Annotated in this window: 60 protein-coding genes and 2 tRNA genes (2 of these 62 cut by a window edge); 39 read left to right on the top strand and 23 right to left on the bottom strand. The window is 65.6% G+C overall.

Annotated features, from left to right (window positions below; genetic code table 11):
- The 3 genes from eno to WEG36_13475 form a co-directional block, all read left to right on the top strand.
- On the top strand, positions 1-445 hold the end of the coding sequence (gene eno, locus WEG36_13485; GenBank protein MEX1258620.1) for a phosphopyruvate hydratase. It extends 845 nt beyond the left edge of the window; only the last 445 of its 1,290 coding nucleotides appear in the window; the start codon falls outside the window, past its left edge; the stop codon is at positions 443-445.
- A gap of 114 nt (positions 446-559) precedes the next feature.
- Complete coding sequence (locus tag WEG36_13480) at positions 560-856, top strand: septum formation initiator family protein (GenBank protein ID MEX1258619.1); 297 nt, start codon at positions 560-562, stop codon at positions 854-856.
- A 122-nt stretch (positions 857-978) separates the two neighbouring features.
- Positions 979-1,052, top strand: a tRNA-Met gene (locus tag WEG36_13475).
- Positions 1,053-1,178: 126 nt separating this feature from the next.
- Here the strand turns inward: WEG36_13475 and WEG36_13470 are convergent.
- From WEG36_13470 to WEG36_13460, 3 genes are read right to left on the bottom strand one after another with little or no spacing between them, the layout of a single operon-like run.
- Positions 1,179-1,892 (bottom strand): cytochrome c biogenesis CcdA family protein, encoded by a 714-nt coding sequence (locus tag WEG36_13470; protein MEX1258618.1) that lies wholly within the window; start codon positions 1,890-1,892, stop codon positions 1,179-1,181.
- A complete protein-coding gene (locus WEG36_13465) occupies positions 1,889-2,314 on the bottom strand; it encodes a thioredoxin family protein (GenBank protein MEX1258617.1) in 426 nt (141 codons plus the stop codon). Before WEG36_13465 ends, WEG36_13470 begins: the two co-directional genes overlap by 4 nt.
- Before the next feature lie 23 nt (positions 2,315-2,337).
- On the bottom strand, positions 2,338-2,796 hold the full coding sequence (locus WEG36_13460; protein MEX1258616.1) for a DUF6789 family protein: 459 nt from the start codon (positions 2,794-2,796) through the stop codon (positions 2,338-2,340).
- A 251-nt stretch (positions 2,797-3,047) separates the two neighbouring features.
- Here WEG36_13460 and WEG36_13455 point away from each other — a divergent pair, with 251 nt between their 5' ends.
- The 8 genes from WEG36_13455 to WEG36_13420 all read left to right on the top strand — a co-directional run bounded on the left by WEG36_13455 (position 3,048) and on the right by WEG36_13420 (position 8,653).
- Entirely contained in the window at positions 3,048-4,304 is a 1,257-nt protein-coding gene (locus WEG36_13455; protein ID MEX1258615.1) for a bifunctional alpha/beta hydrolase/OsmC family protein, read from the top strand.
- Between the two features lie 32 nt (positions 4,305-4,336).
- Positions 4,337-4,756, top strand: coding sequence for a hypothetical protein (locus tag WEG36_13450; GenBank protein ID MEX1258614.1), 420 nt, complete (start codon positions 4,337-4,339; stop codon positions 4,754-4,756).
- Between the two features lie 83 nt (positions 4,757-4,839).
- Positions 4,840-5,763 carry a hypothetical protein gene (locus tag WEG36_13445; protein MEX1258613.1) on the top strand — a complete coding sequence of 308 codons (924 nt, stop codon included), beginning with the start codon at positions 4,840-4,842 and terminating at the stop codon, positions 5,761-5,763.
- A 93-nt stretch (positions 5,764-5,856) separates the two neighbouring features.
- Positions 5,857-6,213 carry a hypothetical protein gene (locus WEG36_13440; protein MEX1258612.1) on the top strand — a complete coding sequence of 119 codons (357 nt, stop codon included), beginning with the start codon at positions 5,857-5,859 and terminating at the stop codon, positions 6,211-6,213.
- Between the two features lie 52 nt (positions 6,214-6,265).
- Positions 6,266-6,637, top strand: coding sequence for a plastocyanin/azurin family copper-binding protein (locus WEG36_13435; protein ID MEX1258611.1), 372 nt, complete (start codon positions 6,266-6,268; stop codon positions 6,635-6,637).
- 44 nt (positions 6,638-6,681) lie between these two features.
- A complete protein-coding gene (locus tag WEG36_13430; GenBank protein MEX1258610.1) occupies positions 6,682-7,245 on the top strand; it encodes a DUF2911 domain-containing protein in 564 nt (187 codons plus the stop codon).
- Positions 7,246-7,295: 50 nt separating this feature from the next.
- Positions 7,296-7,475, top strand: coding sequence for a GDCCVxC domain-containing (seleno)protein (locus tag WEG36_13425; protein ID MEX1258609.1), 180 nt, complete (start codon positions 7,296-7,298; stop codon positions 7,473-7,475).
- A 77-nt stretch (positions 7,476-7,552) separates the two neighbouring features.
- The gene (locus WEG36_13420) at positions 7,553-8,653 is read left to right on the top strand and encodes a Rieske 2Fe-2S domain-containing protein (GenBank protein MEX1258608.1); all 1,101 of its coding nucleotides are present in this window, start codon (positions 7,553-7,555) and stop codon (positions 8,651-8,653) included.
- Positions 8,654-8,696: 43 nt separating this feature from the next.
- On the opposite strand, the gene WEG36_13415 is transcribed toward WEG36_13420, so the two are convergent.
- From WEG36_13415 to WEG36_13380, 8 genes are all read right to left on the bottom strand, one after another.
- Entirely contained in the window at positions 8,697-9,953 is a 1,257-nt protein-coding gene (locus tag WEG36_13415; protein ID MEX1258607.1) for an acetyl-CoA C-acyltransferase, read from the bottom strand.
- Positions 9,954-10,005: 52 nt separating this feature from the next.
- Positions 10,006-12,432: an acyl-CoA dehydrogenase gene (locus WEG36_13410; protein MEX1258606.1), complete on the bottom strand. Its 2,427-nt coding sequence runs from the start codon at positions 12,430-12,432 to the stop codon at positions 10,006-10,008.
- The gene (locus WEG36_13405; GenBank protein MEX1258605.1) at positions 12,429-12,902 is read right to left on the bottom strand and encodes a hypothetical protein; all 474 of its coding nucleotides are present in this window, start codon (positions 12,900-12,902) and stop codon (positions 12,429-12,431) included. Before WEG36_13405 ends, WEG36_13410 begins: the two co-directional genes overlap by 4 nt.
- Positions 12,896-13,666, bottom strand: a complete 771-nt coding sequence (locus WEG36_13400) for a patatin-like phospholipase family protein (GenBank protein ID MEX1258604.1) — start codon at positions 13,664-13,666, stop codon at positions 12,896-12,898. Before WEG36_13400 ends, WEG36_13405 begins: the two co-directional genes overlap by 7 nt.
- A 181-nt stretch (positions 13,667-13,847) precedes the next feature.
- Positions 13,848-14,159, bottom strand: a complete 312-nt coding sequence (locus WEG36_13395) for an EthD family reductase (protein MEX1258603.1) — start codon at positions 14,157-14,159, stop codon at positions 13,848-13,850.
- A 104-nt stretch (positions 14,160-14,263) separates the two neighbouring features.
- Positions 14,264-15,040 (bottom strand): HD domain-containing phosphohydrolase, encoded by a 777-nt coding sequence (locus tag WEG36_13390; protein MEX1258602.1) that lies wholly within the window; start codon positions 15,038-15,040, stop codon positions 14,264-14,266.
- A 245-nt stretch (positions 15,041-15,285) separates the two neighbouring features.
- On the bottom strand, positions 15,286-15,735 hold the full coding sequence (locus WEG36_13385) for a cytochrome c (GenBank protein ID MEX1258601.1): 450 nt from the start codon (positions 15,733-15,735) through the stop codon (positions 15,286-15,288).
- A gap of 6 nt (positions 15,736-15,741) precedes the next feature.
- Complete coding sequence (locus tag WEG36_13380; GenBank protein MEX1258600.1) at positions 15,742-16,173, bottom strand: hypothetical protein; 432 nt, start codon at positions 16,171-16,173, stop codon at positions 15,742-15,744.
- Between the two features lie 392 nt (positions 16,174-16,565).
- Between WEG36_13380 and WEG36_13375 the strand changes: the two genes are divergently transcribed.
- Entirely contained in the window at positions 16,566-17,183 is a 618-nt protein-coding gene (locus WEG36_13375) for a sigma-70 family RNA polymerase sigma factor (protein MEX1258599.1), read from the top strand.
- The gene (locus WEG36_13370; GenBank protein ID MEX1258598.1) at positions 17,180-17,500 is read left to right on the top strand and encodes a zf-HC2 domain-containing protein; all 321 of its coding nucleotides are present in this window, start codon (positions 17,180-17,182) and stop codon (positions 17,498-17,500) included. The genes WEG36_13375 and WEG36_13370 overlap by 4 nt, the downstream gene beginning before the upstream one ends.
- Before the next feature lie 58 nt (positions 17,501-17,558).
- Here the strand turns inward: WEG36_13370 and WEG36_13365 are convergent, their stop codons facing one another.
- Positions 17,559-18,611 carry a methyltransferase domain-containing protein gene (locus WEG36_13365; protein MEX1258597.1) on the bottom strand — a complete coding sequence of 351 codons (1,053 nt, stop codon included), beginning with the start codon at positions 18,609-18,611 and terminating at the stop codon, positions 17,559-17,561.
- Between the two features lie 124 nt (positions 18,612-18,735).
- On the opposite strand from WEG36_13365, the gene WEG36_13360 reads away from it, so the two are divergent.
- Together WEG36_13360 and WEG36_13355 are read left to right on the top strand one after the other, a co-directional pair.
- Positions 18,736-18,830 (top strand) — tRNA-Pro (locus tag WEG36_13360).
- Positions 18,831-19,132: 302 nt separating this feature from the next.
- Complete coding sequence (locus WEG36_13355; GenBank protein MEX1258596.1) at positions 19,133-20,113, top strand: hypothetical protein; 981 nt, start codon at positions 19,133-19,135, stop codon at positions 20,111-20,113.
- Positions 20,114-20,116: 3 nt separating this feature from the next.
- Here WEG36_13355 and WEG36_13350 read toward each other — a convergent pair whose 3' ends face one another.
- The 4 genes from WEG36_13350 to WEG36_13335 form a co-directional block, all read right to left on the bottom strand.
- Positions 20,117-21,535, bottom strand: a complete 1,419-nt coding sequence (locus tag WEG36_13350; GenBank protein ID MEX1258595.1) for an Ig-like domain-containing protein — start codon at positions 21,533-21,535, stop codon at positions 20,117-20,119.
- A gap of 207 nt (positions 21,536-21,742) precedes the next feature.
- Positions 21,743-23,617 (bottom strand): hypothetical protein, encoded by a 1,875-nt coding sequence (locus WEG36_13345; GenBank protein MEX1258594.1) that lies wholly within the window; start codon positions 23,615-23,617, stop codon positions 21,743-21,745.
- 50 nt (positions 23,618-23,667) lie between these two features.
- Positions 23,668-24,270 (bottom strand): DUF305 domain-containing protein, encoded by a 603-nt coding sequence (locus tag WEG36_13340; GenBank protein ID MEX1258593.1) that lies wholly within the window; start codon positions 24,268-24,270, stop codon positions 23,668-23,670.
- Positions 24,271-24,419: 149 nt separating this feature from the next.
- Positions 24,420-26,759 (bottom strand): penicillin acylase family protein, encoded by a 2,340-nt coding sequence (locus tag WEG36_13335; GenBank protein MEX1258592.1) that lies wholly within the window; start codon positions 26,757-26,759, stop codon positions 24,420-24,422.
- Between the two features lie 169 nt (positions 26,760-26,928).
- On the opposite strand from WEG36_13335, the gene WEG36_13330 reads away from it, so the two are divergent.
- Positions 26,929-28,833: a peptidase M61 gene (locus WEG36_13330; protein MEX1258591.1), complete on the top strand. Its 1,905-nt coding sequence runs from the start codon at positions 26,929-26,931 to the stop codon at positions 28,831-28,833.
- 27 nt (positions 28,834-28,860) lie between these two features.
- Here WEG36_13330 and WEG36_13325 read toward each other — a convergent pair whose 3' ends face one another.
- On the bottom strand, positions 28,861-29,055 hold the full coding sequence (locus WEG36_13325; GenBank protein ID MEX1258590.1) for a hypothetical protein: 195 nt from the start codon (positions 29,053-29,055) through the stop codon (positions 28,861-28,863).
- A gap of 57 nt (positions 29,056-29,112) precedes the next feature.
- Positions 29,113-29,274 (bottom strand): hypothetical protein, encoded by a 162-nt coding sequence (locus WEG36_13320; GenBank protein ID MEX1258589.1) that lies wholly within the window; start codon positions 29,272-29,274, stop codon positions 29,113-29,115.
- A 358-nt stretch (positions 29,275-29,632) separates the two neighbouring features.
- On the opposite strand from WEG36_13320, the gene WEG36_13315 reads away from it, so the two are divergent.
- Positions 29,633-29,935 carry a type II toxin-antitoxin system HigB family toxin gene (locus tag WEG36_13315; GenBank protein MEX1258588.1) on the top strand — a complete coding sequence of 101 codons (303 nt, stop codon included), beginning with the start codon at positions 29,633-29,635 and terminating at the stop codon, positions 29,933-29,935.
- The gene (locus tag WEG36_13310; GenBank protein ID MEX1258587.1) at positions 29,935-30,363 is read left to right on the top strand and encodes a transcriptional regulator; all 429 of its coding nucleotides are present in this window, start codon (positions 29,935-29,937) and stop codon (positions 30,361-30,363) included. Before WEG36_13315 ends, WEG36_13310 begins: the two co-directional genes overlap by 1 nt.
- Before the next feature lie 37 nt (positions 30,364-30,400).
- On the opposite strand, the gene WEG36_13305 is transcribed toward WEG36_13310, so the two are convergent.
- Positions 30,401-31,246, bottom strand: coding sequence for a DUF481 domain-containing protein (locus WEG36_13305; GenBank protein MEX1258586.1), 846 nt, complete (start codon positions 31,244-31,246; stop codon positions 30,401-30,403).
- Between the two features lie 26 nt (positions 31,247-31,272).
- On the opposite strand from WEG36_13305, the gene WEG36_13300 reads away from it, so the two are divergent.
- On the top strand, positions 31,273-31,863 hold the full coding sequence (locus WEG36_13300) for a DUF87 domain-containing protein (GenBank protein ID MEX1258585.1): 591 nt from the start codon (positions 31,273-31,275) through the stop codon (positions 31,861-31,863).
- Positions 31,864-31,904: 41 nt separating this feature from the next.
- Positions 31,905-32,399 carry a hypothetical protein gene (locus WEG36_13295; protein ID MEX1258584.1) on the top strand — a complete coding sequence of 165 codons (495 nt, stop codon included), beginning with the start codon at positions 31,905-31,907 and terminating at the stop codon, positions 32,397-32,399.
- Between the two features lie 10 nt (positions 32,400-32,409).
- Here WEG36_13295 and WEG36_13290 read toward each other — a convergent pair whose 3' ends face one another.
- The 4 genes from WEG36_13290 to WEG36_13275 are packed head-to-tail and all read right to left on the bottom strand — an operon-like array spanning position 32,410 to position 36,321.
- Positions 32,410-32,910 (bottom strand): hypothetical protein, encoded by a 501-nt coding sequence (locus tag WEG36_13290; GenBank protein MEX1258583.1) that lies wholly within the window; start codon positions 32,908-32,910, stop codon positions 32,410-32,412.
- Positions 32,911-32,939: 29 nt separating this feature from the next.
- Positions 32,940-33,701, bottom strand: a complete 762-nt coding sequence (locus WEG36_13285; protein ID MEX1258582.1) for a succinate dehydrogenase/fumarate reductase iron-sulfur subunit — start codon at positions 33,699-33,701, stop codon at positions 32,940-32,942.
- A complete protein-coding gene (locus WEG36_13280) occupies positions 33,698-35,515 on the bottom strand; it encodes a fumarate reductase/succinate dehydrogenase flavoprotein subunit (protein MEX1258581.1) in 1,818 nt (605 codons plus the stop codon). The genes WEG36_13285 and WEG36_13280 overlap by 4 nt, the downstream gene beginning before the upstream one ends.
- Positions 35,515-36,321, bottom strand: coding sequence for a succinate dehydrogenase (locus WEG36_13275; protein MEX1258580.1), 807 nt, complete (start codon positions 36,319-36,321; stop codon positions 35,515-35,517). Before WEG36_13275 ends, WEG36_13280 begins: the two co-directional genes overlap by 1 nt.
- Before the next feature lie 391 nt (positions 36,322-36,712).
- Here WEG36_13275 and WEG36_13270 point away from each other — a divergent pair, with 391 nt between their 5' ends.
- The 19 genes from WEG36_13270 to WEG36_13180 all read left to right on the top strand — a co-directional run.
- Positions 36,713-37,279, top strand: a complete 567-nt coding sequence (locus WEG36_13270) for a nucleotidyl transferase AbiEii/AbiGii toxin family protein (protein ID MEX1258579.1) — start codon at positions 36,713-36,715, stop codon at positions 37,277-37,279.
- Positions 37,280-37,386: 107 nt separating this feature from the next.
- Positions 37,387-38,427: an alpha/beta hydrolase gene (locus WEG36_13265; protein MEX1258578.1), complete on the top strand. Its 1,041-nt coding sequence runs from the start codon at positions 37,387-37,389 to the stop codon at positions 38,425-38,427.
- A gap of 22 nt (positions 38,428-38,449) precedes the next feature.
- Positions 38,450-39,595, top strand: a complete 1,146-nt coding sequence (locus WEG36_13260; protein MEX1258577.1) for a 6-bladed beta-propeller — start codon at positions 38,450-38,452, stop codon at positions 39,593-39,595.
- 118 nt (positions 39,596-39,713) lie between these two features.
- Positions 39,714-42,146 (top strand): ABC transporter permease, encoded by a 2,433-nt coding sequence (locus WEG36_13255; protein MEX1258576.1) that lies wholly within the window; start codon positions 39,714-39,716, stop codon positions 42,144-42,146.
- A gap of 175 nt (positions 42,147-42,321) precedes the next feature.
- Positions 42,322-44,058, top strand: a complete 1,737-nt coding sequence (locus WEG36_13250) for a tetratricopeptide repeat protein (protein ID MEX1258575.1) — start codon at positions 42,322-42,324, stop codon at positions 44,056-44,058.
- Positions 44,059-44,181: 123 nt separating this feature from the next.
- The gene (locus tag WEG36_13245) at positions 44,182-44,877 is read left to right on the top strand and encodes an SCE4755 family polysaccharide monooxygenase-like protein (GenBank protein MEX1258574.1); all 696 of its coding nucleotides are present in this window, start codon (positions 44,182-44,184) and stop codon (positions 44,875-44,877) included.
- Between the two features lie 9 nt (positions 44,878-44,886).
- A complete protein-coding gene (locus tag WEG36_13240) occupies positions 44,887-45,396 on the top strand; it encodes a hypothetical protein (GenBank protein ID MEX1258573.1) in 510 nt (169 codons plus the stop codon).
- A gap of 55 nt (positions 45,397-45,451) precedes the next feature.
- A complete protein-coding gene (locus WEG36_13235; protein ID MEX1258572.1) occupies positions 45,452-46,300 on the top strand; it encodes a glycerophosphodiester phosphodiesterase in 849 nt (282 codons plus the stop codon).
- The gene (gene tilS / locus WEG36_13230) at positions 46,297-47,778 is read left to right on the top strand and encodes a tRNA lysidine(34) synthetase TilS (GenBank protein ID MEX1258571.1); all 1,482 of its coding nucleotides are present in this window, start codon (positions 46,297-46,299) and stop codon (positions 47,776-47,778) included. Before WEG36_13235 ends, tilS begins: the two co-directional genes overlap by 4 nt.
- Positions 47,762-48,322, top strand: a complete 561-nt coding sequence (gene hpt / locus WEG36_13225) for a hypoxanthine phosphoribosyltransferase (protein MEX1258570.1) — start codon at positions 47,762-47,764, stop codon at positions 48,320-48,322. The genes tilS and hpt overlap by 17 nt, the downstream gene beginning before the upstream one ends.
- Before the next feature lie 45 nt (positions 48,323-48,367).
- A complete protein-coding gene (ftsH, locus tag WEG36_13220) occupies positions 48,368-50,476 on the top strand; it encodes an ATP-dependent zinc metalloprotease FtsH (protein MEX1258569.1) in 2,109 nt (702 codons plus the stop codon).
- On the top strand, positions 50,473-51,366 hold the full coding sequence (gene folP, locus WEG36_13215; protein ID MEX1258568.1) for a dihydropteroate synthase: 894 nt from the start codon (positions 50,473-50,475) through the stop codon (positions 51,364-51,366). The genes ftsH and folP overlap by 4 nt, the downstream gene beginning before the upstream one ends.
- Positions 51,363-52,166, top strand: coding sequence for a diadenylate cyclase CdaA (gene cdaA / locus WEG36_13210; protein MEX1258567.1), 804 nt, complete (start codon positions 51,363-51,365; stop codon positions 52,164-52,166). Before folP ends, cdaA begins: the two co-directional genes overlap by 4 nt.
- 160 nt (positions 52,167-52,326) lie before the next feature.
- Positions 52,327-52,995 carry a MotA/TolQ/ExbB proton channel family protein gene (locus WEG36_13205; GenBank protein MEX1258566.1) on the top strand — a complete coding sequence of 223 codons (669 nt, stop codon included), beginning with the start codon at positions 52,327-52,329 and terminating at the stop codon, positions 52,993-52,995.
- A gap of 51 nt (positions 52,996-53,046) precedes the next feature.
- Positions 53,047-53,472, top strand: a complete 426-nt coding sequence (locus WEG36_13200) for a biopolymer transporter ExbD (protein MEX1258565.1) — start codon at positions 53,047-53,049, stop codon at positions 53,470-53,472.
- 4 nt (positions 53,473-53,476) lie between these two features.
- Positions 53,477-53,926 (top strand): biopolymer transporter ExbD, encoded by a 450-nt coding sequence (locus WEG36_13195; GenBank protein ID MEX1258564.1) that lies wholly within the window; start codon positions 53,477-53,479, stop codon positions 53,924-53,926.
- Entirely contained in the window at positions 53,923-54,609 is a 687-nt protein-coding gene (locus tag WEG36_13190) for an energy transducer TonB (protein MEX1258563.1), read from the top strand. The genes WEG36_13195 and WEG36_13190 overlap by 4 nt, the downstream gene beginning before the upstream one ends.
- A gap of 144 nt (positions 54,610-54,753) precedes the next feature.
- Positions 54,754-55,452: a YggS family pyridoxal phosphate-dependent enzyme gene (locus WEG36_13185; protein MEX1258562.1), complete on the top strand. Its 699-nt coding sequence runs from the start codon at positions 54,754-54,756 to the stop codon at positions 55,450-55,452.
- Positions 55,449-55,722, top strand: the start of a protein-coding gene (locus tag WEG36_13180; GenBank protein MEX1258561.1) for a DivIVA domain-containing protein. Its footprint extends 317 nt past the window's final position; only the first 274 of its 591 coding nucleotides appear in the window; the start codon lies at positions 55,449-55,451; its stop codon lies off the right edge, out of view. Before WEG36_13185 ends, WEG36_13180 begins: the two co-directional genes overlap by 4 nt.

The raw sequence follows: 55,722 nt of genomic DNA, 5'->3' as shown, positions 1-55,722 counted from the left end.
TCCAATTCGGTCGCTGGAGGACCCGCTCGACGAAAACGATTGGGAGGGATGGAAAGCCCTCACCGAGGCGATCGGGGACCGGGTCCAGCTCGTCGGGGACGACATCTTCGTCACGAATTCCGACCGGCTCCGGCGGGGGATCGCCGAAGGGGTCGCGAACTCCATCCTCGTGAAGGTGAACCAGATCGGGACTCTCACCGAGACGCTCGAGGCGATCTCGGTGGCGAAGGAGGCGGGCTACACTTCGGTGATCTCCCACCGGTCCGGAGAAACCGAAGACGTCTTCATCGCGGACCTCGCCGTGGCCACCGAGGCAGGCCAGATCAAGACCGGGAGCGCCTCTCGAACCGACCGGGTCGCGAAGTACAACCAGCTTCTTCGAATCCAGGAGACACTCGGGGAGCGGGCCCGGTATCCCGGGCGGGCTCTCTGGTCCCGGGGATGATGCGCCGGGGCCTGCTTCAACGCTCCGGTCTCGAGGCGGGCGGCTGAGTCCTTTGGGCGGAAAGTCGAGGACGTGCCCCTTTACGGCGCCCGCCGGGGAACTGATGTTTCTGGGATGATACGGCGCTTTCTCTTCCCCGGGCTCGTGATCTTGGCTCTTTATTACGCCCTCTTCGGAGGGGAATACTCGGCCTTCGAGCTGAGGGGAATCCGGTCCGAGAGTCGTGAGTCGGTCGTGCGCGTGCGGGAGCTCGCCAAGCTGACGGAGGAGCTCGCCACACGGGCCGAGGCGCTCGAAAGCGACGACCGCGCCCTCGAGTTCATCGCCCGCGAGAACTTCGGGATGATCCGTGACGGGGAGATCCTCTACCGCTTCGCGGATTCGGGGGAAGACGAAGAAGAGGAGCCCTGAGGATTGGCTTTTTAGCTTTGCGGCTTGCCCACCACGTTTCAGCTGAAACGTTCCAAACAGGCTTGGGCGGAGCTGGAAGGGTTGACACCCTCCCGGGACCGCGGGTAGCGTTTCCCTCCCTCGCCGGAGTAGCTCAGCTGGTTAGAGCAGCGGAATCATAATCCGCGTGTCGGGGGTTCGAGTCCCTCCTCCGGCATCCTGAAAAAAGAGAAGAGGATTCGGCCCTTCGGGTGATCCCGGAGGGCCGTTTTCACGCCTGGATTCCGCGTCTTCTCAGGTGAAAATCGGACTGGGGGAATCTTGCGGGTGGGCCGAACCGGGATCAGAGAGAGAAGATCCAGCTGGGGAGGAGATCTACCGCGAGGGCTTCGAGGCGCTTGTCCATCCCGGTGAGAACCGCAAGTCCCAGCAAGAGGACGGACCACCCCAGGATCTTCTTTCCGAGTGCTCCGGCGGTTGCGCTTAGCGCTTTCCTCCGCGCCAGAAATCCGCCCGAGAGCACACCGGCGGTGAGGAGCACGCCGCCCGTCCCGACCCCGTAGGAGAGCATGACGAAAAAGGAACGAAGGAAGTCTTCGCCGAACGAAGCGAGCGCGATCGCCACCCCGAGGGTGGGCCCGACGCAGGGGAGCCAGACCACCCCGAGGAGGAGTCCGACCCCGAACTCACCGCCGCCTACTGCGGGTCGAATCCGGCCTCCCCGATTGAGGCCGGCGGTGAATCGGGACAGGCCCGTGGACACCCAGTCCCCCAACCTCTTCACGATGAGGAGTCCGCCCATGGCGATGAGCAGCGTGGCGGCGAAGTAGCGGAAGAACTCGGGATCGGTCCCCGTGCTGACCAGGATGAAGGTCAGGAAGGTGCCGGCAAAGGCGAAGGCGATCGCCAATCCGCCGGCGAGGAAATAGGGCCCCCGGCGACCTCCGGTGGCAGCCGATGCCATGACCACCGGCACCAGCGGCCACACGCACGGGGATAGGACCCCGACCACCCCGGCAAAGAAGGCGATCGGGATCGCCGTGATGTCGAGCGTCACCGCCCCGCGTATCCCTCGTTCAGCGCCTGAACGAGGACCTCGGCCCGGGTCTCAGCGACACTGAACCAGAGCTGCTCGGTTCCTCGGAAGAGAATCAGGGTGGACTGCCGCGGAGCCCGGAACTGGGTCACGATGTCCTTCTGGGTGTCGAAATTCACGACGAGGGTGTGGAGCGGAACGTCCGGATGTTGCTCGCGGTATTCTGTTAAGACTCTTTGCTGGATAGCGCAGTCCGGGCACCAGTCCGCGAAGATGTCCACCAGAATGAAGGCCCCCTCCGCCTGCAGCTGTGCGAAGCGTTCCTGGGTGAAGTCCTCCTTCGAGTGAGCCGTGGCCGCCTGGGCTTCGAGACCAGTGGCACTTACGGTGGCCGCGAGGAGCGCGACGCCGAAAAGGAACGGGAGCTTCAACGTGCGGGTCATGTACTTTCTCCGGGATTGGATGATCAGGAATGCCGCGCCGCGGCGGACGACGAATGAGCGGAGGCCTGCGCGCGAGCGGGGACGGGGCCATAGATGCCACCCACCACGCCTCCGTAAATCAGGTGGCCGATGAGGCTGCCCATCGCCATCGTCATGGAACCGGAGAAGATGGGCATTCCCATCATCGGAATAACCGCGATCTGCGCGAGGAGGAAGGGTGCGATTCCGTACAGGGCTCCGCGAACGACGGGTGCGCCCGGAAGCGATGGTGCCACCACAGCGTATATGAGAGCGAGGACCGTGCCGATCATGAAGTGGGCTGCCCAACCGAGAGCCAACATCCCTCCCATGGCACCCGCGAGCATTTCCGCGGGATTCATCGCGGGCATCCCCATCATCGGAGCGATCCACAAGCCCACCACCGTCATCAAGACGGTTCCTACGAGGCCACCGAGTACCGCTCGGCCATACGAGATGTTCACATTTCCTCCTTGGTTCTGGGACATACGGCTATTCGGCCGGATCACCCGTTGCCCCAATACGGAGGGAGCTCCAACAGTTCCCGCGTGCGTGATGCATCCGGCTCCGACGCACGCCATTCGGGCATGCCTAGTCCACCGGTAGTCGCCGCCGCCACCACTCGCAAACGTTGAGTGCCGCACGTTCGCCCCGAGGTTCGCGGGATCCACCGTGGGAACTCGGGGAGTGGGCTGCGCATTCTCCACATGAGTCCATGATGATCAATCAGCGGATCACCTTTCCCGGCGCGTCGGGAGACCTTCTCAGTGCGCGCTTGAGCCTCCCTCCCGACGGCGATGTCGTCGCCTGCGCGCTCTTTGCGCACTGTTTCACCTGTTCGAAGGACCTGAAGCCGGTCGTGAACATCAGCCGCGCATTGACGCAGCAGCGAATCGCGGTGTTCCGGTTCGATTTCACCGGGCTGGGGGAAAGTGAGGGAGATTTCTCCGACACGACCTTTTCTTCGAACGTCGCCGACCTCGTCGCCGCTTCCGAACATATGGCGAGCATGCTTTCCGCCCCCGCGATTCTCATCGGACACTCGCTCGGAGGCGCCGCGGTTCTCCAGGCCGCGGGAATGCTCGAATCGGTGCGTGCAGTTGCGACGATCGGGGCGCCCTTCGATCCGGAGCATGTGAAGCACCTCTTCGGAGATGCCTTACAGGATGCGAATGGACGCAGTGCAGTGGAGGTCACCGTGGGAGGGCGAAGGTTCACGGTCAGCCGGGATTTCATCGAAGATCTCTCCGGGGACCGCGCGGAGAAGGCGATCGAAGAGCTCGGCCGTCCCCTTCTCGTCTTTCACTCGCCGGTGGACCAGACCGTGGGGATCGAAAACGCAGCAGGAATTTTCAAGGCGGCCCGGCATCCCAAGAGTTTCGTTTCTCTCGATACGGCCGATCACCTGCTTCTGGATGAGCGGGATTCTCACTACGTGGGCTCCGTCCTCGCCGCCTGGGTCCGTCGGTATCTGGACTTCCCGCCCGAGCCTAAGGCGATGGAAGAGCTCGCGAATGACAATCGGGTCACGGCCCGCACGGTGTCCGGGTCCTTTCGAACGGAGATCCTCGCCCGGGGGTACGCCCTCACGGCCGACGAACCCAAGGCGGCCGGGGGCGACGGCCTTGGCCCGACGCCTTACGACCTTTTGGCCGCCGCGCTCGGAGCCTGCACGTCCATGACGCTCCGAGTCTACGCGGACCGGAAGGGGTGGCCGCTGGAGCAAGCGATCGTTCGCCTGGAACATTCGAAAGTCTACGCAAAGGATGAGGAGCAGTCGGAGAAGGAAGACGCGCGCCTGGATGAGCTCAACCGGGAGGTGACGCTCGTCGGGCCCCTGGACGACGAGCAGCGGTTACGACTCCTCGAGATCGCGGAGCGGTGTCCCGTGCATCGAACGCTCGATGCCGGTGTGCGAATCGTCACCCGTTCGGCCGACGCGAGCGCCCTCCGTCCACGAATGGCGACCTGAACCCAAGCAACATGCACCCACAGGAGAGTCCCATGGTGAAGCCGAGCGTCCTATTCGTCCGGGAGTGGGAACAGCAGATGTCGTCGAGCGGATGTTGCGGGCGGCTCGAAGGTGACTTCCTCAATTGGAATGGATCGTCGTGCTTTCCGGAGCGCAGGCGAATCATGGAAGAGGCGGGGTCGGTGTATCGCGAGATCCGGGAGAAATATGGCGATACGGTCGAGCTTCGGATCGTGGACCCGCGAAACTGGCCGGCGCTCCTTCCCATTTTGGTCCGAGACTTCCGAAGACATCATGTCCCGATTCGGGAAGCGCTGAAGACGCTCACCGGCCTCACCGTGAATGCACTGGTCGTGAATGGTAGATTGGTGAGCCAAGGGGACTGGCCCGACCTGGAACGGGTGGCGGGCGTCCTCTCGGAAGGGGCGACGCCGGTGGTCGCCGCATCGTAACGCCGGACCATCTGGAACGGGTTCGCGTTGTCGTCGGGCCGTGGCGAACCCGGCTCACTCCCACAGCCGATTGGAGGTCGAAGATGAGGAAGGGACGCCGCGCAGTTCCGTTGATTCCTGTCTTCGGACGGGCGTTTTTCGCGAGCGCGTGTCTCCTCAGCCTCGCGGGTTGCGCGGAGAGTGGGCCGGGATCGGCGAGGTGGGTGCGGGCGCAGGCGGAGAGTGCGAGAGAGCGGCTCTCGGAAAGCGAAGGGGGCCTGCGCGTATTGGACGCGATCGAGGCCCAGGGGGGCCTCGAGGCGTGGTACTCGGCCCCAACGAGCGCTTATTTCTGGGAGTATTCGAACGTCCAGTCAAGCATGCGGTTCAAGTCGTACCTCGTCGCCGACAACGTGACCCGACAGGTATATCACGACCTCGTGTCTTTCGGGACTCCGGATGCGGTCGAGCCCGTCGAGGCCCGGTTCGCATGGGATGGAACGGAAGCGTGGATCAGCCCGGGGGAGCGCCGTCAGCCGAATCCGCGGTTCTGGTCCCTCACCGGATATTACTTCCAGTCCATTCCTTTCGTCATGGCCGATCCCGGCGTTCGTTTTCGGGTTCTCCCGCCCGAAGAGCTCGAGGGAATTCCGCACGAGCGGGTCATGGCCTATTACGACGCGGGCGTCGGCGACTCGTCCGGAGACGTCTACGTGCTCTATCTCGATCCGGACACCGGCCGGGTCGCGGCGATCGTCTACACGGTGACGTACGGGCGGCCGTACGAGCCTTCACCGGATGGCCCGGAGCCGCCCTCCACCGGCACTCTCCTTTTTTACCAAGACTACGCGACCGTAGACGGACTGACGGTTCCGACGCGTTTCCGGGGTTATGCGTACCAGGCGGGCGATCAGGGTGCCTTTCGAAACGAGGCCTGGGTCTCGGAGATCTCCTTCCGTATTCCTTTTGATGAGTCCCGCCTCGCGCGACCGGCCGACGCGCGTGTGGAACCCTATCCGATCGAATAGGCGTGCGGAGTGACGGGCGCACGGGAACTCTTCCACGGGCGCGCGGATTCCCTGGATGCGGCACACCTCAAACGCAATCCAGGGAGAAATCAGATGGCTAAGGTCTCAGTCGTGGTTCTCGCGGGCACCGATGCCCGCTCCGATCTCGCGCGGGTTTTAAACGGACTATCGCTCGTCAAAGAAGCGAAGGAAGCCGGAGATGACGTGGAGCTCGTCTTCGACGGAGCGGGCGTCACCTGGATCCCGGAGCTCGACAACCCCGAGCACAAGCTGCACCGCCTCTTCGAGGGAGTGAAGGACGAAGTTGCCGGCGCGTGCGAGTTCTGCGTGAACGCATTCGACGTGAAGCAGGGGGTGCGTGACGCCGGCGTGCGCCTCCTCAGCGAGTACCAGGGACACCCGAGCCTGCGCCAGAGGGTCGCGGACGGCTACGAAGTCATCACCTTCTGATCGTCCGCAGCGCGTTCCCGTTTCCCCCCCCCTTGATCCCAGGAGCATTAGCATGATTTCAAGCCATGGTCGGCGAACGGCGTTGGCGGTTACTCTGATTGGCATGGCGGGTTGCGGCTCGGACTCCCCGGCGGCACCGGAGAACACTGAGCCGGTCGCGACGAACGCCATCACGGTTCGGGATAACTTCTTTACTCCCTCCAATGTCTCCGTGCCCGCAGGGGAGACGCTGACTTGGACCTGGGCGGGAGGCGATCAGCACAACGTGACCTGGGTGGCGGCGGGACTCCCGAACTCGCCCACACAATCCTCGGGAGCCCACCAGGTCACGCTTTCGGACGCGGTGAGCGGAACGTTGAGCTACTACTGTACGATTCACGGCACGCCGACCTCGGGGATGCGAGGTCTGGTCCAGGTGCAATAGAACGGGCCCGGAAGATGACCCTCGCGATCGCTTCGGAGCGACCCATGACCGGATTGCATCGAACTGTCCACGGATTCGTTTTGACCGTCGCCCTCACGATCCCCGGGACGGTCTTGGCCCAGGATCCACCCATCCAGACGCAAACTCCTTACGCCGAGTACCGCGTGAGTCAGCCGGCCCGGGTTACGCAGAGAATGGGCACCACCGAGCTGACCATCGTTTACAATCGCCCGGTCGCCCGCGGTCGTGAATTGTTCGGTGCACTCGTACCGTGGGATTCCATCTGGAATCCGGGTGCGGACGAGGCCACGCGGCTCGAGGTGGACGAGGAAATTTCGATCGAGGGGCAGGCGCTCCCCGCCGGGAGGTACAGCATTTGGGCGATTCCGGGGCGCGAGGAGTGGACGCTCATCTTCAGTCGCGCGTGGGACGTCCAGCACCGCCCCTATCCGGAGGGGAACGAGGTCCTCCGCCTTCGAGTTCGTCCCGAAGAAGCCGGCCATATGGAGACTCTGGGCTTCTACTTCCCGATGGCGACCGCGGATTCCGCGACGCTGGCGCTGCATTGGGGGCCCGTGAGGGTGCCGATTGCGATTCGGCGACCGTGATGGTGCCTCTGGGATCCCATCGAGCTTCCGAGATCACACCGGGAGAATCGATGGCGACCATCACCTGTCCCCACTGCGCGGTCCCAAGCCAAGCCGAAATGCCGACTGACGCCTGCCAGCACTTCTGGGACTGTCCGGCGTGTGGCCGGCTGGTCAAGCCACAACCTGGGGACTGTTGCGTATTCTGTTCTTACGCGGATCGCCGCTGTCCGAGTTCCACCCACCAGTAACCGAAGAGGAGGGGCGGGCTGCATTCGGGCCCGCCGTGCCTTTCGGTGCTCTCGGCCCGCTTTGAGGAGTAATCTTTATGGCCCCGCCCGATTGGCACGACCTCGGTACCGTGGAGGCGCTCAGCGCCCGAGCGGTCACTCCAGTGATGGCTGGACGTCTTCGTTTGGCTGTCTCGTTTCGCGACGGCGAGTTCGGCGTAATTCACGGAGCCTGTTCCCATGTGGGCGGGCCGCTGGGCGAAGGCACGCTCGACGGCGACTACCTCGTCTGCCCGTGGCATCACTGGAAGTACCATCGTTGCACCGGAAAGGGCGAACCGGGTTATGAGGGCGATGCCGTGCCGCGCTACGAGGTCCGGGTCCGCGAGGGTCGCGTCGAGGTCGATTTGGCCGGCGGCACTCGGCGGACGCGCCTTCCCCATGAACCTCACCCGGTCGCGCGCGAAGTCGAGCGCGAGCCCGGCCCGCCCCGCGTGCTGGGCATCTCGACGACGAACATGGAGGGCGACCATCCGCGTTACTCCACCTCTGAGGCCCTCCTCGAGCATGGCCTGGCCTTTGCCCAACGCGCACTCGGAACCGACACGAGACTGATCCGCTTGCGCGAGCTCAGCTTTCGGGCCTGCGAGGGTTTTTATTCCAAGAGTGCCCATGCCTGCACCTGGCCCTGTTCGATCACCCAGATGGATCCTGAGGATCAACTCGACCGGGTTTACGAGGGTGTCGTGCATTGGGCGGACGTGGTGCTTCTGGCGACGCCCATTCGCTGGGGCAACGCCTCGGCACTGTATTACCGCATGATCGAACGCCTCAACTGCATCCAGAATCAGGTCACGATCGCGAATCGCGTGTTGCTTCGGAACAAGGTGGCTTCCTTCATCATCACGGGCGGTCAGGACAACGTGCAGCAGGTCGCCGGCCAACTTCTCGGCTTCTTCGCCGAGATCGGATTCTACTTTCCGCCCTTTCCCTATGTGGCGCACAGCCGCGGTTGGACCGCCGAAGACATGGAAAACAACGTGCGCGAGGTGCAGGAGAGTACAGAGCTGCGGGAGGGGACGGAACAGCTGGTCGCGCGCGCGGTGGACCAAGCCCTACTTCTTCTCGATCACGAAGATGCGCCGCACCATTTCTCGCGAGGCGGAAGGAAGGCACACCGGCTGGCGAAGGAGGGATAAGAAGCGATCGTCCGGCGTGTGCTGATCCTCATCGCCCAATCCTTCATTGGCGTTCGAGGATCATGGCCGCCGCCTGGGCTCCCGCTGCACATATGCTTACCAGGCCGTACCTTGCGTCGCGTCGCTTCAACTCGTGCACGAGGGTCGTGACGATTCGCGCCCCGGTGGCGGAAAAGGGGTGGCCCACTGCGATCGAGCTCCCCAGCGGGTTGAGCCTATCGGTGTCGACTCTGCCGATCGCCGGCTCCTTCCAGCCCTCCTCCCAGGCTTTCAGATTGCACGCAACCTGACCGCCGAAGGCCTCATGCACCTCGATCACGCCCATGTCTCCCAGCGCCAGCCCCGTCCTGCGCAGGAGTCGGGGAACCGCGACGCCCGGGCCCATGAGAAGGCCGTCCCGCGGATCTATGGCCGAGACCTCGACCGCCCTGAGGAATGCCAGCGGCTCTAAATTTTCCCGACGGGCTCGATCTTCGGACATGAGAAGGACTGCGGCTGCCCCGTCCGTCAACGGACTCGAGTTTCCGGCAGTGATCGTTCCGCTGCCGCCGCGATCGAACACCGGGGGGAGCGCCGAGAGTTTCTCCATTGACGTGTCCTTCCTGACCAACAGGTCGCGGTCGATTCCATTCAGTGGATGGATCTCGGCGGGGAGCCGTCCGTCCTCTGTGGCCCTTTGCGCCCGCTCGTGGCTACGGAAGGCGATCCGGTCCTGTGTTTCCCGCGAAATCTTCCACTCCTTGACCATGAGCTCCGTGTGCTCGCCCATGGAAAGGCCGGTCGAGGGCTCATTGACTCCGGGAAGTCTGGGCTTGAAATCCAGAGGCCGGAGCCTCGCCAGCGCGCGGAGTCGGGCCGCCGTACCTCTGGCCGACCCGGCCTCGAGAAAGATCCGGCTTCCGCGACGCCCGAAGAGGATCGGAGGGTTCGACATGGACTCAACTCCACCGGCGATTCCCGATTCGGCACGCCCGAGCGCGATCGAGTCCCAGATCGCCGTGATCCCCGACGTCCCCGTGATGCAGTTGTCGGTCACCGTCAGCGCCCGGACGCTCGAGGGAAGGTCGCTCGAGAACACGACTTCCCGCGCCAGGTGGGGAATTCTCGGGTCGACCAGGGTGATCCCAAAGGCAAGTTCCTCTACGGAGCCCGGGTCGATCCCCGTCTTCGCCAGGAGTCCGGTCACCGCGTGGACGCTGAGATCCAGGGCCGAAACGTCCTTGAGGGCGGTCCCGGCCTTGGCGAAGGGAGTCCTCGCGCCGCCGACAACCACGACTCTTCTGGGGGCACCCGATCTCATGGTCTTTGCATCTCTTCTCTGAAGGAGTCTCTCGGAGGGGTGCGAAGCGTTTCTATCGTCGAAGCGACCCGTAAGTCACCGGATCGAAGGAGTCCACCTGAATCACCTCGTCCCGTATCCTGTCGGCCTCCAAAACCTGCCGCCGCTCATTCTCGTCGATGACGCCGAGCGCCACCGCGCGATCGAGGAGCATGTCCCCGGGGGCTCGATCCAAGAGACCCGCGCGCACCGCGTCACGGACCTTGGTCTCGACCGCATGGGCTTCCACCGCATGGCGAAGCGCGTCTTCGAGGCGGCCCAGACCGGGCTCATCCGCCCGCGGAGAATAGATGTCGCTCGTGAAAGACAGGCAGGCTTGCCGATCTTCCAGGAGGCTGCGGGCGAGCGCTTCTCCAAGCTTGTCGTCGGGCGGCCGCTGGCGCGCTCCGAGCGGAAAAGCCAGGAGCCGGAGCGCCCAAGCCGCCGGCCTGTTCGGGAGGTTTTCGACCACTCCAACGAGGGCGGTCTCGATCTCGTGCAACGCGTGCAAACAGGACCACTGGATAAACGGAAGGTCGCAGGCGGGCCGGCCCGTGTTGATAAATCGGTTGAGCGAGGCGGACGCGATGAACAACCATGCCAGTGCGTCCGCCAGGCGCCCACTGATCTTCTCGCGGCGCTTGAGCTGGCCCCCCAGGGTGGCCATCGCACCTTCCGAGATGAGGGCGAAGGCCGCGCTCATCCGGGTCAGCCGCCCGAAGTAATGCCCCACGCCGCCGTCCACGGGGGCGTGCGTGAGCCTTCCGTTGGTCAGCCCCAGCACGAGAGCGCGGACCGTAGTCGAAGCCACGTGGCCGACGTGCGCCCAGAACGCGCGGTCGAATCGGGGAAGGTCGCCTTCCGCTACCGCCCGCATCTCTTCCTGGGCATAGGGGTGGCCACGAATCGCGCCTTGCCCATAAACGATCATGGACCGGGTTAGGATGTTCGCGCCTTCGACGGTGATGCCGATCGGTACCGCCTGGTAGGCGTTCGCCAAGATGTTCCGGGGCCCCCGGCAGATGGCGGCGCCCGCACGAATGTCCATCGCGTCAGTCACGACCTGGCGCATCGCGCCCGTGAGATATGCCTTGGCGACGGCTGAAAGAACCGACGGTTTTTCACCGGCGTCCACCGCTCCGGCGATCACGACTCTCGTGGCGTTCATCAGGTAGGTGAGCCCACCGATCCGAGCCAGCGGCTCCTCGATCCCCTCGAATCGTCCGATCGGCGTGTCGAACTGCTCGCGGACGGTCGCATAGGCTCCGACCGTCCGGGTCGCCGCCTGCGCGGAGGCAACCGCCAGCGCCGGGAGCGAGATGGACCGACCGGCCGCGAGGCTCTCCATGAGCATCCGCCAACCCTCCCCTCCGTTCTCCCGACCCCCGATGATGAAGTCGAGCGGAACGAATACGTCGGTTCCGGAGTTTGGGCCGTTGTGAAATGGCACGCCCATGGGGTCGTGCCGGGCGCCGATCTCGATGCCGGGAAGATCCGCGGGAATCAGGGCACAGGTGATCCCGAGATCTTCTCGCTCACCCAGGAGTCCGTCTGGATCCCGCAGTCGAAAGGCAAGCCCGATCAGGGTGGCCACGGGCCCAAGCGTGATGTACCGCTTCCGCCAGGTGAGCCGCATTCCGAGCACTTCCTTCCCATCATAGGCACCGCGGCACACGACCCCGACACTCTGCGTGGCGGCGGCGTCGCTCCCGGCTTCGGGACCGGTCAGGGCGAAGCAGGGGATTTCCTCTCCCCGAGCGAGTCGCGGGAGGTAATAACGCTTTTGCGCCTCGGTCCCGTAGTGGAGGAGGAGCTCGGCCGGTCCGAGTGAGTTGGGCACCATGACCGTCACCGCGGTCGTCACGCTCCGGCTGGCCAACTTTACGATGACGGCGGAGTGGGCGGCGGCGGAAAATCCGAGGCCGCCATATTCCTCCGGGATGATCATTCCGAAAAAATTGTGCCGTTTGATGAAGTCCCAGGTCTCGGGGGAGAGATCACCCGCCTGGATCACCTCCCATTCATGCACATTTGAGCAGAGCTCCTCGACCGGGCCATCCAGGAAGGCCCGCTCCCTCTGTGTCAGTTCACGGGGGATGAAGTCGACGATCTTGCGCCAGTCGGGATTGCCGGAGAAGAGTTCGCCATCCCACCAGACGGTGCCGGCCTCGAGGGCGATTCGTTCCGTCTCGCCGATCCGGGGCATCAGGGGCGCGACGAGCCGGATGATCCAGGAGCTCATGAGGGGGCGCCGAAGCTCGGACACCCCGAAGACGAGAGCGGCGCCGGCGAAGATCCCTGAAAGGACAAGAAACACCAGGGGCGCCAACGCACCTGTCCAAGCTAGTCCGGCGAGTAGGATGGCACCGGGGAAAATCCAGGCCCAGTAAGCAAGGCCCTGGTAAAAGAGGACGAAAGCCAATCCAACTGCGAGCGAAAAAACAAGAATGACGTGGATCATGGGGAGTGGCCCCCGGAGGGATCGGATTCTTCGCTCAGAAACTCCTCGATCTCGCCGGCACGTGCGTCCGCGTCAGATTCGCCCTCGTCCATCAGCCGACAAAGGTAGTCTGATTGGAAGAGCACCAAGCTCAGGGCATCCGGGCTGGCGGAGTCGCGGGTACCCAGTCCGCGAGTGAGGTATCGGAACCCGCGGGGAAGCTGGGGCTCGTAGTCACGAGCGAGTTGCCCTAGATCACGCAAGGGGCGGAGCATGAGAACCTTGATCGGGCGGAAATCCTCGCGCGCATCGCTCGGAGTCCGTTCGAGGTGGCTATTCAAGCGCTCGATCCTCCGTACATCCTGATCCAACACGTCGAGGAATATTGCGTTCAGGAGGACGCTCATGACCTGGGCGGGTGGCGGATAGCGGACGGGATCCGCGGATCCGGCGTCCGGCGTCACCGCTCCGTGCTTGGTCGAGATCACCATGATTCGCCCGGCGCCCAGGTGAAGGCGGGAGAGAGGGGGGCGGTCTGCCGAATGCCCCCGTCGCCGTGATATTCGTTGCCGATTCGGATCGCCGGAAAGAAGAGGGGGAGGGCGGCCGAGGCCATGACATGGTCCACCGTGATCCTGGTGGGCTGAGCCTGCCGGAACGGGTAGGTCCATGGCCGGACGTTCGCGCCCTGAACCCAGGTGATGGAGCGGCCCGTGGCGTAACTCGTGGTCGTCAGTGCAACCGCATCGAGGCGACCTCGATCGAGATTCGGTTGGATCCCCGTAAGCTCCCCGCCCACATTCTGGAGCGCCTGGCCCAGGAGATCTCGAAGTGGCACGGTGTCCACCAGACTCCGGAGCCGACTCCCGCTGGTCATGCCTCCGGAAACGAGCTGGAGTCCCCAACGTAAAACGTTTCGCGCCAGTGAAGGCAGGTCGGTGCGAAACACCCTATCCACGGAGAGATCGGCCCAGAGTCCCTGCAACTCCGCGACGGCCTCCTCGAAGCTTCCTTGGTGGGAGGCGAGCAGGGCGGCATTGATGGCTCCGGCCGACACGCCGGTGATGATCGGAATCCGAAGGGTGGGAAAGCGGCGGGCGACGCAGCGCAGAAATCCCACCTGATAGGCGGCCCTCGCTCCGCCCCCTCCCATGACCAGAGCCAACTTTCCGGGTGTCCTGCCAGATTCACTCGCGTGACCGCCGTGCCCGCTCGCGGCGGCGTCCACCGGGTTCGACTCTGAGTTCGCGAGCATGGGGCTCCGAGGAGAGGGGGGGCCCGCTGGGACGGGCACCCTCGGTCTCCTGGTAAAGGCCCCGGGTTCCATGGATGTTCCCAAACGCGCGGGGGAACGCCGTGCCACACGTGCTCACCCCAGCCGCCGCGTCAAGTCGTGCCGACCGACAAACAGCGCGCGGCACGAGCCGCCGACCGGATCAGATCTTGACCTCGCTGATCTGCAGGACCGGGGTGCCGCTCGTGAAGTTTGGGATATCCCCAAGGATTGATTCCGCGTGCGGTCCGAACGCGCTTTGGAAATCCTCGGCGAACTCGAAATACAGGTGGCCCATGGCCGTGTAGGTGGCGGGCGCGTGCGGCGCACCACCTGCGATTCCCGCTTCGACCGCGAAGCCTTTACACGCCGAACCGACCTTCCCTTGAACCATCGGGACGTGCTTGTCCAAGTAGTAGATCATGTCGAAGGTCGATTCGGGTGAGTTGGGGTAGAGCACGCTGACCTTGATCATCTCCCGTTCTCCTGTGAGGGTTCCGCCGGACGCCGAAAACCCGACCTCATACTACCTATCCCAGGCTAAGAATCCGTCGCCGCGGAATCCATCGGGAATTCTCCCTATGCCAGAAGCGCCTTGTGATCCATGGCGAAAAAGGCGATCTGCGCACGTCCTCTTTTTCCGGTCTTCTTGTAGATCCTGCCCACATGGCGGCCCGCCGTCTTGACCGAGATACCCAGGCGGCGGGCGATCGCCTTGTCGCTGCAACCTGCCGCGAGAAGCGCAACCACGTCGGCCTCACGCGGCGTGAGGCCGGCGGTTAGCGACGACCGCGCCATCTTTCCCATTTGACCAGCGACATCTAAGGCCGCATGAACGACGCGGTGCGGCAGACGGCCGGCACTGACCTCCGCACGCATCAAGCCTTCCGCCTCGTCCTCACCGTGGGCCGGTCTCCAGGGTCGATGGTGTCGGAGCGTGTCGTACATCTGCGCCGCGGCAAGAAGGGCCGTGTCAGGATCGTCTAACTGGATGCGGCGGTGATATCCGGAGCCATCGCAGCGCTCGTGCGTTCCGGAGGCTTGGTCCGCGAGTGGCTGGAAGCTGGCACAGCGAGTCAGAATCTGGCTGGTGTGATACGTTTGCGTCTCCATCTGTCGCCGTTCAGAGGGCGTGAACGGGCCCGGCTTGTCCCAAAGTCCGTTTGGTACCGCGACTCTCCCGATGTCGTGCAGCAATCCCGCGAGCCGCACCGAATCGTCGGCACATGTTGGCATCCCGAGAGCCTGTGAGCCCCTTGATGCCAGCGCGCTTCCGGGAGCCGGACCGACCGCGAGGTCTGTGGCGAGGGACAGCGCCCCGAGCGGCTCGCTCAGCCGAGTCCCGTCAGAAGTCATTCGCCCTCTTGTCGCGAGGTCTCGGGGGATGCTGGAAGGCCTTTCAGGCCGCCCCAATCATGCAGGTCTCCACGAGGCCCGTCGGGAATGCGGACGTTTCGGCTCGGGCTTCAAGAGCGGCTGCGAATGGGGTAACAAAGCGCGAAAGGCCCCGGGGCTCGAACCCCCCGGAGCCTTCCAATCGCCGGTCGGACGCTGAGACCCCGTGCGGCCGAGGCCCCACCGTACCGCCCTTTTTGGTGCCCCTAATCGGTCTGCGCGAGGAGGTACGAAACGAGGGCTCCGATATCCTCCGGTGTGATCCCGAGTTGCTCCGGTGGCGGCATCGCTGGTCCGAATCCATCGGCGACGAACGCACCGGGGGTCTCCAGCGAGGCCCGAATGTACGCCTCCGTCGTGGGCCACCGCGTCAAATCTCTCGACGGCCTCGCGCCGACGGCGCTCAGGTTCGGACCCACCATCCCACCGACGCCATCGATCGTATGGCAACCGTTGCACCCGATTCGCCCGAAGAGAAGCTCTCCGGTGCTTGCGGCCGCACCGGGGGGAGGCGCTGCGACAACCGCCGCCGTCCGTGAAACCAACTCCGTCGCCTCCGCGTCCGCGAGCGTGTCCCCTCCGGACCCTCCCCCACATGCGGGGAGGGCCGAAAGGAGAGCGACGGCGCAGAGGCTCTTGACTCGCCTGAATGGCATGATGGCTCAGTCGCCGCACCGAGGCGCTTGGGTCGGCATGAACATGCCGTCCGTGCCCGGCGTAATCGTGCGGGCCGGCATCCCCATCATGGCCGGCATCTCCATCCTCTGGACGGCGATGTGCTTGAGCCAATAGCCGCTCTCGCCGGGAGTCCCGCCTCCGTGACCCGCGTCCCAGGCACCGACGCGCGCCGTCCTGTGAAAGTGTGTGAACTCGGGACCAGGCTGATCCTCCGCGCACCATCGGCCGGCAACCGCCCATCCCGTGAACATGAGCCCGGTCGCCTCGGCGAGGGGGGCGTTGAAGTGCAGGAAGAGGTACGTGCCGTCCCCGTTGTCGAACCAGAGATGATCCGGGGCGTCGGGAGTGAACGGACCATCCTGCGTGAAGGCGCCGACGAGCTGCTGGCCCACCATCTGGGCGGCGGCCGGGGTCACCTGAGCCTCTGCCCTTGTAGCCATACCCATCGCTGCGATGAGCAACATCATACAGGACAACCGAACTGCGGGGGACGGAGAAGAATTCGAGATCATCGTTCATCACTCCTGGTTGGGGAAAAGATCCGCGACCTGCACCTCCCCAACGCAGACAGGTGCCTAAAGAGTTCCAAGTCGCGCTGCGTCGACTTGGTGCCCATCCATGGATTTGCGAAGCGCATGAGCCGCGGGCCACCCGGCATGGGGCCCTGCGATCGACCCGGGCGGGAACTTCTGAGCGAGGCTTACGCATTAGGTCCTCGGGCCTCCGAAGGCACTCGGCGACTGTGTCGGAGCTCCTGTCGGGGTCATCACCCGTGAGCACGTCGCCGCCCGTGGCGCCCGGAAGAGACATGACGCATGCCGCTGACGGCGACCAGACCTTTCAGAACGAGGCTCTGGCACATATGGCGGCCGTGTACAGGTTTGCCCTGCGGCTCACACATGACGCGGACGACGCCGAGGATCTGGTGCAGGAGACCTATTTGAGAGCCTACCAAAACTGGGACAAGTACGTACCCGGAACGCGGGCCAAAAGCTGGCTCTTCACCATCTGTCGAAACCTATTTCTTCGAGGGGACGAGCGGGCACGGCGACACGATGAGATCGTCGCCAGGGAATCCGGGCAGGGAGCCGAGGCGACATCAGGGGAGGGCACGGTATTCGCCGCCGTCGGGGAGCGCGATCCGGAAGGGGCCTTCTGGAGGCAAATGATCGACGGCGAGATCCTCAAGGCGATCGACGCTCTTCCGGAAGAGTATCGCGACGTCGTGATCCTTTCGGACCTCGAGGAGCTCGCGTACGACGAAATCTCCGGCGTTCTGGACATTCCGCTGGGCACGGTGAAGAGCCGGCTCTTCCGCGGCCGCAGAACACTTCAGCGGGATCTGTACGAACACGCGATGGAATCCGGCATCATCGGATCGGAATGGCGGAACCACGGACATGGCCGGGAGGGGCACACAGAATGAGCTGGACGAACGATCTTCGGCACCTTCTCGAGCGCATTCTTCAGGGGCCGCGCACCGCGGAATCACCCGCGGACGAAGTCACCTGCCACGAAGCTGCGTCGCGAGTCTATGAATGGCTGGACGGGGAACTCGATGGAGATCTTGCGGCTCGAGTCGGGGCCCACCTCGAGACCTGTGCACGGTGTTACCCGATGCTCGTCTTCGAGCGAAGCTTCCTGGAAGCGCTCAACCGGGTTGCGGAAGACGAGCCCGTGCCCGAGGAGCTTCGCCGGCGTGTCCTGCGATCCCTCGAAACCGAAGGGTTCACCGCGTCATAGTCAGTTGGGCGGGCCTCTCTGGAGGCTCGTTCCGCCGCTCAGCGCCTCAGGGGGTTGGTCAGCAGCAGCTGGCCGACCTTCCGCCTTCCGCCGTAGTTTCCGCCGGAACACTGCAATCGAAAAGACCGAAGTGCGTGGTCCGATCTCCTTCAAGGCGAAAGTGGGAGGCGTACCGCGTCTTCGACAACATGTCCGCCGTGTTCCCACAAACCCGGAGGGGGCGATTCGCCTCGAAGCGATGGTGATCGTCCAACTCGAAGGCGTGCGGATGCGTGGGGATCGTGCCGAGGTACGTAGCGACCTGACCGTAATCCTCGCACCGGTCCTCCAAAGGGAGCTTGAATGCGCGGTAGGTGCGCGACGTGAATCGGACCATACCGATCTTCTCTTCCAGTCTGGAATTTCCCAGGCCCACGGGGCGTGAGGACATTTGCCTCACGTCGGCACACCCGAGATCGAGGACCATTCGACGAAAATCCTCTGGGTAAAGCGCGCCGGCGAGGCACTCGCCGAGTAGCTCCGGATCTTCGCGAAGGTGCGCCGGCACTCTCCTGTCGGCGAAAACGTCGGAGAAGAAGAGCTCGCCAGCCGGCTTCAGGACGCGAAAGACTTCTGAAAAAAGACGGGGCTTGTCCGGCGAGAGATTGAACACGCAGTTCGATACGACGAGGTCCGCGGAGTCGTCGGCGAGATCCAAGGCCTCGAGATCCTCCATGAATCCGTGGACGAACTCCACATTGGATCGAGAAAACCCGAATCTCTCCGCATGCCAATTCTGGTGGGACATGGCGATGGTCAGCTGCCCTAACGTCATGTCCACGCCGACGACCCTTCCTCCTTCGCCAACGAGCGCGGAGAGCAGGAAGACATCTCGGCCACTTCCGCATCCGAGGTCGAGAACCGTGGCACCGTCCAATACCGGCGGAATCGGCGCACCGCAGCCGTAAAAGCGCGCCTGAATCTCCGGATGCACTTTGCTCGCCAATTCCCTCAGGTGACCCGGGAGCGCCTCTGGGGCGCAACAGGCCCCCGACTTCAGGTCCGCGCTGGTTCGGAGGATGCGACCGTAATAGTCGCGCACGAGTTCGAGGCTGTCTTGAACGCCGGTCATGAGTGAGGGATCCTTTCGTCACGAGGCCGAGGACGAGCGCCGGTGGGCATCCGCGTCGAACGGGGTCGGGTATATTGATAGCGGGGGCGCTCTCCGCTACCAGTCCAAACGCGCCGGACACGGGGCAGGTTCCGCGAATGACGTGCGCGACTGAGACTCGGAATCCCAGCGCGCGACTGATCGCTCCGCGTGTCGGGGGTTCGAGTCCCTCCTCCGGCATGCGAGACTAGGACATCTGTTCTGGGCCCCTCCGGGTTTCTTCCGAGGGGCCCAAGCCTTTTTCGGAGGCTCGCCTACTGTTTTTTCCGGAAGGGTCGCACCGGGTCGAGGTCCGAGGAGTCGCGAGAGAGGGGCTGCCCGAAATCGCGCACAGATCGAGACTAGAGTAGCTTCGTTTCGCCGCCCGCTCGCTGCATGGGAGGTCGGACGACGAAGTGCTCGGGGATCCTTCAGCGGTGGAGGCCAGGGTGGGCATTCGGGGTTGGATGCACGGGCACCGGACAGGTCGCCGGAGAGTGGGTGTGACCTTCGCAGCCGGCTGGCTCGCGATCTTTCTCACCGGGTGCTTTCCCGCGGACCTCGCAACGCGGGGCGCCCCGGACTCGGCCGTCCAGACCATGATCTTCGAGTTGCCCCCGGTGGAGCTCCCCGCCGGCACCAGCATTCACGTGAACACCCCGGCCCAATTCGAGAAGGTGGCCCTCGCGGGGTGGGTTCACGGGTTCGACGTCACCCTCCGGGATGGCGCGGGGAGAGAGTTGCCCCGAGAGCTCCTCCACCACACCCAGGTGATGTTGCCGGGGCAACGAGAACTATTGCATCCCATCATGCTCCGTCTGGTCGGGGCCGGAAGCGAGACGGACACCAAGTCGCTCCCCGCGCAGCTTGGCTTCCATGTCATGCCCGGAGATTCCCTCCTTCTCGTCGCGATGCTGCACAACCCGACCGGTCGGGACTATGGCGACGTCAGGGTTCGCTTGCACCTCCAGTTCTCGACGACCGGACCCTGGCGGCCTCCCCTGGACGTCTTTCCCTTCTTCACTCACGTGATCGCTCCCCCGGGCGAACCCGCCTACGATCTTCCCTCGGGAGAATCGGAGCGCACCTTGGACATTCGATTCCCGGTCTCAGGAAAGATCCTCGCACTTGGAGGCCACCTCCACACGTACGGCCACTCCCTCACACTCGAGGATGGGGAGACGGGTGAATCCCTCTGGGAGTCCGTCGCGGCGAAGGACGCCGACGGAATCGTCCGGGAAATCCCCCACGACATCTTCATCTGGTCTGGAGGGCTTGGCGTCGAAGCCGAGCGGACCTATCGCTTCAGGGTCCGCTACGACAACCCGGGAGCATCCATTCCTGATGGGGGGATGGGAACGTTGGGGGGGGTCTTTCTCCCCGATGGAGCGTGGCCGGCCGTGGACCCGAACCATCCGGTCTACCAATGGGACTGGGCCAAGAATACGACCGCGCCGGGCGCCCACGAACACGTGATCGAGTGAAGGCTAGCAGCCGATCCGCTCCGTGCTCACCACGAAGTCGTCCAGGTAGCGCTCCTGGTCCGCAGGTGAGCCGGCGTTCCAGTAGTTCTCCACGAATACGGCATTGAGGCCAAAGGCGCTGTAAGCGCCGAGGAAGTTCAGGCCGGTGCGCTGGACTTCCAGGTTCCCGCCGATCCAGAGCTCGAATACCCCGTTCGAGCTTCCTGCGTCATTCAGTCGGACATGGGCTTGGACGCAATGCCACTGTCCGATGTGCGCGGCATCGAAGAGCGGCGTCGTTGACTGGGCGGCGCCCAGCCAGCTCAGGTTGGCCGCGTCGTTGTAACCCGTCGTGAGCAGCGTGCCCGCGGCGTCCGTGCCCCGGGCCGGGTCGAACACGAGGTGGTTCGCGGAAGCGCCGGATCCGCCCGACCAGACATGCGCGATCATGGCCTGGGCCCAGGAGGGCGCGGCGAACACCGTCGCGCGCGACAACTTGTCGCCGCCGCCCCCGACCCAGCCCGGCTCGTTCCTCACTAGAATCCGCCAATAGATCTCGCGGTGGTCCGCCGTTCCGGCGTCCACCGGTGCCATGTAGGCGTCCGGGGTCCGTCCGAAGGCCAGGTGGAGCGATCCCGCGTCAACCTGCCCCGGCGAAAAGTGGACCCGCATGCCGGTAGAGCCTTCGGATCCGACCCCAGGTTCTCTGGTGAAGGACCCGCCGGCGGAGTTGTACTCGAAATACGACGAGAGGCGGTCGGCCTCGAAGTCGTCGCACCAGATCCATCCGGGTTCCGGCGAGTCGCAAAAATGCGCGGAGGGTTCCCCACCGGCCGGCGCGACCGAGATTTCCGACGTTCCCACCACTCCGTCGCTTTGGGCCGAGACCGTGGACGTCCCTTCCGCGATCGCCGAGACCAAACCCTCGACGCTCACCTGCGCGACCGAGGGGTCTTGAGAGTTCCACTCGACCGTTGCCCCCTCCACGATGGCGCCGTTCGTGTCGCGCACCGTTACCGAGAGCGGCTGGGCCGCCCCCGGAATCAGGGAAAGGGAGGGGGGCGTGACCACAACGGAGGCGGGGGCGAGCGGCGGCGGGGCTGTGACGTCGACCCAGCTGGTGGCCGCCAGCGGCGAGGGACCCATGTGGTGGGCGGCGATCTCCACGGGGCCCGGGTCCGGGGGAGCGACGAAGGTCCCGTCCGGGCCGATGGAACCCGAGGAGCTCGTCCAGATTGCCGAAGCACCAACCGTGTCTCCAGCGAGAGTCACTCCGTAGCTGGAGAACCTTATTTCCGTACCGGGAAGAAGACTCGCGAACTCGGGGCGGGAGAGGAGCGCGACGATCGCCTCATCCACGGGCACCGTGGAGAGCTCACCCGTGCAGCCCTGGAGCGCAAGGATAACCGAATACCATAGAGGTTTGAGGGAATCGATTGCCATGCTCGAGTCCGGTTGCCGACCCGCTGGAGATAGTGGCGCACCCTCTCCCCTGCAAGTTCGGAGCCTTCGGCGCGCGGACCCGATGCCTCGGGGCCGGGGAGCGGTGGGGAGATGGCGGTGCGGCTCTCGGGAAACGACGAACGGCCCCCCGGTTGGTTCCGGAGGGCCGTTCTCGCGCGGAGCGCGCGTCAGCGAGCCCGGTCGCCGTTAGTTCGCGGCCAGCTCCCGAACCACTGCGCTCAGCGTACGCACTTTCGCTCCGTCCGCTGCCCCCGCCGCTTCGCCGTCCAGCGCTGTCGCGAGCGCGGTGAGCGCGTTGCGGCGCGCTTGCCCGGAGAGGCCTTCCGCCCGCGCGAGATCGGTCCGGGCCGTTGCGATCCTGGCCGCGGCCAACCCCCCGCCCCGCTGAAGCTGATCGAGGTAGGCGCGCGCGAGCACGAAGGTGGTCGGCCACTCGAAGCGCTGCTGTTGCTGGGGATTGAAGTAGTCGAGATGCACCGTCTTCGCGGCGTCGATCTCGTTCTGCGTGAGCCATCCACTCGGCACGAGCTCGAGCACATCCAACCCGCGGGCGATCTCCGAGCTGTAGATGTATCCATTGTGCCAATAAGCGGACCACGAGCCGCCCAGCACGAGGCGCTCCGCGTCGAGCGGGCCGCGGTCGAAATACGCGATCTCGACGGGATTCCGGGAGTCGGTCCATTCGAAGATGGAAATCCCTCCCTGGTACCACCCCTGGACCTTGATGTCGCGCCCCGGAACCGGAATCAGGGAGCCGTTGTGCGCCACGCAGTTTTCTTGGTCGGTCTGCGCCGCGGGCATCTTGTAGTAGCTCTGGAAGACGAGCTCGTCGTTCACGATCTCGAAGATCGCGTTTCCGCCCCAGACGAGGGGATCGGTCACCCGGCAGCGGGGTCCGCTCCCGCCTCCCCACTCGTCCGTGAACAGGACCTTCGTTCCGTCGTTGCTGAAGGTGACGGAGTGCCAGGTGGCGAAGTTGGTGTCTGCGGCCGCGTAAAGTCGCTCGGGCGAAGTGACATCGCTGATGTCGATGAGGATGCCGTAGCCCTGGCAAGCGCCCCCCGCGTACCCGGCATCCGGATAGGTCGTGATGTCGTGGCACTGGTTCGGGCCTGGGCGGGGCGCGTTCGGATCGGCTTGGGCCCCGCCCCCGCGTCCTCCCTGCTGCGGCTGTGTCCGCCTCGGCGCCGCCGTCAGATCCTGGAAGATCCGTGCGCCGGTGACGATGCGCGCATTCTGCGGCGCGTCGAGAGGCACCTGGATCACCTCGATCCGGAAGAGCGAGGAGTTGGGATCCTCATTGGGAGCGAGATTGGAGCACCCGGGAAGCTCCTCGGGTGAACGGACCGACGACGAGCCGGAGACGTAGATATAGACGTTTTCGTCGTCCCCGGGCTGCGTCGCCAGCGAGTGCGTGTGTGAACCCCGGCAGGTCTGTACGTTCGCCACGTAGATGGGGGCGTTCACGTCGCTGATGTCGAAGATCCGAATTCCCCTCAGGCGATCCGCGCTCACCGGTTCCGGCACGCCCTGCGTTCCGCAGTCGAGGCGGCCCCCGGTCCCCTCACCCGACACGAAGAGGAGGTCTCCGAAGACCGATACGTCGCTCTGTGATGCCGGGCAGACGAAACCCCGGACGAGAGTCGGCTCCGTGGGGTCGGACACGTTCCAGACCTGGAATCCGTTGTAGTTCCCCTGGATGACCAGGTTTCCGGTGAAGGCCAGGTCGGAATTGGTCACTCCCGCGAAAGGCTCGGGGGACGGGGTGTGGGAAACCATGCGCAGATTCCACGACGTCTCCGCGGCCGGCTGGTCCACCACCCGGCGGGAGGTGTCCGAGGGGAGCGGCCTCATCGTTCCGGGGCGGAGCCCGATGCGCGGGTCGGGACTCGGCGGCGTGGTGGATCGGTCCAACTCCGCGGGTGCGGCTCCTCCCCCACCCGTGCCCATGGACTGAGAACAGGCCGAAATCCAGAGAAGTCCGAGAACCACGGTAACGGCGCCGAGCCGGACCGGCAGGGACGATGCGCGCAAGTGGGGAATCAGCGATCCGGTTCTCACGGGACGGGCTCCAGTCGAAGGTTTAATGGACTGCGTGCCAGGGTGCTCGCTCAGGGACGGGCCGCCGCCGGGGCCATCAGGGCGAGCATGTTTTCCATGCGATCAATCTCGGACGTCTGATCCGCGAACACGTCGGAGGCGAACTTGTAGATGCGCTCGTCCGCGGTCCCGCCATGCGACGCAAAGAGGGTCTCCACCATCGAGATCGCCCCATAGTGGTGCTGGATCATGAAGGTGATGAACAGGCGATCGAACTCCGCGCCGCGTGCCCGGTCGAGCTCCTCGAGCTGGGCATCGGTCAGCATTCCGGGCATGAGCATGTCGTGCTCGATCCCGTTCATGACCATGCGCATCCCTCTCGGGTTCGGCTCCGGCACCGGCTCGCCGACGTCTTGGAGCCAGGTCTGCATGAGCCCGATCTCGTCGGTTTGCGAGATGAAGATGCGCCCGCTGAGGGTTTGGATCGTGGGGCTCGCGTCATGCGAGGCAGCCCACTCCGCCATCACGAGCGCCTGCGCGTGATGGTGGATCATTCCGGACATGAAGGCGACCGCGGCTTCGTTCGCCCGAGGCCCCGCCGGGGCGGGGGACGCGGCCGGAGGTGCCGATGTTCCGGCGCACGCCGCCGTGGCCCCGAGGGCGAGGAGCGTCACGGCCCATCTTCGTGTACGCGAACCCGTCACTGGATCGAAACCTCCCATCAAACGTCTGCGTGCCTCCGCGCCGCCGGCACACGGCACGACCGGGGGACTCGCGCGTCCATCATGGTACGCCTTGGGTGCCGGATGCGGAAGTCGGCGATTCAAGGCGCCGGTCGAAGAGTCAGCCTGTGCGCGGCACGTTCTTCGATCCCGCCCCGGGTGAAGAGGAGGGGCGCGTACTCTCCATTTCCAAGGCTCTCCCGCAGGTTCCCGTAAAAGGGGCTTCCCGGTTGCCCCGACTGGCCCGGGGCGTTTGTCCAGACTGAGTTGTCCAGGTTCGAGAGGTCCACGATGCGGCGGAAGTTCGCCCCGTCCGCGTTCACGGTACCGAAGGCCCCCGGTCGCTCCACGGGCGGCAAGTCAAAGGCCGGCACGAACGTGTGCGTGAGCGAGGTCGTCTGGATGCGGCCGTAGCGCCACTCGTTCCAGTCCGTCCCCCAGTCTCCCTTCAGCCGGTCGAGCGCGGCAACGAGGGCGGCCTCCATGAGGGCCGGCCGGCCGGCGGGCGCTGCCCCATGGATTTCGTCCTCGTCGGCTGCATTCGTCCATCGCACATAGATCGCGGCCGCGGTGCTCTCGCGTCCGAGAGTGCGATCCCACTCGGCGATCATCGCGCGCGCACGCTCCGCTTCGGGATCGGTCGCGGTCCATCCGAGGAAGAGGGAGTGGTCACCCTCGGCGCGGAGCGAATAGGCGTCGTGCTGGATCCGCATGTGGTCTTCGACCGAAAGGATCGCTCCCGATCCGAGGATCTGGTGGAGGCGGGCGATCCGCGAGGTCTCGACGCCGGCCGTGGAATGGTAAAAGACCGGGCGCCCCATGTACCCCGGGGGGTGCGTGTTGTTGTTCGCGGTGGCGATGTATCCTCTTTCCGGATTGAGCTCTCGCGGAAGGTCGCTTCGGAAGCCCCGCCACTCGTAGGCACCGTTTCCGGGCACGGGAAGGCGCCCATTCCACCCCGCGCGGTCCGGCGTGAGTCCCGTGATCTGGAGGGCGATGTTTCCGTCCGCGTCCCCGCAGATCAGGTTGTGCGTCGGGACCTTCCAGAACATCGCCCGGTCGAAGAAGTCAGCGCAGCTGTTCGCCTGCGCTAGCTTGAAGCTTCCCAGGTAGGGGGCCGTTCCCGGCTCCTGATTCACGGACCGCACGGCGTACGCGAGACGGTTCGCGGAATCCTCGTAAAAGACCGGCCCGTGGCGGCTGAACTTGAGGGTGACCGCGCGCGGCGCCTCCCCCTTGACCAGGATCTCTTCCTCGATGATCCGGAGCGGCTCCCATCCGTCCTGCCAGCGCACCAGAGTCGGATCCTCGGGGTGCACTTCTTCCACGTAGAGGTCCACCATGTCGGTGCCCGCGAAGGTGAACCCCCACGCCATGCGCTCGTTGTTGCCGGCGTCCACGCCGACGAAAGGCGGCTCGCCGCCGCCGATCACGTTCCATCCCGGAGCGTTCAGGTGCACCATGTATCGGAGGGCGGGCATCTCGACGCGCCGGTGAGGGTCGTTCGAGAGGATCGGAATGCCGCTCGGCGTGCGAGAGCCGCTCACCACCCAGTTGTTGCTTCCCGCGTCGGCCGGATCCCAGGGGCTTGCGACGGAAGCGGTCTGGAGCTCGGAGAGGAGGGGGCGGTACGCCTCGACGATCTCGAGCGGGGGAAGATTGTCTCCCGAGAAGGGATCTCCGTCGCCCGCCCGCGCGGCGTCCAGCACCTCCTGGGTGATCAGGGTCAGGTCGAGTCCTTCCGGAACGACGAGGTCGTCCCATGGATCCGGCGTCGCCCGGCGATTCGCTTCCTCCACGCCGAGGCGCGCCACATTCATCGCGAGCTGGATTTCGCTGATGGCGTGGCCCCGGACGCTCGAAAGCGCGATCTGGGCCCATCGAAGGACGACGGCCTGCGCGGTCCAGGGATCGGGGCGGATCCCGGTGAGCTGAAACTCGACCGGGAGATTGTTCGCATTCTGCTCGATGAAGGCGTTCACTCCCGCGGCGAAGGCGGCGAAGATCCGTTCGCCCTCGGGGTGGTAGCTCGTCCACTCCGCTTCGTCCCACGGCCCCCGGAACATCATGAGCCGGGTCCGGGCGTCGTATTCGAAGGCCTCCGGGCCGAAAACTTCGGCGAGGCGCCCCTCGTGCCAACGGCGCCACATCTCCATTTGCCAGAGCCGGTCCTGCGCTGTCACGAAGCCCTGGGCGAAAAAGAGATCTTCCGTATTCCGGGCGAAGATGTGCGGGATCCCCCATTCGTCCCGAATGACTGCGACGGGCTCCCGAAGGCCGGGCAGCTCCAGGTCGCCTTCGATCTGGGCGAGCGCCCTCTCCGCCAGCTCCTCGACGGTGGCGGGAGGCGCGGCATTGTCGGCGGGAAGGGCGCACCCGGCCGCGAGGAGCGTTGGGACGAAGGCGCGGAAGAGGGAGCGAAGCCCGCGGAGCGTGTACATGGAGCAACCTCCGGGAATTTGAGGAGATCCGGGAAGAGAGGACCCAAAGCGATCTTGCGCGGCCGCGCCGGGCAAGTCAATCGAAATCGGCTCCGGCGAATCCTTCCCATCCTTTCGTGGTATCACGCGGGTCCTGAATGTCCGCCCCAAACCCCATGGTGGCTCCCCGATGAATAGGCTTTCGCCCGTCCTGGTGCTTTTGGCTCTCCTTTCCGCGTGTGCGTCCGCCGCCACGGCTCCGGGGGGGACCTCCCCTTCACCGGGGGCGGCGCCGTCCGGCGGGGCCTTCATCACGGCGGTTCTCGACCTCGCCGCGATCTCGAACGACCGGCTCCTCGTCGAGCTGAATCCGGTCGAGCTCGACCAGGACGAGGTCCTCTTCCGCCTTCCGCGCGTGGTGCAGGGGACCTATGCGGTGAGCGACTTCGGAAGCTACGTCGAAGAGCTGGCCGCCTTCGACGGGGCCGGCGCTCCGATGGCCGTCGAGCGGGTGGACACGAATACCTGGCGGATCGGCAACGCCCGGAGACTCGATCGCCTGACTTATTACGTAAACGACACCTTCGACCGGGAGAGGGCGGGGGAGGAAGCGCCTTTCTCTCCCTCGGGGACCAACATCGCCCCCGATGTCTTCGTCCTCAATCTTCACGGCTTCGTGGGATACTTCGAAGGGCTCACGGAACGCAGCTACGAGATCCGCGTGACCGCACCGACTCGCCTCGAGCGCTCCTCGGCGCTTCCGGTCGCGGCCTCGGATACGAGCGCGACGGGTGGGACCTTCACGGACGTCTACCGGGCCGGGCGGTATTTCGACGTGACCGATAATCCGATGATGTATGGAGAGATTGACACGGTCGTCTTCCCTGTGGGCGATATCAGAATCACCCTGAGCGTCTATTCGCCCACCGGGGCGCACTCCGCCGCGGGTCTCCAGGACGACATCGCCGCGATGATGGCGGCGCAGAGCGCCTACCTCGGCGACTTCGAGACGACCGACCGCTACGACATCTACCTTTTCCTCGCCGGAGAAGACAACGAGGCTCCCACGGGTTTCGGGGCGCTGGAGCACCACACATCCACGGTGACGGTCCTCCCGGAGTACCTTCCGGACGCCGACATGACGGATGCGATGGTGGACATCATCTCGCATGAGTTCTTCCACATCATCGCACCGCTCACCGTACACTCGGAGGACGTCCACGACTTCGACTACAACGCGCCCACCTTTTCGAAGCACCTCTGGATGTACGAAGGAATCACGGAGTACTTCGCGAGCCACTTCCAGGTGTACGAGGGGCTCGAGTCGAGGGAGGACTTCTACGAGAAGTTGGGCGAAAAAATCGAATACGCCGCCGGTTACGACGACGCCATGAGCTTTACGATGATGAGCGAAAACGTCATCGAGTCGCCCTATGCCGAAAACTATGGGAACGTCTATCAGAAAGGGGCGCTGATCGGGATGTGCCTCGACCTCATCCTCCGCGCCGAAAGTGGAGGAGAGCGCAGCATGCTCTCGGTCATGAAGGAGCTTTCGGCGCGGTACGGAATCGAACGGGCCTTCGAGGACGACGCGCTGATCGCCGAGCTGACGGAGATGACCTATCCCCCATTCGGGGCCTTTCTCCAAACGCATGTGGCCGGAAGCACCCCCATCGGTTACGCCGACTGCCTCGACGACGCCGGAATCGAGGTCGTCGAGACGGAGCTCCCCGTCACTCTCTTTTTCCTGGACCAGCAGATCCCCTTCATCGATGCGAATCCGGGAACGGGCGAGATCTTCTTCCGCGAGATGCAGCTCAACTCGACTCTGCGGGCGATTGGGGCGCAGGCCGGCGACGTGGTCCGGAGCGTGAACGGACAGCCCTTCACTCTAGAGACCTTCGGGCCGGTGGTTCAGGCCTCCTTCCAGTGGAGTCCGGAGGCGCCGGTCGAGATCGTCGTCCTCCGCGACGAGGAGGAGGTCGTGCTCCGGGGAACGATGGGGACTCCGGTCATCGTCCGGAGCAGCATCGAGGAAGATCCCGACGCGACGCCCGCCCAGAGAGCGCTCCGGGACGCCTGGCTCGGAGGGTGACGGGCGGCCGGGTCGGGGCGCGCCGCCTCAGAAGTCCACGACGACCGCGATGCTGAGGGCGCCGTCCACCTTCTCGAGCGGGACCTGGACCGAACCTTCTCCGAGGGGCACGGAGGTGACCGCGGGGAGGTTGTCGAGAGTTCGGCCTGCGGGGGAGCGCGTGCGTGGCCAGGACGAGCCGCTCGAGCCCGGCCCGGTCGTCTCCCTCGATCCGAACCTCAAGCGCGTCCATGCTCCCGAGGGAATCACCTCTCTCGCCTCACCCGACGCTCCGCTCCTCTACCTCGCGCTCCTCCGCAGGCCGAGCTCGACTTCGATCAGACGCCCGCCTTCGACCCGTCCGATCCCGAGCCCCTGCCCGAGCCGGACTTCGACCACTCCGCGCCCGACGCCTGGGAGGCCTGACCTCTCCCCTCGGACGTCCGCCCCGCGTTCGCCCACCCGCGCCCCTCCTCCCATCCGCCCGGCTCATTCTCACATGGGGCCACCGACGACCCCGTTCTGTCGCCGCGGCCAGCCCCTTCATCTGCCCAGCCTCTCCCCACCGCTCCCGCTTTCGGAATCGTTGCTCTCCCCAACTCCGCGTCCTACCTCGGCTTTCTCGTTCGCAGGCGGTTGGGAATTCCTAGCCTTCTATCACGGCCATAGGGTGCGGTGGGTTACTCTTTCCGACCATTGACCGGCAATTCACGCCGCAGGTATCGCACGCACCTGGATGACTACGGTCCTTGGATCGGGGAGCCGCGCGCGTCTTACCCCGCAGCTTGCTCCCATAGCGGGAGCAACTTTATACTTCCTCATGCGGCTCATCGCCAAGCGCACCCTGCGCCAGTTCTGGGAATCGCATGCGCGCGGCGCCCAAGCAAAAGCGCCGCTTCAGGTTTGGCATGCCACCGTGGAGGGGGCGGACTGGTCGACTCCCGCGGACGTGAAGGCGACTTATGGAGATGCAAGCATCCTGAAGAAGGGCCGAGTGGTCTTCAACATCGCGGGTAACAAATTTCGGCTCGTGGCTCGCATCAACTACCCGTATCGTATCGTTTACATCCGTTTCGTGGGGACTCACGCGGAATACGATGCCATTAACGCGGAGACGATCTGATGGAAATCAACGTTCGGCCGATCCGCACCGAGGACGACTACGCCGCCGCTCTGGCGGAGGTCGATTCTCTGATGGATGCGGTCCCCGGCTCGTCGGAAGGCGATCGCCTGGATGTGTTCGTGACGCTGATCGAAGCGTACGAAGCACGCCACTGGCCGATCGAAACCCCGGATCCCATCGAAGCCATTCGAGTCCGTATGGAGCAGAAAAACCTCCGGCAACGTGACCTGGAGCCGATGATCGGTTCCCGAGGCCGCGTCTCGGAGGTGCTCTCCCGCAAGCGGGCGCTCACGCTTCCAATGATTCGCAGGCTTTCCAAGGGGTTGGACCTGCGCGCGGAGGTCCTGATCCAGGAGGTTCCGATCTCTCGCCGGCCCGGGAAGGCCGTGAGGAAACGGGCGCCGCGGCCGGCGAAGAAATCCGACTGATCCGTCCGGGATCATCGGCCGCCGATGCGCCGCTGCCTCAGAAGTCCACGACGACCGCGATGCTGAGGGCGCCGTCCACCTTCTCGAGCGGGACCTGGACCGAACCTTCTCCGAGGGGCACGGAGGTGACCGCGGGGAGGTTGTCGAAGAGGAGCTGGTAACTCGCCTTGAGGGCCAACCTCTCGGACATCGTGACCGAGATGGAATTGGTCCAGTCGGCGCGGAGATCCCCGGTGTCCTCGAAATTTTCGTCCACGACGAGGAGGCTCGTGTAGGAGGTCGTCTCCGTAAGCGTGCGGACATAGTCCAGCGTGGCGCGGGCCCCTAGAAAAGTGTCCTCCGCGCCGGGGACTTCCACGACGTCCTCCTGGATCGTGTACGTGGCGCCCAGATCGGTTTTCAGCCGGCGCGCGTCGTCCTCGAACCAGGTCCGCCCGCCGCCCGCCACCATCGCGTACCGGTTCTGGATTCCCGCAAAGGTGTTCCGATCCCACCCGGCACCTCCGAAGAGAAAGGCCGCATCCCCCAGCATCCGGTCGTATCGCGCCTTCGCAAAGTAGCTCTCGGCCGTCTTTTCGGTCACCGTCTCTTCGGTGATCGTGAAGTCCTCCGAGGTCCCGGTGGCCACCCGTGTCGTGATCCCGGACTCGGCCCGGACCGCGCCCACCGCGAGTTGAAAGGAGCTCCTCGTCCAGTGATGGGTCGCGGTATTCTTGATTCCGAGGGTACTCGAGGTCGCGTTGCCATTCGTCATGACGTAGGTGACCTCGGCCACATTTCCAAAGCCGAGGGGGGGCTCATCCTGCGCGGAGAGACTCGACGCGAGCGCAAGAAAGGACAGAAAGGAGAAGAGACGCGTAGCGTGGGCCAGAGGTCGGGGCATGGGGTGATCCTCATCGGAGTCGGAGAGTGCGGCGTTTGGCACTACCCTCTCTGGCTCTGGCAAGTAGTTTCTTCGGGCGCTTGTTCCGCGGGAAAGGGACCTTCCCATTCGAGACCGGACCCATCGGTTTCGCAAGAGCGGTCCTGAGCGGCGGGGGCCGGATGGACGTGGAGCGAGGGAAGTTCTACCTGGGGGGGCTGATCGATCCGGCCTCGGGAGCGCGGTCCGGGCCGCCCGTCCTGCATCCGGCTCGCGACCTCACGACCCACGGCGTCATCACGGCGATGACGGGGTCGGGAAAGACCGGGCTCGGGATCGTCCTCCTCGAGGAGGCCATCCTGAGCGGTATCCCAGTCCTCGTTCTGGACCCCAAAGGGGACATGGGGAATCTGCTCCTCGCCTTCCCGGAGCTCCGCACCGAGGGCTTCGAGCCCTGGGTGGATCCCGCCGAAGCGCGGCGCGAAGGAATCGAGATCGGAGAGCTGGCGAGGGGCGCGCTACGCCATTCCCGCCGCCCCGATCAAGGACGCGGCGTACTTTCGCACGCTGGGCTCCGATCTGAAGGAGCACCTCTTTCGGGAGAGGACGATCGAGATCTTCAAGAACCCCCGAGCTGAAGCTCTACTCGCGGGTCGGGGAGAGCGAGGCAGATTTCACGATGCGCCGCGAACGTGCGGCGAAGGAGTGGGCGAACGGAGAGGCGGCGAAGCTCAGAGGCCGCCATGCAACGAAAATCGGCCGCGTGCAGGACGCCCTCGCGACCGCGGAGCGTCGGGCACGCGAGCTGGAGGTGGATGTCGGCGCGAGGAAGCAGCAGGAGCTCATGGCCGGGGCCGGAAAGCTCCTCTCCGTCTTCTTCGGGGGGCGCGCGAGCGCGGGCTCGCTCGGAGGATTTGCTTCGCGGCGCTCCGTGACAGTGCGAACGGGTGAGCGACTGAAGACCGCGGCGGAACGGGCGGGGAGCAAGGAAGCGGAGATCGAAGAGCTCGAGGACCAACTCGCCGACGAGCTGAACCGGATCGTCGGCGAGGCAGACGCGAAGGCCCGGAAGGTGGAACGCCTTCCCGAGGGACTCGAGAAGTCCGACATCTCCATCCGCGAAGTGGCGCTCGTCTGGATTCCGAGCGTGGCGGATCAACCGGAGATGACCTGAGGAATCGCCCTCACTCCAACTGTATCTCCTGCGCCTGCTCCTCGACGGCTCGGACATGGGGGTTCATCGCGATGAGCCGGGCGCAGGCGTTCCAACGCAGAATCGCATCATCGTCCCCGGCCGGACGTACCGCCTCGGCTTTCTCGTACCAACGCATCGCTTCCGAGAGCCAGTGGTAGGCGACCGGGCCCGTGCCATAGGAGTCCCGTCCGAGGATCGCGGTTCCTTCACGCTCACAGATGATCCCGGAGAAGTACGCCTGCTGGTATTCGCCCGCGATCCGGGCCACGAGCGCTCTCGCGTTCTGGGCCGCGGCGGTGCCGCGTTCCCGGAACTGGTCGGTGAGGGAGAGGAGGAGTGCGATCAGTGCCTCCTGGTTCTCGGGGTCGATCTCGAGCACGTCCCGGCAGATGCTCTCCGCCCTCCATGGCTCATTCAGGAGGCGGTACCGGTCGACCTTCCGGAGGGCCGGCGCGATCCCCTCACGGGTCAGGGATTTCAACTGAAACATGCTTCCTCCTCCGCGGACGCCGCCCCCGATCAAGTCGCCGCGCCGCGCCGCCCGGTGAGGACGCGCAGGGCTCGAGAGATGGGGTCGAACACCTCATCCACGACGCGCTCCTTGAGCGGAATGATCGCGTTGTCGGTGATGTGGATTCCCTCGGGACAGACGGCGGTGCAGCACTTCGTGATGTTACAGTACCCGATCCCCCCTTCCTCCCAGAGGAGCCGGGCGCGGGTCCCTTCATCCAGTGGATGCATCTCGAGCGCGGCGGCGTACACGAGGAATCGCGGCCCGATGAACTCGTCGTGCTTGTGATGCTCCCGCAGGACATGGCACACGTCCTGGCAGAGGTAACACTCGATGCACTTGCGAAACTCCATCACCCGATCCACGTCCCGCTGGTCCATCCGCCAGGTCCCGTCCGGTGCGTCCGGAGCGCGAGGGCGGAAAGGCGGAATCCGCTTCTTCACCTCGTAGTTCCACGACACGTCGCAGACGAGGTCCTTCATCACGGGGAACGCCTTCATTGGATGAATCGTCACGGGACGCTCCATGGGGAGCGAGCTCAGGCGGGTCATGCACATGAGCTTCGGCATTCCGTTCACCTCGGCCGAGCACGAGCCACACTTTCCCGCCTTGCAGTTCCAGCGGACCGCCAAGTCCGGGGCCTGCTCCGCCTGTATGCGGTGGACGGCATCCAGGACGACCATCCCCTCGCTCACGTCTAGGGTGAAGTCCTGGAGCTCTCCGCCTCCGGAGTTTCCCCGCCAGATACGAAAAGTGGCCTGGGCCATCATCCCATCTCCTCGATGATCTTGGCGAGCTCGTCGGGGAGGGGACGGGTAGGGATGCGTTCCACCTCCATGGCGCCCCCCGCTTCCTTCCGCACGACCAGATTGAGCTTCCCCCATTCGGGGTCCTTCCCGCGGTAGTCGTCCCTCGACTGTGCTCCGCGACTCTCCTGGCGAAGGAGGGCCGCCCGGGTGACGGCCTCCGACACGGTGAGGAGGTTGTGGAGGTCGAGCGCGGTGTGCCATCCGGCGTTGTACTCCCGGCTTCCCGGGGCGAGAGCCCGCCCCGCGCGCTCCCGGAGCTGTTCCAGCGCCTCCAATGCGGACTGCAGCTTCTCGGCATGCCGGATGATGCCGACGCGGTCCTGCATCATCTCCTGGAGATCGTATTGGACCTGATACGGGTTTTCTCCGTTCGCCGCCTCCCGGTGGAAGGGGGCGAGCGCCTCGCGTTCGGCGGCCTCGGCCGCGGCGGGATCGAAGGTCCCGGGGCCATGTTCCTTCGCGAAGCGGGCTGCGTATTCCCCCGCGCGCTTCCCGAAGACGATGAGGTCCGACAGGGAGTTGCCCCCCAGCCGGTTCGCCCCGTGGAGCCCCGCGGCGCACTCCCCCGCCGCGAAAAGCCCCGCCACGGTCGACATCTGGGTTTCGGGGTCGACCCGAACTCCCCCCATCGCATAGTGGGTCGTGGGGCCCACCTCCATCGGCTCCTTCGTGATGTCGATCTCCGCGAGCTCCTTGAACTGGTGGTACATCCCCGGGAGCTTGCGACGGATGTGCTCCTCGTGGTTCGCCATCTTCTCGCCGATCCAGGAGATGTCCAGGAACGCCCCGCCGTGCGGGCTCCCTCGTCCCTCCGCGACCTCGCGAAGGATGCAGCGCGCCACGTGATCGCGGGTGAGGAGCTCCGGGGGGCGGCGGGCGGTCGGATCCCCGGTGCAGTAACGCCAACCCTCCTCCTCCGAGTCCGCCGTCTGACCTTTGTAGAGTTCGGGGATGTCGTCGAACATGAAGCGGCGCCCCGCACTGTTGCGGAGGACGCCCCCTTCTCCCCTCACCCCTTCCGTCACGAGGATCCCGCGGACGGAAGGCGGCCAGACCATCCCGGTCGGGTGGAACTGGACGAACTCCATGTCGAGGAGGTCCGCGCCCGTGTCGTATGCAAGGGTCTGGCCGTCCCCGGTGTATTCCCACGAGTTCGAGGTGATACGGTAGGCCTTTCCGAAGCCTCCGGTGGCGAGGACCACGGCGCCCGCCCGGAAGACGAGGAATCGGCCTCGCTCCCGATCGTACGCAAATGCCCCGGCGACCCTTGCCCCGTCCGTGAGGAGCCGAGTCACGGTACACTCCATGTGGACCGACATCCCTTGGTGGATCCCGTGGTCCTGGAGAGTCCGGATCATCTCGAGCCCGGTGCGGTCCCCCACATGCGCCAGCCGGGGATAGGCGTGTCCCCCGAAATTTCGCTGGAGGATCCTCCCGTCATCGGTGCGATCGAAGAGCGCTCCCCAGGCCTCGAGTTCGCGCACGCGCTCGGGCGCCTCCCGGGCATGGAGTTCCGCCATCCGCCAGTTGTTCAGGTACTGGCCTCCCCGCATCGTGTCGGCGAAGTGGACCCGCCAGCCGTCCCGCTCGTCCACGTTCGCGAGCGCGGCCGCAACGCCCCCTTCGGCCATGACCGTGTGGGCTTTCCCGAGGAGCGACTTGCTTACGACCCCAACTCTCGCACCGTGCCCGGAGGCCTCGATCGCGGCCCGAAGACCGGCTCCACCCGCTCCGATGATGAGGACGTCGTATTCGTGTGTCCGGTATTCTGCCATCAGAAGAGTCTCAGGTCGGTCCAGATGCCCATGGAGAGGAGTCGCACGTAGATGTCCGAGAACGCGACCCAAAAGAGGCTCATCCAGGCCCAGATCATGTGCTTGCGGTTGAGGCACGAGACGCATTGGTAGGACGCGGCCTGGACGGGGCGTCCGGAGATGCGCGAGAGGCGGCCGCCGACGAGGTGCCGGAGGGAGTGGCAACCGAGGGTGTAGCCCCCGAGCAGGATCACGTTCACGAGGAGGACGAGGGAGCCCACCCCCAGGCCGAACTCCACCGCGCCGGTGGCCGGGTTCTCGAACCAGAGCGCCTTCCACGCATCATGGGAAAGGATTACCACGAAGACGAGCGCCAGATAGAGGAAATACCGATGCACGTTCTGGAGGATCAGTGGGAAGGAACGCTCGCCCCGGTATCCCTTCCGTGGCTCGGAGACCCCGCAGGCGGACGGGTCCGCCCAGAATGCCTTGTAGTATGCGCCCCGGTAGTAATAGCAGGTGAGCCGGAATCCGCCGGGCGCCCAGAGGATCAGGAAGGCGGGGGAGAAGGGGAGCCACCCGGGCCACCATCCCGGCCTGGGGCCGAACAGGGCGTGCGACGAGTCCCCGAAAAGCTCCGGGGAGTAGAAGGGGGAGAGGTACGGTCCGAAGGAATAGTGCTCGCCCTGGAACGCCGCCCAGGTCGCATAGACCACGAAGGCTGACAGGGCGAGGAAGATCCCCAGGGGCTTGAGCCACCAGGTATCCGGCCTGGCCGTCTCGCCGAAGCTTCCGGCGCGGGGCAGTGAAGACACTATTTCCGCCATGCGTGCCCTTCCGTTCGAAGGTGCGCACCTCTGTTTCGACACCAGTCGAAACCGGGGGCCAGAATACGCCGATCACTCAGATGGGGCCAGGGCGGGAGACGGAGGAACGGCCCCGGAACGGAGTGTGGACCGTGGCGCGCGGATGATGATCCCGAGCAGGGGCCCCACCAGCCACATTGCGAGCCCGGACGGGGGGCGCGAGACTGGGAACGTATGGATTCGAAAGACTTTGAGACCCAAGCGCTACGTGACATGTCACCGGAAGCCAAGCTCGCGGTGATGAGGTCCCTGATCCGCCAGGCTTACGAATTAAAAGCCGCCGGCCTGCGTTCACTTTATCCGGAGCTCTCGGTGTCTGAGGTCCGGGCACGGGTTCGCGATTTGGTGGGCGGTGACCGACCCTGACCTGATCGCCCTCTTCATCGGGCCACTGGAGGAGACCGAAATCCCGTACATGGTCACCGGTGGTGTGGCGGCCGTGATCTACGGGGACCCTCGCTTCACCCGCGATATCGACATCGTCCTCGAGTTGCGACCGGTCGACACGCGACGACTTGCGGCCGCATTCGGAGGCGGGGACTTTTATGTGCCGCCCGAAGAAGTCCTGCAGGAAGAGTCCAACCGAAGCCGCGGCGGGCATTTCAACATCATCCACAGAGACACCGCCCTTCGCGCGGACGTCTACCTCGCCGGAAACGACCCCCTCCACGCGTGGGCGTTCGTGCGTAGGCGACGCGTGACCACGGAGGGACTGGCGATCTGGATTGCGCCGATCGAGTACGTCATCCTGCGAAAGCTGGCATGCTACCGCGACTCAAGATCCGATCGCCACCTCCGTGACGTGGCGATGATGCTTCGCATCAGCCGAGACGCCGTGGACGAGGCCGAACTCGTGCGGTGGCTCACCAACTTGGACCTGGGCGGACCCATGGAGGAAGCGGAGCGATTCCGGACCTGAGCCCCGGACCGCACGGGCTCTGGCCCGGACCCGCCGCGGAATCTAGACTCACGGAGGGCCTCCAAAGATCGGGTTCCGAAGCGACGTTTCACCAGGGGGATGCGAAAATGAACGCTCTACTTGGTAGTTCACGGGCGGCGGTTCTGCGTGCGACTGGCGGGATTCACTTCCTCGCGGCGCCCCTCGCCCTCGTTTTGACCGTGAGCGCGCTCTCCGCGCAGCAACCCGTCACCCTCCTGAACGCTCCCTGCACCGGCTCCGCGGACCAGCAGGTCACGGAGCCGCAAACGGGGCGGACGTACATTCTCGACTATCCGTGCAATCTCCAGGAGGGCGAGGAAGTCACCCTCATCCTGAACCTCCACGGAGGGGGATCGAGCGGGAACTGGCAGCGGCGTTATTTCCCCGCCTTCGACCAGAAGGAGGCGCACCGGCTCGTCGTTGCTTCACCTTTCTCGCCCACCCGGCGGTGGTCCGAGGAAGACGACGTCTATCTCCAGAACATCGTGACCTCGCTCACGAATGCGATTGGGCGCCCGAACATCCGGGCCTTCTGGCTTGCGGGGCACTCGCAGGGTGGCTCGACCTCGCGCCGGATCGCCTGCACCCCCTTCTTCGCGTCGAAAGTGGACGGTTTCCTGAGCCTTTCCGGCGGCCGGCTGGGTGGCGCCGCCCCACGGTCGCCGAACGCGGGGCGTCCGGTCCAGGCCGGCGCGGCGACGGATCCCGCGCCGACGCCCCCTCCGGCTCCTGTGGCGGCTCCCGCGGCACCCGCCGAGCCCGACTGCGACTTTTCGCACATCTACACGACAGGGGAACATGAAATCGTCTCGCTCCCGACGGCCTCCGACTGGGCTTCGAAGTACGGCTGTAGCTCCCGCGTGGGACCCGAAGCGGTCGTGGACTCCGAGCCGGGGTACGTACACGACGGCGGAAACCAAAATCCGGGCTCGAAGGAGTGGGGACTCCTCCCCCGGCCGGGGACCGCGGAGGTGTTCGTTTATCCCGGTTGTTCGAGCGGGAGGGTCGTGGCCGATGTGGTGCGGCTCGACAAGGGGCACACCGAAGGACTCGAACCCCGGGTGACGGAAGAGCTCGTGCGGCTCATGACCTTTGCGGCCGGTGGAAAGATCCGGCGGGGCGGATGAAGCGTTGAGGGCGAGAAATTCGTTGAACGGCACGTGGGCGTGGGCGCTGCGGCGTGCCGCTTCTCTCGCGATCCTCGCGTTCGCGGCAGAGGCGCCGGCCTCCACGCTCCATGCCCAGGAAGTGGATCTGAGCACGGTGGGACCGAGTCCGTACGAGGTCGTCTCCGGATGGCACAAGCCGTTCGCCCGAACCGGTTACGCCTTCGGGGGAAATTCCGGCGTCTTCGCGGAGTCCCCCGACCGCATCTTCATCGCCCAGCGCGGCGAGGTCCTCCTTCCCGACCCGATTCCCCCGGAGTTCGCGGGTCACGCGGGCTCGATCGGGATCAATGTCCTGACCGCCGCGGATCGCCGCGTCTGGCAGAACTGCCTCTACACCCTCGACGCCGACGGGTACGTCAAGGAGCTCTGGAGCCAGTGGGACCACTTGTGCGAAGGATCGGAGGGTCCGGGGCCCCATCGCCTTCGCATCAGCCCCTACGATCCGGAGCGCCGCGTCTGGGTCATCAACGAGACCTTTCATCAGATCTACGTCTTTTCGAACGATGGAAGCCGGCTCCACCTGATCCTGGGCGAAAAGGGCGTGCCGGGGAGCGACGAATCCCACTTCGCGCGCCCGCAGGACGTGGCCTTCCTCCCTGACGGGCGGTTCCTCATCGCGGACGGGCTCGACAACCACCGCGTGATGCTCATGGACGCGGAGGGGAGGTATCTTTCCGAAGTGGGTAGCCAGGGCGACGGCCCCGGCCAGTTCAACGGGGTGCATGCCGTCGCGGTGGGGGCCGGCGGGCGGATCTACGCGCTGGATCGCTCGGGCGGTCGCATCAACGTCTTCCGGACGACTGACGATCCGGCCCGGCTCGAGTTCGTGGACGTTTGGGACGGCTTCAATCTGCCCCTCGACATCATCGTCAACGACGACGCCCTCTGGATCACCGACCTCACGCCGCTGCGCTTCATCAAGCTCGACCTCGAAGGGAACATCCTCTACACCTGGCTCGTCCCGCGGGACCTCCCCGACGGATACCTCGAGGTCCATACCTTCTCCGTGGATTCGGAGTTGAATCTCTACGGGGGAGACAACCAGTACGGACGCACGCAGAAGCTCGTCCCCCGAGCCGACGCGGACCCGGCGCTGATCATCCGGCCACCCTGGGTGGCGAGGTAGGGGATCCTCGGGGGACGCGCCGCGCGCGGTCGCCGGAATCCTTTCTACGCACTCCGTCGTAGGGTCCTGAGATTCGCAAAGGCGCGACCCGCGACCCTTCGACCCCGGGGCCTGGCGCATGGACCTCTGGCAGGACGTACGCTTCAGCTTCCGCCGTCTCTTCGCGGCACCCTGGTTCACTCTGGCCGCAGTGGCGGCTCTCGCGCTCGGGATCGGGGCGAACACTGCCGTCTTCACCTTCGTGAACGCAGTTCTCTTCCGCGGCCTCCCCTTCGAGGATGCCGACCGGATGATGGCTGTCTCGAGCCGGACCGCGCAGGGAGGAGAGATCGGGGTCTCGTACCTGGATTACCTGGACTTCAGGGACCAGAGCCGGTCGTTCGATTTCCTCAGCGGTCATTTGAATGCCTCCGTCAATCTCGCCGACGATGAGGCGGTCCCGGAACGGATCCAGGGCGCTTACGTGACGGGGAATTTTTTCCGGCAGCTGGGCGCGAGCCCCGTCCTCGGCCGGGACTTCCGGGACGACGACGATCTGCCCGGAGCCGAGCCCGTCGTGATGCTCGGGCACAGCGTGTGGGAGAACCGGTACGGTCGGGATCCGGGCGTTCTCGGACTCTCCGTCCGGGTCAACAGCCTTCTCGCGACGGTGGTCGGGGTCATGCCCCCCGGCATGCGGTTTCCCGACAACACCGACCTTTGGATCCCGCAGTCGAACCTCTCCGCTGCATCCGAAACGGACAACCGAGGGGTGCGCTCCTTCAATGTGCTCGGCACCCTCGCCGCGGGCGTGTCCATGGAACAGGCTCGCGATGAGCTCGCCGCGCTCGGAAGAGGCCTCGCGGAGACTTACCCGGACACCAACCGGGATATTCTTCCGGCAATCACATCCTTCGATGAAGAGGTGAACGGCGCGGAGATCCGGATCGTCTTTCTCTCCCTCCTCGGAGCCGTCGCCTTCGTCCTCCTCATCGCGTGTGCGAACGTGGCCGGGCTCCTCCTCGCCCGCTCGACCGAACGGACCCGGGAGATCGCCGTGCGGGTCTCCATGGGGGCCACCCGGTACCGGATCGTACGGCAGCTGCTCGTTGAAAGTCTCCTCCTCGCGCTCGCGGCCGGGGCCCTGGGGCTCGGCCTGTCGGTGGTGGGAATTCGGTGGTTCGACTCGGTCACGCAAAACGTCGGCAAGCCGTACTGGATGGAATTCACCATGGATCCCGTCGTCTTCGGTTACATGGCGGCGGTGTGCATCGCGACGGCGCTCCTCTTCGGCCTCGCACCCGCGCTCCACGTCTCGAAGACCGACGTGAACGAGGTCCTGAAGGAGGGGACTCGTGGAGGGAGCGGAGGGGTCCGGGTCCGCAGGTGGAGCAGCGCGCTGATCGTGGGGGAGCTCGTCATGACTGTAGTCCTCCTTTCGGGGGCCGCCTTCATGATCCGGAGCTTCATGAACATGTACCGCATGGATCTGGGAATCGACACCGCGGGACTCGTGACGATGGAGACTTACCTGCCGCTGACGCAGTATCCAGAGCTCGCTCCCCGGTGGGATGTCTATCGCGACTTCCTGGACCGACTGGCGGTCGCGCCGGAGTTGCAATCGGCGGCTCTGGTGAGCGCACTTCCATTGGGCGGTGGAGGCGGCTCCGGGGTGGAGGTGGATGGGCGACCCGTCGAGGAGGGAGTGACCCGCCCCTTCGTGACGGTGCTCTCGGCGAGTCAGAACTACTTCGATGTCCTGGGCGTCGCGGCCGCGCGCGGGAGGGCCTTTGCGGAGGCCGACGGATCGCTGGGCTCGGAGGTGGCGATCGTGAACGAGCGATTCGTGGAGCTGCACTTCCCGGAGGGAGATCCGCTCGGGCGGCAGATCCGGGTGGGATACGAAGGAGCCCCGGTCGCAGAAGCGCCCTGGCTCACCGTGGTCGGGGTGGTGCCCTCGATCCGGCAGCAAGCGGTTCAGGAGCTCGAGCCGGATCCGGTGGTGTACCTCCCGCTCCGATTCAACCCCGCTCGGACCGTATACTTTGTCGCACGGTCCCGCGGAGAGCTGCCGGCCGTGACCAGCCTGGTCCGCGAGAACATGCGGCTCGTGAATCCCGATCTTCCCTTCTTCAGCGTCCGTACGATGGATCAGGTCTTGGTCGAAGAGCGGTGGGAATTCCGGATTTTCGGGACGATGTTTTCGGTCTTGGCCGGGATGGCCCTCGTCCTTTCGGCGGTTGGGCTCTATTCGGTCACGGCACACTCGGTCAGCCAGCGGATTCGGGAATTCGGGATCCGGATCTCGCTCGGCGCCGAGCCCGGCCAGATCTCGATGCTGGCGCTCCGCAGGGTGCTGGTGCAGCTCGCGATCGGGCTCCCGCTGGGCCTCCTCGGGGGATTCGGGGCGGGGCTGATCCTGCGGAGCCTTCTCGTGCAGACGGGACCCACCGATCCCCTCCCGCTACTCGCGGTCGTGGTCGTGATGGGGACGGTCGCGGTCCTCGCCTGTCTCTGGCCCGCGCGCAGGGCCGCCCGACTCGACCCGGTGGCGGCGCTCCGAATCGAATAACGCGGAGGCAGCGCTCGGATTCGAGCAAACGGGGCGCGGCGTTCCGGATTGGCCCCGGACGTCCGCGCGCGGCCCCGTCCGCTTCCTTGCTCGTCCCCGTCTGTTTTCACATCATCCTGGCCATGCTTAATCGCCGTGGCGACCGTTCCGAGACTTCCACTCGACTCGTTCCCGCATGAGCCTCTGGTCCGAGCTTCGCCGCCGCCACGTCATCCGGGTCACCATCGTCTACGCCGTCGTCGGAGCGAGCGTGGCGCAGGCGGCGGCCGTGTTCTTGCCCGGCCTGGACCTCCCCGACTGGGCGCTGACGCTCGTCCTCGCACTGATCGTCCTCGGCTTCCCGATCGCCGTCATTCTCGCCTGGGCGTACGAGATCAGTCCCGATGGGATCGTCCGCACGCTGAAGCAAGGGGAGCCGGTCTCTTCGCCGTCGGGACGGGTGCCCGTCGGGCCACCGCCGTCTCTCAGCGCCCTCGAGGTGCGTCTCCCTCCGGCTGAGCCTGGACGGCGCTCGGAGCTCGGGGACCGGCGATCCGTGGCGGTTCTCCCCCTGGTCAACCTCTCACCCGACAAAGAGAACGAGTACTTCAGCGACGGAATGACCGACGACATCCTCACCGCGATCAGCTTCATCGAAGGACTCAAGGTCATTTCGCGTACCTCGATCATGCAGTACAAGGGGACCACGAAGCGCGTGGGGGAGATCGCACGGGAGCTGGGCGTCGGCACCGTCCTCGAAGGAAGCGTCCGCCGCGCCGCGGGGCGCGTGCGCATCGTCGTGCAGCTCATCGACGCACGCACCGACGAGCATCTCTGGGCCAAGACTTTCGATCGGGAGCTCGAGGATGTCTTCGCCGTACAGAGCGAAGTCGCCGAAAGCATCGCCTCCGCCCTGAAATGCCGGCTCACGCGCCAGGGATCGGCGCGGCTACAGTCCAATCCGACGGACAATCTCGAGGCCTATCAGCTCGTGCTGCGCGGCCGCGCCGAGTACCTCCAGTTCACCGAGGAACATGTTCGGCGCGGGATCGAGTATCTGCGTCGCGCCATCGCGCTCGATCCGAAGTACGCGCTGGCCCACGCCCACCTCGCGTCCGCCTCGTTCGCCCTTCCGTATTGGGCCCCCGTTTCGGCGGCGAGCGTGGAGGGATCCGCACGCGAAGCCATAGACCGCGCGCTCGCGCTCGATCCGGACATCCCGGATGCCTACATCGCGCGTGCGGTCTGGCGGGTTCATTTCGAGTGGGACTGGAGCGGCGCCGACGAGGATCTCGCCCGTGCGCTCCGCCTCAATCCGAATATGACCGACGCTTACCTCTTCAAGGCACTTTTCGGGGAATTTCGAGAGCAGCGGGAGGTTGCGGTCGAAGATGCGCGCAGGGCCTGGTCCCTCGACCCCCTCTCGATGTCCGCCCGCCATCGCCTGGGCGAGTGCCTGATGTGGGCGGGGAGAATGGAGGAGGCGCGCCAGATCCTTCAAGGAATGATTCAGGACGATCCGTCTTCTTTTTCGGCCCACATCAATCTCGCCTTCACCGCGCGCTTCGATGGAAATGTCGAGGGGGCCGTCGAACACTACGAACGGGCTGTCGCCGCCTACGACGTCCCGCTCGCCTGGATGGGAAAGGGGACCGCGCTCTGGAGACTCGGTCGGACCGCCGAGGCGAAACGGATCCTCGCGCAGCTCGAGGCTCGCGCGAAACGCGAATACGTGAGCCCGTACCTTCTCGGGCTCTATTATTACGTCATGGGAGAAGTCGAGCGGGCCTTCGATTTCTTCGAGGAGGGGGCCGAGATCAAAGACTTTCTCACCCTTTTTATCCGGCAGACTTCCGCGTTCCTCGGCTATCAGGACCACCCGCGTTATCTGGCCCTGGCGCACCGGATCTGGCCGGACGACTTCCCCGCCTGATTCCCAGGGAGGGGGCCCCTCGGATCGCCGGCGCCGTCGCGGTCCCCTGGACGCACGGGGAGGCCGGGGCGTAGCTTAGCCCCTGCAGTCCCGACCACCCGACGCCTTCACGGACGGATTCTCATGTCACGCATCTTTCGTCTAAGCGCTCTCCTCGGAGCGAGCGTGCTCCTCCTGGTATTCGGGATGAGCGACTCCGCGGAGGCGCACGTTTGCATGGTCTATCCGATGTCCCGTGTCGGCGATGGTTGCGTGGCGCGTTCCCCGCAAAAAATGGGGCCCTGCGGGATCAACGAACGCAGTGCGAACGTGAGCGAGTTCCGTCCCGGAGAGACGATCACCCTCGAGCTGAACGAGACCATCAATCACCCGAGCCACTACCGCGTCTCGTTCAACCCCGACGGGAACGAATTCCACGATCCGACCTCCATCGACGACAAGGCCGGCGCGCACCCCTTCGTCCTCCTGGATGGAATCGAGGACGCCGAGGAGGCGATGCAACAGCTTCAGGTGACCTTTCCGACCACGCCCTGCGAGAATTGCACCCTCCAGCTCATCCAGGTGATGTACGATAAGCAGGGGAATGGCTTCGGCGGCGCGAGCGGCGGGCCCAACGACAACGACGACATCTATTACTCGTGCGCAGACATCGTCCTCCGGGGCGAACCCATGACCGCCGAGGGCGAAACGCCCGGCGCCGAAGTCGCTCGGACCGCGTCGGGCGGAGGCGGGGGCTTCCCGCTTCCGATCTGGCCCGTGCTCGCCGTAGGCGTCCTGCTCGTTCTCGGCCGGCCGGGCCGGTCCTCCAAGGAGCGTTAGGCCGAGATCATGGTCAGGACAGATGCTGCGTTGGAGCTCATCCAGAGCCGCCGCCGCGCGCTCCAGGCGGTTGTCGGGAAGGCGCTCCAGACCCCCGGAGGGACACCCGAGGCGCCCCTCGCGCCCCACCGTCACGCGCACCTTCTCGAGGAGCTCCAGGAGCTCTATTGGAACGACCTCGAGTGGGAGAATGTCACCGAAGAGGAGCGGATGGAGGGCGGGTCCATTCCAGAGCTGACCTTCCCGGGAGTTCTCGCTTTGACGCGCGGTCTCCTTCTCACGGAAATCGCCGCTGACTCGCCAGGGGAGGCGCAGCCCCGCCCGGAGGTCGTGGATGATTTTCTCGCCTTTCTTGGGGAGCGGGTGCTCGAGCTCGAAGGTGCCGCGAGCGGCGAACCGGGCGAAGAGGGGGACCGTTCCGCCCTCGAGCTTCGAATGACCCAAGGCCTCCTCGACCGCGTGCTCATGGAGTATCACCACCTCTCCCCCGAGGACGTGGGGATGCTCGACGAGGCGTGAATCACATGTCAAGGAACCGCCGCTAGCGAGGGGTCGCCGTGATCCGAAGGCGGCGGTGATCGGGCCTCCCCGCCCCGGGCATCCCTATCTCGCAGGGAAGCCCCTTTTTTTCGCACACCGCGGTGGTGCGAAGCTCGCACCTGAAAACACCCTCGAAGCATTTCGAAGCGCGGTGGATCGCTGGGGGGCGGACATCCTCGAAATGGATGTGCGGCTCACCCGGGACGGAGAGATCGTCGTGATCCACGACGAAGCGGTGGACCGGACGACGGACGGATCGGGACCGGTCGCGAGCTTCACCCTCGCCGAGCTGGAGCGCCTCGACGCCGGCGCCCGCTTCCTCGACCTGAAGGGGCGGGCCTCCTTTCGGGGGTGCGGCGTCCGGGTGCCCCGATTCGAGGACGTCCTCGATGCCTTTCCGCGCACCCGCTTGAACGTGGACGCAAAGGATCCGGCGTCCCTCCCGCCCCTCCTCGCCCTCCTCCGCCGGCGCCGCGACCAGCACCGGGTCCTCCTCGCGGCGGTCGAAGAGGAGGGGAGGGCGGACCGGCACGGCTACGAAGGACCCACCTCGGCCACTCGCCGCCAGCTCCGCCTCTTCTACGTCTTCCACCGGTTTCCCGGGGGCGGACCCTACATTCCACCTGTGGACGCCCTGCAGATTCCCGACTGGTGGAAGGAGCGCCGGGTCACGAGCCTTCGGCTCCTTCGGGAAGCGCACCGCCGGAACATCGCCGTGCACGTCTGGACCGTGGATGACCCGGTCGTGATGCGCGAGCTTCTCGCCTGGGGCGTGGATGGGATCCAGACCGACCGCCCCGACCTCCTCGCGCGGGTCCTTCACCAGGAGACCGGGCGCCCCCTTCCGCCCGGGCACCTGGAGGAGGGCGGGGGCTCCCCATGATCCCCGGGCCAGGAGCTCAAGACGAAGGGCCGTCCGGGTCGCTCTCCGCGAGAATCGCGGAGCGTTGGCGCGCGAAAGGGTGGGGCGGGGAAGGAACGAGGGTCGTCATCGCTTGCTCCGGCGGGCTCGATTCACTCGTCCTTCTCCACCTCTTCCGCTTCGGCCTGGACGGGCTTGGCCTCGTCGTGCAGGCCGCCCACTTCGATCACCGGATGCGCGCGGAAAGCGAGGCGGACGCCGCCTGGCTCGGCGCCCTCGCCGAGAGCTGGGGAATTCGCCTCCATCTGGAACGCGCGACCCATTCCCCGCGCGACGAGTCCGCGGCCCGCGCGCTACGCTACGAGTTCCTCGAAGGCCTCATCCGTCATGGCGCGGCGGACCGAGTGCTCACCGCGCATCACGCGGACGACCAGGTGGAGACCGTCCTCTTCCGCATCCTTCGGGGGACCGGAATCGAGGGGCTGGCGGGGATTCCGGAAGAGAGGGCCCCGGGAATCCTCCGGCCCCTCCTTCCTTTCAGACGCGCCGAGCTCGAGGAGTACGCGCACTCCCATGCCATCGAGCCGCGCGAGGATTCGACGAACCTCTCCCCTCGCTTCGCGCGGAATCGGGTACGCCACACGCTCCTTCCCCTTCTGGAAGAGGTCCATCCAGGAGCTCGCGCCGGAATCCTTCGCCTCGCCCGCAACGCCGCAGAAGCGGCCGAGACCCTCGATACGCTCCTCGAGCCCCGTCTCGCCGCAATCGTCGAACCCCCCCGCGCCGAGGCCCCGGACCCCGACCACCTGGCGATCCGATCGGAGTCCGGGGGGACAGGGGTCGTGCTCGACCGGGAGCGTTTCCTGGCGGAGGAGGATGTGATCCAGAGCGCTCTCCTGAGAAAGCTGGCGCGCTCTTTCGGCTTCGCCCTCTCTCGGTCCGGAACCGCGGTTGCCCTACAGTTTATGAGGGAGGGTGCGAGCGGCGCCGGAGTCGCCGTCGAAGGAAAGCTGGACATCTCACGGGACTTTGGAGCGCTCCGGCTCGCCCCCCGGCCCGGTGGCAGCCCGGACGCAGGCGGACCCACCTCCACGGCTCCGGAGGAGTTGACGATCCCCTCGGATGCCCCGGGCGAGGGTCGGCTCGCCGTGGGCGGCGCGACCCTGGAGGTCTCCTGGGGGAGGGGTCCGGTGGAGGCGTTCCGGGAGTGGGAATACGTCGTCCTCGATCGCATGGCGCTCCACTATCCTCTGACCCTTCGTGGATGGCGGGACGGAGACCGCACGCGAACAAGGGGGGGAGGGAAAAAGCTGAAGAAGCTCTTCGGAGAGCTGAAGCTCACGCGGCGGGAGCGCTCGCGGATCGCAGTCCTCGCCGATGCCGCTGGAGACGTTCTCTGGATCCCGGGGCACCATCGGGCTCCGGGCTCGGTTCCTCCCGTCGCCGGGGGTCCGCAGGACCCCTTCCTCATCGGGGTGCGCGATGCGTACGAGCCCTGAGGCGGCCGGGTGGCCCGCGGCGGGAAGAAGCGGGGACCCCTCGCACGTCGTCTTCAGCGCGGAAGAAATCGCTGCGCGCGTCGGGGAGCTGGGCGCCGAAATCGGGCGCCACTATCAGGAATCGAGCGGGCTCCTGGTGTTGGGGCTACTGAAGGGGTCGTTTATATTTCTAGCGGATTTGGTACGGGCGCTCCGTCTCCCCCTCCAGGTGGATTTCTTCATTGCGTCGAGTTATGGCGCAAGCCGGGTTTCTTCGGGGAAGGTGAGGTTCCTTTACGAGCCTGAAGTGGATCTTCGGGGCCGCGATGTCTTGATCGTGGAAGACATTGTGGATAGTGGCGCCACCCTGGACCTCCTCATCCACACTCTGGAGGCGAAGGGACCTAAGAGCCTCGAGCTCTGCGCGCTTCTGCACAAGCGCGCGGTCACCGTGGTGAAAGAGCCGCGGTGGGTTGGATTCGAGGCGCCACCCCAATTCTTGGTGGGGTACGGGTTGGACTACGCGGAAGAATTCAGGCACCTTCCCTACATCGGGAGCCTGTGAGCGCGGTGCGCGGAGCGCCCGCGGGGGAGTGAAAGAGGCGAAAAAATGGCCCAACGCCAAATGAAACGGCCGAAAGACTCGGGAGAGCCGGGGTGGAACCGTCGCTCGAGGAACGCCGCGCTTTGGCTCCTCATCATCCTCCTTCCGATTCTGTTCATGCAGCTCATGCCCGGGCGGGATGAGCCGCGTTACGAGTTCAACTATTCCGAATTCCGCCAGGAGCTCGCCGAGGGAAACATCCACTCGGTCACCGTGATCGACCAGACGCGCGTCGAGGGCGCATTGCGGCGCCCCGTGGCTCGCGACGGACGCGATTACGAACTCTTCGTGACGAATCTCCTTGGTCCGATCACGGAGTCGCTCGAGGCGGAGCTGAGTGCGCAGGGCGTCATCGCCACTGGGGAGCCCGAGTCCACCCCCTGGTGGACCGTGCTCATCACCTTCGCCCCCTGGCTCCTCGTCATCTTCGTCTGGATCTGGCTCCTCCGCATGATGCAGGGGGGCGGGAACAAGGCGTTTCAGTTCGGACGATCGAAGGCGAAGCTGATCTCACCGGACACGCCGAAGGTCTCCTTCGCCGACGTCGCGGGAGCGGAGGAGGCGAAACACGAGCTCGAGGAGATCATCGAGTTCCTCAAGGACCCCCAGAAGTTCTCGCGCCTGGGTGGGCGCCTCCCCAAGGGGGTCCTTCTCGTCGGGCCGCCGGGGACGGGAAAAACCCTCCTCGCGAAGGCGGTCGCGGGCGAAGCGGGGCGCCCCTTCTTCCAGATGTCGGGCTCCGACTTCGTGGAGATGTTCGTCGGGGTCGGCGCTTCGCGTGTGCGCGACCTCTTCGAGCAGGGAAAGGCGCACGCGCCCTGCATCATCTTCATTGACGAAATCGATGCGGTCGGCCGGCACCGGGGCGCCGGGCTCGGTGGAGGGCACGACGAACGGGAGCAGACGCTCAACCAGCTCCTCGTCGAGATGGACGGCTTCGAGTCGAACGAAGGGGTGATCCTCCTCGCGGCGACGAACCGCCCGGACGTCCTCGACCCCGCCCTCCTTCGACCGGGACGGTTCGACCGGCAGGTCGTGGTGGACTCCCCCGACGTGCTGGGGCGCGAGCAGATTCTGGTCGTGCATGCCCGCAAGCTTCCCCTGGAAGACGACGTCGAGCTCTCCGTGATCGCGCGGGGGACCCCCGGTCTCTCCGGGGCCGACCTCGCGAACATCTGCAACGAGGCCGCCCTCCTCGCCGCGCGGCGGGATGGTGAGCGCGTCACCATGGAGGACTTCGAGACGGCGAAGGACAAGGTGATGCTCGGGACGGAGCGGCGGAGCCTGGTGCTCACGGAGAACGAACGAAAGCTGACCGCCTATCACGAGGCGGGTCACGCCGTTTTGGGTCTTCGAGTCCCTGGGCTCGATCCGATCCACAAGGTGACGATCGTCCCGCGCGGACGGGCCCTCGGCATCACGGCCTCGCTTCCCCAGGAGGACCGGCACTCCTACACGAAGGACTGGCTCGAAGGACAACTCGCCATGCTCTTCGGCGGGCGGGTCGCCGAGGAGATGATCTTCGGTGCGGAGAAGATCACGACGGGCGCCGGGAACGACATCGAGCGCGCGACCCAGATGGCGCGGCGGATGGTCACCCGCTTCGGGATGTCCGAGCTCGTGGGTCTCATGGCCGTCGGCGAGTCCGATCACGAGGTCTTCCTCGGCCGCGACATGACCCAGCGCCGCGAGGTCTCCGAGCACACCGCCCAGCTCGTGGACCAGGAGGTCAAGCGGACTCTCGACGAGGCGCACGACCGCGCGCGGCGCGTCCTCGAAGGGGAGCGCGACCTCCTCGAGGCGATTGCGCAGGCCCTTCTCGAGCGCGAGACGCTGAATCGCGAAGACGTGGAACTCCTGGCGCGGGGGAAGACGCTCCCTCCCCTTCCGGCCAGCACCATACCCATCGCCGTGGCGGCAACCGGCGCGGAGGCGACGGCACCGCTCAGCCCGAGAGGCGCTCGGCCCGCCATCCCCGAGCCCCCGCTCGCGGACGCGGGAGAGGAAGGGGAAGAGGAGGCTGGAGAGCCGGTTCCCGGAGAGGAAACACCCGTGTCCTCGCCCGTCGCGCGGATCACCCGCAGGGAACCGGATCCCGACACCGGGCGGGGATGACCGGTCCGGCGTGGCGTGTCCGGGGCGGTGTGATCCCCCTGGAGCACCCCGTCGTCATGGGGATCCTGAACGTCACGCCCGACTCTTTCTCGGATGGCGGGGAGCTCGACGAGCTCGACCGGCTCCTCTTCCGCGCCGACGCCATGGTGGAGGAGGGCGCCTCGATTCTCGATCTCGGCGGAGAGTCCACCCGCCCCGGGGCGCGAGTGGTTTCCGAGGAGGAGGAGCTCCGGCGCGTGGTTCCGATGGTGGCGGCCCTCGCGGCCCGCTTCGCGGTCCCGATCTCGGTGGACACTCGGAAAGCCCGCGTCGCGGACGAGGCGCTTTCGGCCGGGGCCGCGATCGTGAACGACGTCTCCGCCCTCTCCTTCGATCCGGCGATGACCCGGGTCGTCTCGGAGTCCGGAGCCGGGGTCGTCCTCATGCACATGCGCGGGACTCCCGAGGATATGAAGGAGCGTGCCCACTACGAGGACGTCGAAGGGGAGGTGGCCCGGGAGCTGGAAGTGGCCGCGAAGAAGGCCCTCCGCGGAGGGGTCACGCCCGAAGCGATCGTGCTCGATCCCGGGATCGGCTTCGCCAAGACGACCCCACAGAGCCTTCGCGTCCTCTCCCGACTTTCGCGGATCGCCGGACTCGGCTTCCCCGTCCTCGTGGGTCCGAGCCGGAAGAGCTTTCTCGGAGAGCTCCTGGGCCTTCCGCCACGGGAACGGGCCGTCGGGTCGGCGGCCGCCTGTGTGATGGCCTTCCTCCGGGGGGCGCGCATCTTCCGCGTTCACGACGTGGCCCCCACCTTCCAGGCGCTCCGTGTGGCAGAGGCGATCGCGGGGGCGGGTGACGGTGAAGACTGGACCGGGGCGTCCACGGGGGAACTGAGGGCGACGACGTGAATTTCGTCTGGGAGCAGGTGCGTCTTCTGACGCCGGGATGGACCGATCTCCTCGAGATCGTGGTCGTCGCCGCGCTCGTCTACCGCGTCCTCCTCCTCGTTCAGCGAACCCGGGCGATGCAGATGATCCTCGGGATGGGACTCCTGGCGGGCGTTTACTTCTTCGCCCGCATCCTCGAGTTCTCGCTGATCCGTTCGATCCTGGAAACCTTTTTCCAGTACGGCGCCATCGCGGCGCTCGTGGTCTTCCAGCCCGAGCTCCGTGCCGCCCTCGCCCGCCTCGGACAGAGCCGGATGTTCCGGATCTTCGTGAAGCTCGAGAGCCGAAAAGTGGTGGACGAGATCGTCGAGGCGGTGGAGCAGCTCTCCCGCACCAGCACTGGGGCGCTCATCGTTCTGGAAAACGAGGTGGGGCTCGACGAATACGCGCGGACGGGGAACGCCATCGAGGCCCGGGTGTCGCGGGAGATCCTGACGACGATCTTCACTCCGTTTTCGCCCCTGCACGATGGGGCGGTGATCATCCGGGGGGACACGATCAAGGCGGCTGGCGCGATCCTCCCTCTCGCCCAGCACCCCCTCCACGACCGCTCCCTCGGGACCCGGCATCGGGCGGCCCTCGGCCTCGCGGAAGAAACGGACGCGATCGTGATCGTGGTGAGTGAGGAGAGCGCCAAGATCTCGGTGGCCCAGGCCGGGCGGCTCGTCGTCGGGGTGGACATTCCGAAGCTTCGCGAGATGCTGCACGGGACGATGCCGGCCCCGGGCGGTGGCCTCGGGCTGGCTCCCGCGGCCCGCTGAGGAAAGCCCCGCCTGCCGGGCCGTTCCCGTGCGCCGTCGGGCGCGTTGACAGGCCCGGCGGCGGTTCCGTACATTGCCGCGTGTTCATCGTGGGGTCCGCAACGTGGCCGTTTCCGGCCGGTGGCGGGCTTGTGCCGCGAAACCATGAAAGGAGCGTCGTTTGGAAGGCTCGTCTTATACCCTTCTTTCGCTCTTCGCGGATGGCGGGCTGATGATGTACCCGCTCGTCCTTTGTTCCCTGATCGCGCTCGGGGTCATTTTTGCGAAGGCGTGGACTCTCTGGGTCGCCCACCGCGACACCGACAAGATCCTCGCCGAAACCCGTGAGCTGACCGAGGCCGGCCGGATCGACGAAGCGATCGTCCGTTGCACGGAAACCCCGGGGCCGACGGCGGCGATCCTCCTGGTCGGGCTCCGGCGTATCCGTGACGGCAAGGTCCGCGAGGACGAGTTGGAACAGGCGATTGACACCACGGGAACGATCGAGCTCGGCTTTCTCGAGCGCGGGCTCGTGATTCTTGCGACTGTCGCGAACGTGGCGCCCCTCATGGGTTTCCTCGGGACTGTCGTCGGAATGATCATGGCCTTCGCCGCGATCGAATCGGCCGGCTCCGTGGATCCCACGAACGTTGCGGGAGGGATCAAGGTGGCCCTTCTCACGACGGCCGCCGGGCTCGTCATCGCGATTCCCGTGAACATCGGCTACAACTTGTTCGTGACGCGGATCGACAAGCTCATCACGGACATGGAGAGGGGCACCCAGCAGGTGTTGAATCTCGTTTGGGATATGGAGAAGCGCGGTAAGGTGCAGACGACGGGCCGGAACTAGCTCGGGCGCTCGCCGGTACCACTAAGGTACGGTTCCCCAAGGAGCATTTTCGTGGCGATTCTGAACAAGAAGTCGAAGGTGAGCGACGAGATCCCGAGCGCGTCCATGGCGGACATCGCGTTCCTGCTTCTCGTCTTTTTCCTGGTGACCACGACTTTCCCCAAGGACAAGGGGCTGGCCGTGGTGCTTCCGGAGTCGGAGGTGGAGGTCGAGGTCTCGCAGCGCAACGTGCTCCACATCACGGTCCAGCCGGATGGGACGGTGCTTCTGCGGCGCGGCGAAAGCGAAAACATCTCGACGATCACCGCCCGCGAGGTGGAGCAGATCTGGCGGACCGAGGTCGCCCAGAACCCGAACCTCATCGCCGCCGTGAAGACACATCCGGATGCCGCTCACCGGTATATGATCGCGGTGCTCGACGCGCTCCAACTGGCGGGCGCCGAACGTGTCTCCCTCCAGATTCTAGAGGAGGGCTGATCCGATGCCGGTCAAAGGTGCAGGCTTTCAGAGGAAGTCGAAGGCGTCGGACGAGATTCCTTCGTCCTCGCTGGCGGACATCGCCTTCCTTCTCCTCATCTTCTTCATGGTGACGACCGTATTCCGGACCCAGGGAGACCGCCAGATCGAATGGCCCGCCGCCGTCGCCACGGAGCAGATTGACGAGAAGCGCGACAACATCTTGTACCTCTGGGTCGAGCGAAACGGCGACGTCTGGATCAACGACCGCCTCATCCCGATGCAGGATGTGGCGAACATGGTCCAGCCGCTCTGGCTGGATTCGGGGCAGAGGCTCCGAATTTCGCTCCGGGCCGACGCCTCGGTGCCGTATCGCTTCGTTGACCAGGTGCAGGAGCAACTCAAGCAGGCCGGTGCAGTGTACGTAGTGTTCGGTACCGATCTCGAACGCAGCATGACGAGGGAGAGACGATGAGCAAGGAAACCAGCAACTCGGCGGAGGACGTGGACCTCTACGAGACCGCGAACGACCGCTTCAAGAAGTCGTTTAGCTCCTGGTTCTGGAGCTCGATGGTGGTCGCGACCTTCGTGCACTTCGCGTTTCTCGCTTTTTTTCCGGATCTCCAAGCCTCCAACCTGAGCTTCACGATGGAGGAGCTGACGGCGATCGAGCTCCCGCCGGAGATCGAGATCCCACCGCCGCCCGAGCAAATTTCGCGTCCGGCGAGCCCGGTCGTGACGGACGCTCAGATTGACGACGATATCACGATTGCCCCGACGACCTTCGAGGACAATCCGATCTCGGACCTCCCTCCGCCCCCGACGCAGGGAACGGTGGACATCTCCAGCCAGCCGGTCTTCACCCCCTTCGAGGTGGCGCCCGAGCTCCGGAACGCGGCCGAGGTCCAGCGGATTCTCGAGCGGGAGTACCCGGCGATGTTGCGCGACGCCGGGGTCGGCGGAACCGTCGTCGTGCACTTCTTCATCAATGAGGAAGGGATCGTGCAGAACTCGCTGATCCATGAGAGCTCGGGGCAATCACAGCTCGACGACGCGGCCATGCGCGCCGCACTACAGTTCAGGTTTACGCCGGCGCTCAACCGGGAGACTCCGGTGCCGGTGTGGGTGTCCATTCCGGTCACCTTCCAGTCGAACTGACCAAGGCCCGGACGTCGTTCGGAAGCGCCCCGCCGGCCGCTCGTCGGTCGGCGGGGCTTCCTGCGTTCAGGGGATCGTCCCGGCGCGCGGCACAATCCCCTCCGACCGTTCCTTCTCCCGCCCGAACGCGGTAAGATCGTTGCCATGTACGGAACCCGACTCGAGGAGACTCTGCCCGAGGTCCGGGATCGGATCGCCGAGGCGGCCCGGCGGGCGGGACGCGACCCCTCGGAGGTCCGGATCATCGCGGTGACGAAGGAGCATCCTGGGGAGGCGATAGAGGCGCTTCTGGCCGCGGGGGTCCGCGACGTCGCCGAGAACCGGATCGAGCAGATCGAAGAGTGGGTGGTCCGCTTCGGCCGCAAGGCGGCCCGGTGGCACATGATCGGGCACCTCCAGAGGCGAAAGGCGCCCCAGGCCAGAGCTGTCGTGGACCTCCTTCACTCGGTGGATTCGGTCCGGCTCGCGGAGCGCCTCGAGGAGGTCGCGCCAAGGGACGGCGGCTCGCTCTCCGTCCTGGTGCAAGTGAACACCTCCGGCGAGGAGACGAAGGGGGGATTCGGTCCGGCGGACGCCCTCGACGGCCTCGAGCGGATCCTGGCGCTCGGGACTCTGCGGGTCGAAGGGCTCATGACGATGGCCCCGTATTACGCCGACGAGGCCCTCCTCCGGAAAACCTTCGGTACGCTTCGGGAGTTGCACGGACAAGCGCGGGCGCGTTTTCCCGCGTACGAAGGGAAGGAGCTTTCGATGGGGATGTCGAACGACTTCGAGGTGGCGGTCGAAGAGGGAAGCACGATGGTGCGCCTGGGCACGGTTCTTCTGGGGGGGTACCGCGGATGATTGACCTGACTCCGTTGGACATCAGGAAAAAAAAAGGGGACTTCGGTCGCGGGCTGAGGGGTTACGATCCCCAGGAGGTGGACACCTTCCTGGAGATGGTCGCGGACCGGCTCGAGGAGCTCGTGCGCGACAACCTCACCCTGCGGGAGCGGAGCGAACGGCTCGCCGCGCAGGTGCATGGGCAGGAAGGACGCGAAAAGGCCGTCCAGGAGGCCCTCGTCACGGCACAGGAGCTTCGCGGCGAGATCCACGATCAGGCCAGGCGCGAGG

The sequence above is a fragment of the Gemmatimonadota bacterium genome (assembly GCA_040882465.1).
Classification (GTDB): domain Bacteria; phylum Gemmatimonadota; class Gemmatimonadetes; order Longimicrobiales; family Gaopeijiaceae; genus JBBEBG01.
Note: the sequence above shows the minus strand (reverse complement) of the source record. Positions and strands in the feature narration are given on the sequence as shown.

What these genes read in the sequence shown, in the direction of transcription:
- WEG36_13245 (MEX1258574.1), top strand. Translation starts at nt 44,182, where the DNA reads ATGTCACGCATCTTTCGTCTAAGCGCTCTCCTCGGAGCGAGCGTGCTC.
- WEG36_13430 (MEX1258610.1), top strand. Translation starts at nt 6,682, where the DNA reads ATGACCGGATTGCATCGAACTGTCCACGGATTCGTTTTGACCGTCGCC.
- tilS (MEX1258571.1), top strand. Translation starts at nt 46,297, where the DNA reads ATGATCCCCGGGCCAGGAGCTCAAGACGAAGGGCCGTCCGGGTCGCTC.
- WEG36_13365 (MEX1258597.1), bottom strand. Translation starts at nt 18,611, where the DNA reads ATGACCGGCGTTCAAGACAGCCTCGAACTCGTGCGCGACTATTACGGT.
- WEG36_13465 (MEX1258617.1), bottom strand. Translation starts at nt 2,314, where the DNA reads ATGACCCGCACGTTGAAGCTCCCGTTCCTTTTCGGCGTCGCGCTCCTC.
- WEG36_13420 (MEX1258608.1), top strand. Translation starts at nt 7,553, where the DNA reads ATGGCCCCGCCCGATTGGCACGACCTCGGTACCGTGGAGGCGCTCAGC.
- WEG36_13350 (MEX1258595.1), bottom strand. Translation starts at nt 21,535, where the DNA reads ATGGCAATCGATTCCCTCAAACCTCTATGGTATTCGGTTATCCTTGCG.
- WEG36_13425 (MEX1258609.1), top strand. Translation starts at nt 7,296, where the DNA reads ATGGCGACCATCACCTGTCCCCACTGCGCGGTCCCAAGCCAAGCCGAA.
- WEG36_13295 (MEX1258584.1), top strand. Translation starts at nt 31,905, where the DNA reads ATGCGCCGCGAACGTGCGGCGAAGGAGTGGGCGAACGGAGAGGCGGCG.
- WEG36_13435 (MEX1258611.1), top strand. Translation starts at nt 6,266, where the DNA reads ATGATTTCAAGCCATGGTCGGCGAACGGCGTTGGCGGTTACTCTGATT.
- WEG36_13310 (MEX1258587.1), top strand. Translation starts at nt 29,935, where the DNA reads ATGGAAATCAACGTTCGGCCGATCCGCACCGAGGACGACTACGCCGCC.
- WEG36_13280 (MEX1258581.1), bottom strand. Translation starts at nt 35,515, where the DNA reads ATGGCAGAATACCGGACACACGAATACGACGTCCTCATCATCGGAGCG.
- WEG36_13265 (MEX1258578.1), top strand. Translation starts at nt 37,387, where the DNA reads ATGAACGCTCTACTTGGTAGTTCACGGGCGGCGGTTCTGCGTGCGACT.
- WEG36_13190 (MEX1258563.1), top strand. Translation starts at nt 53,923, where the DNA reads ATGAGCAAGGAAACCAGCAACTCGGCGGAGGACGTGGACCTCTACGAG.
- WEG36_13255 (MEX1258576.1), top strand. Translation starts at nt 39,714, where the DNA reads ATGGACCTCTGGCAGGACGTACGCTTCAGCTTCCGCCGTCTCTTCGCG.
- ftsH (MEX1258569.1), top strand. Translation starts at nt 48,368, where the DNA reads ATGGCCCAACGCCAAATGAAACGGCCGAAAGACTCGGGAGAGCCGGGG.
- WEG36_13410 (MEX1258606.1), bottom strand. Translation starts at nt 12,432, where the DNA reads ATGATCCACGTCATTCTTGTTTTTTCGCTCGCAGTTGGATTGGCTTTC.
- WEG36_13390 (MEX1258602.1), bottom strand. Translation starts at nt 15,040, where the DNA reads ATGACTTCTGACGGGACTCGGCTGAGCGAGCCGCTCGGGGCGCTGTCC.
- WEG36_13330 (MEX1258591.1), top strand. Translation starts at nt 26,929, where the DNA reads ATGAATAGGCTTTCGCCCGTCCTGGTGCTTTTGGCTCTCCTTTCCGCG.
- WEG36_13405 (MEX1258605.1), bottom strand. Translation starts at nt 12,902, where the DNA reads ATGGTGATCTCGACCAAGCACGGAGCGGTGACGCCGGACGCCGGATCC.
- WEG36_13305 (MEX1258586.1), bottom strand. Translation starts at nt 31,246, where the DNA reads ATGCCCCGACCTCTGGCCCACGCTACGCGTCTCTTCTCCTTTCTGTCC.
- hpt (MEX1258570.1), top strand. Translation starts at nt 47,762, where the DNA reads ATGCGTACGAGCCCTGAGGCGGCCGGGTGGCCCGCGGCGGGAAGAAGC.
- WEG36_13185 (MEX1258562.1), top strand. Translation starts at nt 54,754, where the DNA reads ATGTACGGAACCCGACTCGAGGAGACTCTGCCCGAGGTCCGGGATCGG.
- WEG36_13450 (MEX1258614.1), top strand. Translation starts at nt 4,337, where the DNA reads ATGGTGAAGCCGAGCGTCCTATTCGTCCGGGAGTGGGAACAGCAGATG.
- WEG36_13335 (MEX1258592.1), bottom strand. Translation starts at nt 26,759, where the DNA reads ATGTACACGCTCCGCGGGCTTCGCTCCCTCTTCCGCGCCTTCGTCCCA.
- WEG36_13315 (MEX1258588.1), top strand. Translation starts at nt 29,633, where the DNA reads ATGCGGCTCATCGCCAAGCGCACCCTGCGCCAGTTCTGGGAATCGCAT.
- WEG36_13290 (MEX1258583.1), bottom strand. Translation starts at nt 32,910, where the DNA reads ATGTTTCAGTTGAAATCCCTGACCCGTGAGGGGATCGCGCCGGCCCTC.
- WEG36_13375 (MEX1258599.1), top strand. Translation starts at nt 16,566, where the DNA reads ATGACGCATGCCGCTGACGGCGACCAGACCTTTCAGAACGAGGCTCTG.
- WEG36_13385 (MEX1258601.1), bottom strand. Translation starts at nt 15,735, where the DNA reads ATGCCATTCAGGCGAGTCAAGAGCCTCTGCGCCGTCGCTCTCCTTTCG.
- WEG36_13250 (MEX1258575.1), top strand. Translation starts at nt 42,322, where the DNA reads ATGAGCCTCTGGTCCGAGCTTCGCCGCCGCCACGTCATCCGGGTCACC.
- WEG36_13440 (MEX1258612.1), top strand. Translation starts at nt 5,857, where the DNA reads ATGGCTAAGGTCTCAGTCGTGGTTCTCGCGGGCACCGATGCCCGCTCC.
- WEG36_13275 (MEX1258580.1), bottom strand. Translation starts at nt 36,321, where the DNA reads ATGGCGGAAATAGTGTCTTCACTGCCCCGCGCCGGAAGCTTCGGCGAG.
- WEG36_13240 (MEX1258573.1), top strand. Translation starts at nt 44,887, where the DNA reads ATGGTCAGGACAGATGCTGCGTTGGAGCTCATCCAGAGCCGCCGCCGC.
- WEG36_13395 (MEX1258603.1), bottom strand. Translation starts at nt 14,159, where the DNA reads ATGATCAAGGTCAGCGTGCTCTACCCCAACTCACCCGAATCGACCTTC.
- WEG36_13480 (MEX1258619.1), top strand. Translation starts at nt 560, where the DNA reads ATGATACGGCGCTTTCTCTTCCCCGGGCTCGTGATCTTGGCTCTTTAT.
- WEG36_13285 (MEX1258582.1), bottom strand. Translation starts at nt 33,701, where the DNA reads ATGATGGCCCAGGCCACTTTTCGTATCTGGCGGGGAAACTCCGGAGGC.
- folP (MEX1258568.1), top strand. Translation starts at nt 50,473, where the DNA reads ATGACCGGTCCGGCGTGGCGTGTCCGGGGCGGTGTGATCCCCCTGGAG.
- WEG36_13370 (MEX1258598.1), top strand. Translation starts at nt 17,180, where the DNA reads ATGAGCTGGACGAACGATCTTCGGCACCTTCTCGAGCGCATTCTTCAG.
- WEG36_13400 (MEX1258604.1), bottom strand. Translation starts at nt 13,666, where the DNA reads ATGCTCGCGAACTCAGAGTCGAACCCGGTGGACGCCGCCGCGAGCGGG.
- WEG36_13415 (MEX1258607.1), bottom strand. Translation starts at nt 9,953, where the DNA reads ATGAGATCGGGTGCCCCCAGAAGAGTCGTGGTTGTCGGCGGCGCGAGG.
- WEG36_13455 (MEX1258615.1), top strand. Translation starts at nt 3,048, where the DNA reads ATGATGATCAATCAGCGGATCACCTTTCCCGGCGCGTCGGGAGACCTT.
- WEG36_13445 (MEX1258613.1), top strand. Translation starts at nt 4,840, where the DNA reads ATGAGGAAGGGACGCCGCGCAGTTCCGTTGATTCCTGTCTTCGGACGG.
- WEG36_13195 (MEX1258564.1), top strand. Translation starts at nt 53,477, where the DNA reads ATGCCGGTCAAAGGTGCAGGCTTTCAGAGGAAGTCGAAGGCGTCGGAC.